This is a genomic window from Porcincola sp. LCP21S3_C12 (genome assembly GCF_052118625.1).
Classification (GTDB): Bacteria; Bacillota; Clostridia; order Lachnospirales; family Lachnospiraceae; genus Porcincola.
Window position 1 is genome coordinate 1 of the sequence record NZ_JBQKGW010000005.1, and the last position, 57,671, is coordinate 57,671.

The 57,671-nt window shown below is 50.3% G+C and carries 50 protein-coding genes and 2 pseudogenes (1 of these 52 running past the window's edge); 10 read left to right on the forward strand and 42 right to left on the reverse strand.

Going from position 1 to position 57,671, the window contains the following annotated elements:
- The 9 genes and pseudogenes from ACTQ1N_RS03845 to ACTQ1N_RS03885 all read right to left on the reverse strand — a co-directional run.
- A pseudogene (locus ACTQ1N_RS03845) lies at window positions 1–202 on the reverse strand (terminase large subunit); the annotation flags it as partial.
- Window positions 202–675: a phage terminase small subunit P27 family gene (locus ACTQ1N_RS03850; RefSeq protein ID WP_441476008.1), complete on the reverse strand. Its 474-nt coding sequence runs from the start codon at window positions 673–675 to the stop codon at window positions 202–204. The gene ACTQ1N_RS03850 and the pseudogene ACTQ1N_RS03845, both read right to left, overlap by 1 nt.
- 161 nt (window positions 676–836) lie before the next feature.
- Entirely contained in the window at window positions 837–1,079 is a 243-nt protein-coding gene (locus ACTQ1N_RS03855; protein WP_441476009.1) for a DUF7678 domain-containing protein, read from the reverse strand.
- A gap of 15 nt (window positions 1,080–1,094) precedes the next feature.
- Window positions 1,095–1,529: a DUF7698 family protein gene (locus ACTQ1N_RS03860; RefSeq protein WP_441476010.1), complete on the reverse strand. Its 435-nt coding sequence runs from the start codon at window positions 1,527–1,529 to the stop codon at window positions 1,095–1,097.
- Between the two features lie 131 nt (window positions 1,530–1,660).
- Complete coding sequence (locus ACTQ1N_RS03865; protein ID WP_441476011.1) at window positions 1,661–2,062, reverse strand: DUF4314 domain-containing protein; 402 nt, start codon at window positions 2,060–2,062, stop codon at window positions 1,661–1,663.
- A gap of 89 nt (window positions 2,063–2,151) precedes the next feature.
- On the reverse strand, window positions 2,152–3,099 hold the full coding sequence (locus ACTQ1N_RS03870; RefSeq protein ID WP_441476012.1) for an amidoligase family protein: 948 nt from the start codon (window positions 3,097–3,099) through the stop codon (window positions 2,152–2,154).
- Window positions 3,100–3,225: 126 nt separating this feature from the next.
- On the reverse strand, window positions 3,226–3,927 hold the full coding sequence (locus ACTQ1N_RS03875) for a virulence protein (protein ID WP_441476013.1): 702 nt from the start codon (window positions 3,925–3,927) through the stop codon (window positions 3,226–3,228).
- 51 nt (window positions 3,928–3,978) lie between these two features.
- Entirely contained in the window at window positions 3,979–4,299 is a 321-nt protein-coding gene (locus ACTQ1N_RS03880) for a hypothetical protein (RefSeq protein ID WP_441476014.1), read from the reverse strand.
- A complete protein-coding gene (locus ACTQ1N_RS03885; RefSeq protein ID WP_441476015.1) occupies window positions 4,296–5,555 on the reverse strand; it encodes a site-specific DNA-methyltransferase in 1,260 nt (419 codons plus the stop codon). The genes ACTQ1N_RS03880 and ACTQ1N_RS03885 overlap by 4 nt, the downstream gene beginning before the upstream one ends.
- A gap of 667 nt (window positions 5,556–6,222) precedes the next feature.
- Here ACTQ1N_RS03885 and ACTQ1N_RS03890 point away from each other — a divergent pair.
- Window positions 6,223–6,549, forward strand: coding sequence for a hypothetical protein (locus ACTQ1N_RS03890; RefSeq protein WP_441954810.1), 327 nt, complete (start codon window positions 6,223–6,225; stop codon window positions 6,547–6,549).
- On the opposite strand, the gene ACTQ1N_RS03895 is transcribed toward ACTQ1N_RS03890, so the two are convergent.
- The 4 genes from ACTQ1N_RS03895 to ACTQ1N_RS03910 form a co-directional block, all read right to left on the reverse strand.
- Window positions 6,540–6,899: an HNH endonuclease gene (locus ACTQ1N_RS03895; protein ID WP_441954812.1), complete on the reverse strand. Its 360-nt coding sequence runs from the start codon at window positions 6,897–6,899 to the stop codon at window positions 6,540–6,542. The two genes, ACTQ1N_RS03890 and ACTQ1N_RS03895, sit on opposite strands and share 10 nt — an antisense overlap.
- Window positions 6,899–7,291, reverse strand: a complete 393-nt coding sequence (locus tag ACTQ1N_RS03900) for a type II toxin-antitoxin system PemK/MazF family toxin (RefSeq protein ID WP_441954814.1) — start codon at window positions 7,289–7,291, stop codon at window positions 6,899–6,901. The genes ACTQ1N_RS03895 and ACTQ1N_RS03900 overlap by 1 nt, the downstream gene beginning before the upstream one ends.
- A gap of 120 nt (window positions 7,292–7,411) precedes the next feature.
- Window positions 7,412–7,873, reverse strand: coding sequence for a hypothetical protein (locus tag ACTQ1N_RS03905; protein WP_441954816.1), 462 nt, complete (start codon window positions 7,871–7,873; stop codon window positions 7,412–7,414).
- Complete coding sequence (locus tag ACTQ1N_RS03910) at window positions 7,851–8,348, reverse strand: hypothetical protein (RefSeq protein ID WP_441954818.1); 498 nt, start codon at window positions 8,346–8,348, stop codon at window positions 7,851–7,853. Before ACTQ1N_RS03910 ends, ACTQ1N_RS03905 begins: the two co-directional genes overlap by 23 nt.
- A gap of 190 nt (window positions 8,349–8,538) precedes the next feature.
- On the opposite strand from ACTQ1N_RS03910, the gene ACTQ1N_RS03915 reads away from it, so the two are divergent.
- The gene (locus ACTQ1N_RS03915) at window positions 8,539–9,177 is read left to right on the forward strand and encodes a SprT-like domain-containing protein (protein WP_441954820.1); all 639 of its coding nucleotides are present in this window, start codon (window positions 8,539–8,541) and stop codon (window positions 9,175–9,177) included.
- Between the two features lie 21 nt (window positions 9,178–9,198).
- Here the strand turns inward: ACTQ1N_RS03915 and ACTQ1N_RS03920 are convergent, their stop codons facing one another.
- From ACTQ1N_RS03920 to ACTQ1N_RS03955, 8 genes are all read right to left on the reverse strand, one after another.
- Window positions 9,199–9,657, reverse strand: coding sequence for a hypothetical protein (locus ACTQ1N_RS03920; RefSeq protein ID WP_441954822.1), 459 nt, complete (start codon window positions 9,655–9,657; stop codon window positions 9,199–9,201).
- Between the two features lie 92 nt (window positions 9,658–9,749).
- Window positions 9,750–11,144, reverse strand: a complete 1,395-nt coding sequence (locus ACTQ1N_RS03925; protein WP_441954824.1) for an SNF2-related protein — start codon at window positions 11,142–11,144, stop codon at window positions 9,750–9,752.
- Window positions 11,122–11,379, reverse strand: coding sequence for a hypothetical protein (locus ACTQ1N_RS03930; RefSeq protein ID WP_441954826.1), 258 nt, complete (start codon window positions 11,377–11,379; stop codon window positions 11,122–11,124). The genes ACTQ1N_RS03925 and ACTQ1N_RS03930 overlap by 23 nt, the downstream gene beginning before the upstream one ends.
- A 14-nt stretch (window positions 11,380–11,393) precedes the next feature.
- A complete protein-coding gene (locus ACTQ1N_RS03935; RefSeq protein ID WP_441954828.1) occupies window positions 11,394–11,735 on the reverse strand; it encodes a hypothetical protein in 342 nt (113 codons plus the stop codon).
- The gene (locus ACTQ1N_RS03940; protein WP_441954830.1) at window positions 11,723–12,019 is read right to left on the reverse strand and encodes a VRR-NUC domain-containing protein; all 297 of its coding nucleotides are present in this window, start codon (window positions 12,017–12,019) and stop codon (window positions 11,723–11,725) included. Before ACTQ1N_RS03940 ends, ACTQ1N_RS03935 begins: the two co-directional genes overlap by 13 nt.
- Entirely contained in the window at window positions 11,989–12,237 is a 249-nt protein-coding gene (locus ACTQ1N_RS03945) for a YozE family protein (protein WP_441954832.1), read from the reverse strand. Before ACTQ1N_RS03945 ends, ACTQ1N_RS03940 begins: the two co-directional genes overlap by 31 nt.
- Window positions 12,238–12,702: 465 nt before the next feature.
- Window positions 12,703–14,964, reverse strand: coding sequence for a phage/plasmid primase, P4 family (locus ACTQ1N_RS03950; RefSeq protein ID WP_441954834.1), 2,262 nt, complete (start codon window positions 14,962–14,964; stop codon window positions 12,703–12,705).
- Complete coding sequence (locus tag ACTQ1N_RS03955) at window positions 14,957–15,286, reverse strand: hypothetical protein (RefSeq protein ID WP_441954836.1); 330 nt, start codon at window positions 15,284–15,286, stop codon at window positions 14,957–14,959. Before ACTQ1N_RS03955 ends, ACTQ1N_RS03950 begins: the two co-directional genes overlap by 8 nt.
- Before the next feature lie 587 nt (window positions 15,287–15,873).
- On the opposite strand from ACTQ1N_RS03955, the gene ACTQ1N_RS03960 reads away from it, so the two are divergent.
- The 4 genes from ACTQ1N_RS03960 (at window position 15,874) to ACTQ1N_RS03975 (ending at window position 21,110) form a co-directional block, all read left to right on the forward strand.
- Window positions 15,874–16,323, forward strand: a complete 450-nt coding sequence (locus ACTQ1N_RS03960) for a hypothetical protein (protein WP_441954838.1) — start codon at window positions 15,874–15,876, stop codon at window positions 16,321–16,323.
- The gene (locus ACTQ1N_RS03965) at window positions 16,316–17,503 is read left to right on the forward strand and encodes a DUF2800 domain-containing protein (protein WP_441954840.1); all 1,188 of its coding nucleotides are present in this window, start codon (window positions 16,316–16,318) and stop codon (window positions 17,501–17,503) included. The genes ACTQ1N_RS03960 and ACTQ1N_RS03965 overlap by 8 nt, the downstream gene beginning before the upstream one ends.
- Complete coding sequence (locus ACTQ1N_RS03970) at window positions 17,500–18,063, forward strand: DUF2815 family protein (protein WP_441954842.1); 564 nt, start codon at window positions 17,500–17,502, stop codon at window positions 18,061–18,063. The genes ACTQ1N_RS03965 and ACTQ1N_RS03970 overlap by 4 nt, the downstream gene beginning before the upstream one ends.
- Window positions 18,064–18,185: 122 nt before the next feature.
- Window positions 18,186–21,110: a DNA polymerase gene (locus ACTQ1N_RS03975; protein WP_441954846.1), complete on the forward strand. Its 2,925-nt coding sequence runs from the start codon at window positions 18,186–18,188 to the stop codon at window positions 21,108–21,110.
- Window positions 21,111–21,157: 47 nt separating this feature from the next.
- Here the strand turns inward: ACTQ1N_RS03975 and ACTQ1N_RS03980 are convergent, their stop codons facing one another.
- From ACTQ1N_RS03980 to ACTQ1N_RS04000, 5 genes are read right to left on the reverse strand one after another with little or no spacing between them, the layout of a single operon-like run.
- Entirely contained in the window at window positions 21,158–22,141 is a 984-nt protein-coding gene (locus tag ACTQ1N_RS03980; RefSeq protein WP_441954848.1) for a hypothetical protein, read from the reverse strand.
- A 29-nt stretch (window positions 22,142–22,170) separates the two neighbouring features.
- Window positions 22,171–23,790, reverse strand: a complete 1,620-nt coding sequence (locus ACTQ1N_RS03985; RefSeq protein ID WP_441954850.1) for a type I restriction-modification system subunit M — start codon at window positions 23,788–23,790, stop codon at window positions 22,171–22,173.
- A 14-nt stretch (window positions 23,791–23,804) separates the two neighbouring features.
- A complete protein-coding gene (locus tag ACTQ1N_RS03990; RefSeq protein WP_441954852.1) occupies window positions 23,805–25,046 on the reverse strand; it encodes a restriction endonuclease subunit S in 1,242 nt (413 codons plus the stop codon).
- 6 nt (window positions 25,047–25,052) lie between these two features.
- Window positions 25,053–28,244 carry a type I restriction endonuclease subunit R gene (locus ACTQ1N_RS03995; RefSeq protein WP_441954854.1) on the reverse strand — a complete coding sequence of 1,064 codons (3,192 nt, stop codon included), beginning with the start codon at window positions 28,242–28,244 and terminating at the stop codon, window positions 25,053–25,055.
- Between the two features lie 12 nt (window positions 28,245–28,256).
- Entirely contained in the window at window positions 28,257–28,838 is a 582-nt protein-coding gene (locus ACTQ1N_RS04000) for a hypothetical protein (RefSeq protein WP_441954856.1), read from the reverse strand.
- Between the two features lie 268 nt (window positions 28,839–29,106).
- Here ACTQ1N_RS04000 and ACTQ1N_RS04005 point away from each other — a divergent pair, with 268 nt between their 5' ends.
- Together ACTQ1N_RS04005 and ACTQ1N_RS04010 are read left to right on the forward strand one after the other, a co-directional pair.
- Complete coding sequence (locus ACTQ1N_RS04005) at window positions 29,107–29,316, forward strand: hypothetical protein (RefSeq protein WP_441954858.1); 210 nt, start codon at window positions 29,107–29,109, stop codon at window positions 29,314–29,316.
- A 462-nt stretch (window positions 29,317–29,778) separates the two neighbouring features.
- Entirely contained in the window at window positions 29,779–30,471 is a 693-nt protein-coding gene (locus ACTQ1N_RS04010) for a hypothetical protein (RefSeq protein WP_441954860.1), read from the forward strand.
- Between the two features lie 44 nt (window positions 30,472–30,515).
- On the opposite strand, the gene ACTQ1N_RS04015 is transcribed toward ACTQ1N_RS04010, so the two are convergent.
- Together ACTQ1N_RS04015 and ACTQ1N_RS04020 are read right to left on the reverse strand one after the other, a co-directional pair.
- Complete coding sequence (locus ACTQ1N_RS04015) at window positions 30,516–30,704, reverse strand: SymE family type I addiction module toxin (protein ID WP_279198699.1); 189 nt, start codon at window positions 30,702–30,704, stop codon at window positions 30,516–30,518.
- 292 nt (window positions 30,705–30,996) lie between these two features.
- Window positions 30,997–31,533, reverse strand: a complete 537-nt coding sequence (locus ACTQ1N_RS04020) for a type IV pilin protein (protein ID WP_441955052.1) — start codon at window positions 31,531–31,533, stop codon at window positions 30,997–30,999.
- A gap of 285 nt (window positions 31,534–31,818) precedes the next feature.
- Between ACTQ1N_RS04020 and istA the strand changes: the two genes are divergently transcribed.
- A complete protein-coding gene (gene istA, locus ACTQ1N_RS04025) occupies window positions 31,819–33,438 on the forward strand; it encodes an IS21 family transposase (RefSeq protein ID WP_441954862.1) in 1,620 nt (539 codons plus the stop codon).
- A complete protein-coding gene (locus ACTQ1N_RS04030; protein ID WP_441954864.1) occupies window positions 33,425–34,165 on the forward strand; it encodes an ATP-binding protein in 741 nt (246 codons plus the stop codon). The genes istA and ACTQ1N_RS04030 overlap by 14 nt, the downstream gene beginning before the upstream one ends.
- Window positions 34,166–34,669: 504 nt before the next feature.
- Here the strand turns inward: ACTQ1N_RS04030 and ACTQ1N_RS04035 are convergent.
- From ACTQ1N_RS04035 to ACTQ1N_RS04100, 14 genes and pseudogenes are all read right to left on the reverse strand, one after another.
- Window positions 34,670–34,765 (reverse strand): annotated as a pseudogene (locus ACTQ1N_RS04035) (prepilin-type N-terminal cleavage/methylation domain-containing protein); the annotation flags it as partial.
- Window positions 34,766–34,780: 15 nt separating this feature from the next.
- The gene (locus tag ACTQ1N_RS04040) at window positions 34,781–35,323 is read right to left on the reverse strand and encodes a pilin (RefSeq protein WP_441954866.1); all 543 of its coding nucleotides are present in this window, start codon (window positions 35,321–35,323) and stop codon (window positions 34,781–34,783) included.
- 36 nt (window positions 35,324–35,359) lie between these two features.
- Entirely contained in the window at window positions 35,360–35,890 is a 531-nt protein-coding gene (locus ACTQ1N_RS04045; RefSeq protein ID WP_441954868.1) for a DUF4339 domain-containing protein, read from the reverse strand.
- Window positions 35,891–36,264: 374 nt separating this feature from the next.
- Window positions 36,265–36,693, reverse strand: a complete 429-nt coding sequence (locus ACTQ1N_RS04050; protein WP_441954870.1) for a type IV pilin protein — start codon at window positions 36,691–36,693, stop codon at window positions 36,265–36,267.
- Between the two features lie 193 nt (window positions 36,694–36,886).
- Entirely contained in the window at window positions 36,887–38,092 is a 1,206-nt protein-coding gene (locus ACTQ1N_RS04055) for a type II secretion system F family protein (RefSeq protein ID WP_441954872.1), read from the reverse strand.
- An 81-nt stretch (window positions 38,093–38,173) separates the two neighbouring features.
- Complete coding sequence (locus ACTQ1N_RS04060; RefSeq protein ID WP_441954874.1) at window positions 38,174–39,226, reverse strand: type IV pilus twitching motility protein PilT; 1,053 nt, start codon at window positions 39,224–39,226, stop codon at window positions 38,174–38,176.
- 145 nt (window positions 39,227–39,371) lie between these two features.
- Entirely contained in the window at window positions 39,372–41,054 is a 1,683-nt protein-coding gene (locus ACTQ1N_RS04065; protein WP_441954876.1) for a GspE/PulE family protein, read from the reverse strand.
- A 74-nt stretch (window positions 41,055–41,128) separates the two neighbouring features.
- Complete coding sequence (locus ACTQ1N_RS04070) at window positions 41,129–53,080, reverse strand: prepilin-type N-terminal cleavage/methylation domain-containing protein (protein WP_441954878.1); 11,952 nt, start codon at window positions 53,078–53,080, stop codon at window positions 41,129–41,131.
- Window positions 53,081–53,186: 106 nt separating this feature from the next.
- The gene (locus ACTQ1N_RS04075; RefSeq protein WP_441954880.1) at window positions 53,187–53,777 is read right to left on the reverse strand and encodes a prepilin-type N-terminal cleavage/methylation domain-containing protein; all 591 of its coding nucleotides are present in this window, start codon (window positions 53,775–53,777) and stop codon (window positions 53,187–53,189) included.
- A 140-nt stretch (window positions 53,778–53,917) separates the two neighbouring features.
- On the reverse strand, window positions 53,918–54,304 hold the full coding sequence (locus tag ACTQ1N_RS04080; RefSeq protein WP_441954882.1) for a hypothetical protein: 387 nt from the start codon (window positions 54,302–54,304) through the stop codon (window positions 53,918–53,920).
- On the reverse strand, window positions 54,301–55,269 hold the full coding sequence (locus tag ACTQ1N_RS04085; protein WP_441954884.1) for a hypothetical protein: 969 nt from the start codon (window positions 55,267–55,269) through the stop codon (window positions 54,301–54,303). Before ACTQ1N_RS04085 ends, ACTQ1N_RS04080 begins: the two co-directional genes overlap by 4 nt.
- A gap of 148 nt (window positions 55,270–55,417) precedes the next feature.
- Window positions 55,418–56,095: a hypothetical protein gene (locus ACTQ1N_RS04090; RefSeq protein WP_441954886.1), complete on the reverse strand. Its 678-nt coding sequence runs from the start codon at window positions 56,093–56,095 to the stop codon at window positions 55,418–55,420.
- A gap of 19 nt (window positions 56,096–56,114) precedes the next feature.
- Window positions 56,115–56,993: a hypothetical protein gene (locus ACTQ1N_RS04095; protein ID WP_441954888.1), complete on the reverse strand. Its 879-nt coding sequence runs from the start codon at window positions 56,991–56,993 to the stop codon at window positions 56,115–56,117.
- A 12-nt stretch (window positions 56,994–57,005) separates the two neighbouring features.
- Window positions 57,006–57,671, reverse strand: partial view of a type II secretion system protein GspL gene (locus tag ACTQ1N_RS04100; protein WP_441954890.1) — the 3' portion only. 309 nt of this gene lie beyond the right edge of the window; only the last 666 of its 975 coding nucleotides appear in the window; the start codon falls outside the window, past its right edge; its stop codon occupies window positions 57,006–57,008.

Sequence of the window (57,671 nt, forward strand, 5' to 3'; positions counted from 1 at the left end):
GGTCACGGATAATCTGCTCCTGCCACGGGAGAAGCCAGAACCGCTTCCCAGCCCACTTGCCTTTGGTATGACGGAGCATCTCGATAAACTTCACAGCCCGATCTGCCTTGGTCGGATCGTAATGTGAAGTCGGAAGCATGTACTGGGTCGGATGATAGTCTGTGAGCTTTGGCATATCTGCGGGACGTTCCTCGCTTGCCATTACGAATCACCTCCCAGCAGATTTTCCATCTCATCAGTCGGTGCGGTATTCCCCTCATCCGCTATGAGGCGGGACCGGGAAGCAGGCGTAAGACCGAACTCTGCAGCGAACTTCCCCATCTGCTTCATATAGGTCTGTGCAATGGATACCTGTGGCACCTGTTGCCAGTATCCGGAAGGCGTCCGGACGATGGATCCGTGCTGGCTGATGAATTCCTCGGCTTCCTTCCATCTCGCATAGGACTGGCAGTAAGCAGCGAAGGCAGCCATATCAACCTCGGTGAGGATGCCGAGGGCTTCCATCTTCTTTGCGAGCCTGTGCCACTCCTTTCTTGCATCCTTGTCGAGCCACTTCGGACAGGATGGTGCTTTCCGCTCTGGCCTTGGTTCGTTTTCATTCAATTTCCGTTTTCCGGGATTTCCTTCCAGCTCCTTGATTGCTGTCGGAGTCGGCTTTCGACCTCTCGTCGCCATAGGAACACACCTCCTTCCTGCGTGCAAAACAAAAGGACCGCCGAAGCGATCCCGTTCCATGTGGTCTGTATCTGTACGAGAGAAAGAGCCATGCGGCCCTCTCTCGGAATTTTCATTCTAAAATGTAGTGCTACTTTGTAGTGTTTCCGGCAGTGCCGGTGTTAGTTGAATTCCTTCAGCAGGATGGCGTAGGCCAACTGACTTGCTTCATCCTCGGGCTCGATATCCCAGCCCCTGTCATAGTTCAGTGTCATTTCTCCGTTTACCGTAATCGTCAGCTTGCTGATCCTACCGCCGTCGATCCCGTAAGCCTCGCTTGGCTCATCAAAGTGCTTCACTCTGTATTTGCAGACGGTGTAGGTTCCGTCTCCGTTCGGTTCTGCAATGCTTCCCTCACTCCACATGGCTGTCTCCTTCCTTCAGGCAATGCTCATCTTGAAGGCGTGTCCCTTTTCGTAGCCCTTGCCCCAGAGGTCTTTCCGGAGGTTGATCTCGACCATCTCGCCGATGATGCAGCCGGCCTGCTTGAAAAGCCATAAGGTTTCAATGGCGTCGGTTGCCTGGCAGGAGTAGGTGAAGGCCTTGATGCCGTTCTCTCTCATGCAGGTGGTCAGGGCTTCGACATCCCGGTCCCAGATGATGTCGTTGAAGTCGAGGATCTCGTTCTCGTTGTCTCTTGATTTCTCGTAAGCCCTCCAGATCTTGCAGGCGATGTCGCCCTTCGCTGCCATCCGGTCCTTGGCTTCGCCGTAAGCCTTCTCTGCGGCATCCTGCCCCTCGTCGGTTGTGGCCTCCGCGTATGCCTTCCTTGCTGCTTCCATCGCCTCGTAGGTTTCTTCGAAAATGTTCATCATGGTTTTGTCCTCCTTGCTATGTGCTTGTTGCCTTTTCCTTTGGCATGTACATATATCACTCTGAATCCCTTTTATAGCAAGGAAATGTAGATCATAATCTGCACAAGATTCTTGTGCGAAAACTGTGTATCTTAGACCTCGCCCTTCATGATGAAGTTCGCGTATTCCTTCGCATGATCCATGAGGAAGATCACCAGCTCATAGTAGCCAAGGCGGTTAGCAATGCTCTGTACCATCGGCACATCGAACATGTTCGTCTCTCCGGTATCCCGGATTGCAAGGATCTGGTCCCGGACAGTCTTCGTGAACTCCCCGACCAGCAACCGACAACGGTCTGCTCCGTAGGCGACGTTCAAGGAAGACCCGTTGTCCCAGCGGACCATTATCGATCCGGCATCGTCTACCCCGATGACTGTTCCCTTGGTCCCTACAGGCGGTGCCTGTGGATCCTCCATCTGGATCATCTCAACCCTTGCTCCTGCTGGGTAGTGCTCCCGCAGTTCTTTCAGTTCTTTCTCACTTGGAAATCTCATAGTGGTTTCTCCTTTCCGAAGGGATACCCTTCTACCACCTTAAGCCCGCGACTCTCGCGGGTAAGGTAGCCGAAGGCTGTCTCTTCGGTTTATGCAACTCTTCCGTTTCGGAAGGAAGTGTCGCCTGCAAGGTTCCTTGTGAGGATTTCCCTTGCGGTTTCAAACTCGTCCCCGATGAAGCCCATCCGAAGGAGCCAGGTGCGCATCGCGTATTTCGGATTTTCGTGCTGCGGCTCTTTTGGGCTTGCGCTCTTCTGGATCTTCGCCGCTGCAGAAAGGGCGAGGCAAAGCTGGATGTAGCTCTTTAATTCTCCGGCGTGCAGGCCTCCGCGCTTGCCGTTTCCGGCGTCTGCAAACTGGAAGAGGCGGAATTCGATCGTGCCCTTTGTGAAGGTTGCGTGGAGGTTCAGCATGTGATAGCGGCTGGCATTGTAGTGCTCCCTTCTTCCGTAGCTTGCGTGGTTCTCTTCGTACCAGATGTCTGCAAGCTGCTGCATGGTTTCCGGCTTCTTCTTGTTGAGGCGGTTCAGGAATCCCTTGTCTACTGTCTGGCAGTAGCGGTCGATGCGGCTTCTGTCCAGCCGGAGGGCGCTGATCAGGAGGCTCTCGTGGCTTGCCATCAGGTTTGCCAGTGTCCGGAGCGTCTTTGCGTTGTGGCCGTTCGCACCGATGTGAATGTGAACTCCGCACATGTGGCTCGGGTCGCTCTTGGCTCCTGCGTGGCGAAGCTGCCGTACCAGTTCCTGCAGGCTCTCGATATCGTCCCAGGTGAGGATCGGCGTCACCATCTCGCAGGATTCTTCATCCCTTGCTGCCCGGATGCTGGCGTCCCGCTGGAATTTCCATTCCCGGCCCTGTGCGTCCCAAGCGCTCCATGCTCTGTATCCGTTTCGTCTTGAGGTATCCTCGTGTCTTCCGGTTCCGAAGAAGGTGGCGGCAACCTCAGCTGCCCTGCTTCTTGCGATTCCGTACATCTCGACCTCAACTCCGATCGTCTGCTGCTTCATGGTTTCGATTCTCTTCTCTGTATCCTTCATGGTTTGCCTCCTTGTTGGCTTATGTGTTTTCCCTTTTGCATGTGTATTAATCACTCTGAATGGCACTTATATCCAGTCAATTCGGAGGTGTATATCTCACAAAATCCCGGAGAAGAAATCGTGTATTTATTCCGGCTTGCTGCCGTTCCGGAAGGCGGAATTGCCGGTAAGATTCTGAAGCAGGATCTTCCTCGCCGGCTTGTATTGCGGTCCGATAAAGGCCATCCGGAGAAGCCATGTGCGGAAGGCGTACTTCTCGTTGTCTGTCTCTATCGGCCTGCTGCTCGCATGCTTCAGTTCCTTTGATAGCTTGCAGAGCTGGCTGATGAAAAGCGTGTAGGCCTTTGCCTCATCGGCGGTGAGCTCCCGGGTAAACCAAGGAAACTCGATCTTGTTTTCTGTCACCCGGATCCTTGTGTCGGTGATTCCGAGCGCCTTCTTGATGAGGCTGTCCTTGGCGCTGATCAGGTTGGTAAGCGTTCCGACGTTCGCAGCTGAAAGCGGCAGGCTGATCGTGAGCCCGGTCGTTTCTCCCTCAGGCTCCTGTGCCGGCTCTATGGCTTCCTGTACGGTTTCCTGCCCGGGCTCCGGGTCTGCCGGCTGCTCCGCATCCGGGTAATAACCCATCTGGCCAAGTCGAACCATCACCCTACCAAGCTTCTCTTCATCCTCGCAGATGACTGCGCCTTCCTTATCAACCGTGATGTTTCCGATCTTGTAAGCGCAGGTCGGTACGAACTGATACTCGGCTGCCTCTCCGGTGATCGCGGCAATGGCATCCACCAGCGCCTTCCTTTCTTTTCCTGTCATGTTGTAGTTTGCTCTCATGGTATGTACCTCCTTTGGTACGTACATAGATCACTCTTTCGGCGGCACATATCAACTCATTTCTGTAATAAGATTGCACAAAATTAAGTCGTCCTTATCGACGCGAATGTATACGTCTTCGAGGCAGTTCAGGATAATCGGAGCATCCTCTCCCATGTAGGGAAGAGCACGGATCGTGTTGTAATTCACCCATTCGGCAGCATCCTCATAGGACCAGCCCTCCGTATCCATCAGCCACTCAACCATGAGCTCATAGTCATAGACGGCTCTGCCATCATCGGTCACACCGATCAGAGCATCGTCGTAGCTGTAGTTCGTGAGATACTTGACTCCGTCATAGCCATTCTCCAACAGTCGCTCCTCGGCATTCATGCGGATTCCTCCTGCGGCATATCTGCTGCCGCCTCCTCAAACGTGAGCTTCTGGCCATCACGCATCACATACACATCCGATGTCTTGCCACCTTCGTGCTCGATGTATCTCTTGACGATCACGTCGACGAATTTCGGATCCAGCTCAATGCCTCTACAGATCCGGTTGGTTTCACAACAAGCGATCAGCGTACTGCCGGAACCAAGAAACGGATCCAGCACGATACCATTTGTCGCGGAACTGTTCCGAATCGGATAACTCATGAGCACCACCGGTTTCATCGTCGGATGGTCCTTGGAGGATCGCGGCTTATCGTATTCCCAGACCGTTGTCTGCTTGCGATCGGAGTACCACTTATGAGTTCCCTTCTGCTTCCAGCCATACAGGCACGGTTCATGAATCCACTGGTAAGGGCTGCGTCCCAGCACCAGACTGTTCTTTTTCCAGATGCAGCAGCCGGAAAGATAGAATCCGGCGTCCTTGAATGCCTTCCGGAAGTTCAGTCCTTCGGTATCTGCATGCCAGACGTAGATCGAACCATCATCGGCGAGGTTATCATGCATGCAGGTATAAGCTGAAAGCAGAAACTTGTAGAAATCCTCATCGGCCATGTTGTCATTCAGGATCTTGCCTGCTGTTTCTTCAACGTCTACGTTATACGGAGGATCGGTCAGCACCAGATTTGCCTTCTGACCATCCATCAAAGCAACATAGTTCTCTTCATTGGTGGAATCACCACAGAAGACTTTGTGCTTTCCAAGAAACCACATATCGCCGGGCTTACTCATGGTCGGCTTATTGAGTTCCTCATCCACATCAAAGCTATCTTCTTCCACCTCTTTATCGCAGACCTTATTGAAAAGCTGCTCCATCTCCGGAGGCTCAAATCCGGTGAGCGCCGTGTTGAAGTCGGACGCTTCGAGGTCCTTCAAGAGATCGGCGAGCAGGTCTTCGTCCCATGCGCCGGTGATCTTATTGAGGGCAATGTTCAGTGCCTTCTCGCGGGTCTTATCAATATTGACGACAGCGCACGGAACCTCAGTATAGCCAAGGTCCATCGCTACGGTCAGTCTCTGATGTCCGCCGATGATCGTCATATCGGAATTCACGACCAGCGGATCAGCAAAGCCGAACTCCTTGATGGAGTTCTTGATCTTCTCATATTCCTTATCACCCGGTTTCAGCTTTTTTCTCGGGTTGTATGCTGCCGGTTTCAGTTCCGTCACCGGTATGTTCTTTAGGATTGGTGTTTCCATTCTCTTCCTCCTTCATTCGTTTTCTGTGCCGCCAGCTGTTGTAAGCCCAGCGACATCTGTCTGAGCAAAACACCCGTGGCCTGCCCATCGGATTCCGTCCCATCGGCTTCCCGCACCACGGGCAGAACTGCTTTGCACAGGACGCGAGGAATTCCGAGAGGTCAGGTGTTTCAAAGTTCTCATCCATCACGCCCTCCCCGGCACCGCCGGATTCTCCGTACTCGAAAGTCAGAACGTACTCGAAAGTCTGCCGAGCGTGGAATGGAAATTTCTGCGCGAAATTCCAAGCTACTGCCGCGTCATTCCGCGCACGAAAAAACCGCAGAGAAGGCGCTTGTTTCCACGCTTTTCTGCGGTTTTGGTATGTAAATTTGTATCTGCCCGGGCGGGCCTTAACCCCCGGGGTATCAATTTCGCGGATTTCAACGGAAGAGGGGGCGCCGGTCTTCTGTGCCTCTCGTTTTCAGGATTATGACCTCCCCCGCCTCTCTCGTTACTCTGCACAACTTTCCCTGCATTTATTTGTCTTGTATGCGAATTGCCGCAGGCAGAAGCCGTCAGTTATAATAGTTAGAAATATCTGACTGGTGCATTTTGGCACCGTCTCTGCCGGTTCCGGCAAACTTTCCAACCTTTTCTTTCATTTCATATCTATGGAGGTCTACTTATGCGTATCTATCCCCATCTTCATCTTTTCAGCGAGGACTACTTCAAGGTTCTGAATCTCAACCCGGATGAAATTACCATCACCTCAAGGAACACCCATCATACCTGGCGCCTTGTCTGCTCCCAGACAGAAGATCTCATTCTTGTCTATCACAAGCACAAGAACTCCGATCCATTTCATTTCCACACTGCCTGCATCAGCGCAGAAGACGCCGTCCTGGAAATCAAAAACCACGATGCATTCCAGCTAAACGGACGCCGTCCTGTTTTCCCCGTGTACACAAGAACAGGTGTTATCATGCCAAGGCAAAGGCGCCGTCAGAAATGATACACCGGATGGCTGTCCTCTCTTCCGGTCTTCTTATCGTGGCATTTCTTACACAGCGCCTGCCAGTTCGATCTGTCCCAGAAGAGCTTCTGATCTCCTCGGTGCGGAACGATGTGATCCACAACCGTCGCCGGTGTAGCGATGCCATGTCCCAGACACTCCTCGCAGAGCGGATGAAGTGCTAAGAACTTCTTGCTCTCCCGTCTCCACCTCGCGTTGTATCCACGCTTGGCAGCGGACCGGTTCTCCTCCGGGTGCATTGCCTTGTGCTTCTCGCAGTACTTCTGTCCCGGTTCCACCAGCTCCTTGCAGCCTGTATGCCTGCACGGGACCTTTGGTTTGTATGGCATCACTCCACCTCCATTCCAAGCTCGGTGGCTACCGCCTCATTAATCATTCTCATCTTATCGGTGCTAATTACTCGACCGACGTAAGTACCCAGTGCCTTCTTATCGATCGTGGTAATCTGCTCAGCCAGAATGGTCGATGGTGAAAAGCCGCTGTGATATGTAGCCGCTATCTTTATTTCATTTGGAAACAGAAAAATATGCGTCGGCAGCCATCTCTTCTTTCGAGACGTCATCGGAAGAACCGTCACTGTCTCTGCATGCGTATTTCCAATATTGTTACTAACGATCAGCACCGGTCTGCAACCACCCTGCACGGAGGTGTCAGAGTGATTTCCAAGTTCTGCAAACCAGATCTCCATTCGCTTTGGTGCTCTATGTAAATCCTCCTCCATCGAATTTCTCCCATTAAAAAAGACCGGCAGGTTTGATCCCGCTGGCCTCTTGCCGCTTTTTCACAATATCAATATACCAGTTTCCACAAGGTAATGCGTCCAACAGATTACTCACGTAACTCATCTCATCCTAGGGGTAAATTTACTGTAGCCCAACAGACCGAGTGCAACAACTCCCAAGCCAACAAACACCCATGGCCATGCATGCATTCGCCCCATCTCCTCTTTCTCGAATTCACGGCTTTCAGCATCTGCTTTGACGGAGTCCTGCCTGCACTGGATAATTTCCTGAAGATATCCCTCGCGTTCCTCCTTAGTCAAATCGTCTCGCTGCAGCTCCTTTTCACATGCTTTGATGGTCGCGTCGTTCTGCTCGTGTACAACCTTCCTGGAGTTGATATCTGCCTGAATAACCTTCTTGCTGTAGTTCATGTCATCTTTAGCGTTCTTAAACAGCTCGGTCCAGTAATTATCCTCTTTCTTCACACTGCGCTCTTTTGGTGCTTCTTCTACAAGATCGCCACCCACCTGTGCGACGACCACAGGGTTCTCAATTTCTTCATTGGTAATGGTTTCCTGCATGTTTTTCTCCTTTGTCATCTTCGTTAAGAATCTCGACAATCCGCTCAATCTTCTGATTGGACCTGTCATCAGTACATTTCAGTAGTTTCGCAAATTGGATCATTGCTTCGAAACGGTCAATCTCGTTTTCTGTGTTTGCCACTTCAACAGGAGTATCCTCTATCTCAAAATAGGTAAGCAGTCTCCGACTTTTTACGTGTGGCTCGTACTTTTCCGGATATTTCTTCAGCAAATAGATAGAAATACCTCGAAGCCGGTTTCCATAAGCAAAATTCTCTGCCATTGATTCCGGTATCCTGATTTCCACGTATACATACTCACACTGCTCGTCTGGCATCGGATATCCAAGCTGTATGTCAAAGCGAGCATATAGATTCAATGATGCCTTCTCCGCAGCCTCCCGAATATCCTGCAGATAATCAACGGCCTTAATCGTAGGGTCTGCAAACTCAATCTGAATTTTCTTCGTTACCATTTTGCTGACCTCCTCTCTACATGTAGAGTATCACAGTTCTATACCTTTGTAAATAGCATTAATGTTATTTACATTGTTTCTTTCGCTTTACCGATGACTCTTGTTATTTCAACATTTAATTGTTAATATATTATTGTAATAGCTTCATTAATTTAAAGCTTTAATCTTAATTGTATGTGAGGTTTTATGCATGGATACAATAGAAAATGGTAAGGCCTATGAGCAAGAGCTCACCCGTATCTTCGACAACTGCAACAAGTATTTTTATAACGGAGAGCTACCGGACGTCATCATCACCTTTGTGCCGACAAAGAATGCACATGGCCACATGACCGTGCGGCCAGTGTGGGTCTCCCATGATGAGAACGAGGACAAGGCAAAATATGAGCTGAATATCAGTGCCTACACCATCGACCGCTCTCCCGACGAGATCACAGCTACCATGCTCCATGAACAGGCGCACCTGTATAACATCATTCATAACATCCAAGACTGCACCAACATGGGCAGATATCACAATCGCAAATTCAAGAAAACCGCAGAAGATCACGGCCTTATATGCTATGAATACAGCAACTACTACGGCTACAACAATACCCGTCTCACGGAGGCCGCAAAGGTGATCGTTCACAGCAAGATTCGGGTGAAGCAGTTCGAGCTGAAGCGGGTAGAAAATCCCCGGGCGGGAAAGACGCTCATAAAGCTCGTCTGCCCGAACTGTGGAAACTTCTGCTACGTGACAAAACGACAGCTCGATAGTAATTCCGTCCTCTGTGGCAGTTGCAAACTGCAGATGACACCAAAAAAGGAAAAGAGCCACGATGAGTAATGTGCTCACCGTGGCTCCGTCTCAATCCTTCCCGAAAAGAAGAATCTGTAGATGCGTCAGTGCCCGATTTTTTTTATTGTAGGCACTGGACCGCTCAATGTGGAAATGGTCGCAGATGTCGTAGACAGCTCCGGTCATCCCGATCTCATCATCATAAAAAGTCTGCAGCGTATATTTCTCGTCTTCAGAGAGCTGATCCCAGGCAGGCTGAAACCAGTCCATGTACTCGACTGCCTGCCGATAGCGCTCCTTCAAAACATCGATCTCTTCGATAGCAGTAAGGATCCGTTCCTCTCCTGCCTGTGGGTTATGACTGTGTGGCATCCCGTCCATGGTCGGACTGCCAATACCGGTCATTCGATTCTTCTCCTCGATGATGTCTTGCGCCGTGTTATTGATGATAAATTCCATGCTGTGATAGTCCTTGATAGCTGCGACCGTTGCCGATCGCTTATCTAGGTACTTCCAGATAATAGACATAAGTGCTTCCTCCGATCTTGGAAAGTATCAATAGTTCCTCGGATTGGCCTGCTTTGTCCTGCTTTGTCATTCTTTGTCCTATCATGTCCGGATTATTCGAGCCGTGCCTTCACAGCCGCGATCAGATTTGCCTGCGTGGTATTCTTGCTCTCAAGTGCCGCCAGAATATCCTCATCAACAGTGTCCTTGCAGATGATGTGGTGAATGGTCACTGTGTTCTTCTGCCCCTGCCGCCAGAGACGTGCGTCCATCTGCAAAACATGTTCCAACGACCTGACCTCGCTGAAGTAAATCAGGATATGTGCACCGCCTTTCTGAAGATTGAGACCATGCCCAGCACTGGCAGGTGAGATAAGCCCAACATCGATCTTCCCCGGCGTATTCCAGTCCTCGATATCCTGCGATGACCTGATCTCTCGCGGATGATATCCAAGATCCGTGAGCCGCTCCATGATTCGTTCCTTATCATGCTGGTACCAGACGGCGACCAACACAGACTGGCCATTTGCCTGTTCCACGAGATCCTCCAGCATATCCAGTTTTCGGTTATGGATCACCGAGTAGTTCCGATCCTTGTCGATGTAGATCGCGCCGTTAGCAAGCTGCTGAAGTTTTCCGGACAGCACCGCTGCATTGGCAGCATCGACGGTTCCTTCCTTAAGATCCAGAACCATCTCCTTCCGGAACTTGTCATAGAGCTTTCGCTCCTTCCCGTCCATCACGACCTCATGCTTTACATCGACTTTGTCCGGCATATCGAGAAAATCCATCGATTTCATGCTGATCGTCATATCACTGATCTTCTTGTAGATAGCCTCTTCTGCTCCCGGCAGCGGCACATAGTTGTAAATCACACCGGTGTAGGGATTCATAGCACCGGGGCGAAAATATGCCTCCCGGTACCTGCCGATAAATCTTCCGAGGCGCTTCCCCATGTCGAGGATAGATACCTCAGCCCACAAATCAAGCAGCCCCTGCGGTGTCGGAGTCCCGGTAAGACCCCAGATCCGTTTGATGTAAGGTCTCACCTTTCTGAGTGCCTTATACCGCTCGCTCCTCGCATTCTTGAAAGATGTGATCTCGTCAATAACGACGGTATCGAACGGCCACGGCTGATGGTGCTGTTCCAGATATTCCACCAGCCATTTCACGTTTTCCCTGTTGATGACGTAGATATTTGCTCTTGTTTTCAGGGCTCTCACCCGTTCTTTGCAGCTTCCGGTCATCACCGACATGCGCAGATCTTTTGTGTGCTCCCACTGATCTTTCTCCTGCGGCCAGACATCTCTGGCAACACGAAGGGGCGCAATAATCAGCACCTTTCTGGATTCGAAGGAATCGAACAGAAGGTCGACAATGGCAGTCAGGCTGATGATCGTCTTTCCAAGACCCATGGTCAGAATCAGCAAAGCAACAGCATGCGTTTCCACAAATTCCACGGCATACCTCTGGTAGTCGTGGAGGTCATCGCGCTTTAACATTCTCATTCAATTCTTCCTCCAATGTTTTCTGCAATGTTTTCTGCAGTTTTTCAAGCAGCGCCGGACCATCAAGGTCGGTGAATATTTGGAAGCGCTGGCTTCGAAAAAACTCCTCCAGTTCCCGGCATTCATCTTTGGCGCTATTGTCTTTCGGATATCTGGCCCTTTTCCTGTACGCCCGCTTATAATCCCTTGCTGCCTGAAGGATCACTGCATTGCCGAGTCTCTTATAGGCATCCATATGGATCTCACTACTCATGGAATCTCCTTTCCGATAATGCCTCGCATCTTCCCGGTGATCTCCGAGATCGCCCTCCGGTCGGGATCCTTCTGGCAGATCAGGTCTGACAAAGCAACAGCCTCGCTCCGGAGCCCTTCCATCACCTGCTTATGGTGTGCGTGGTCCTCGCTGATCAGCTCGTTCAGCTCATGGATACATTCCTCATCGTCTGCATGCTGCAAGTCAATCTCGTTCATCCACTCCACAACGGCTTCCTTCATCTCCTTCCCCATGTGGGTTTCGATAAGATACAGGAGGTCCTCACCGGAAAGGACCGTGGCGATCGTTCCATCCTTCAGTGTGATCAGGCTTCCCATCCTCTGCCTCCTTCCTGTACTGCCTTGATAATGCCGGGAATCTGATCCGGATCGTCCAGCACGAACACCGGAAAACCAAGATGGCGAAGACGGACGTGTCTTCGGATCTGAAGTTTTCTCGGTTTCTGGCCCGGGGATTTCACCTCAACAAATCCGACGTGGCCTCCCGGCATCATCACCAGACGGTCCGGCATACCATTTGTGGTCGAGAGGAGTTTTATCGCCCAGCCTCCTGCCGCTGTCACCGCTTCTGTCAGTTTCCGTTCCGTCTGCTTCTCACCCATTTCACGTATTCCTCCCATGCTTCATCAAAAGTATCGAGACAGGCTCCGCAGGCACCGTGATCACAGAGATAGTTGTAGAGATAGCCATGCCAGCCACGGATCTTACTGTTCTCGTTTCTCGGGAACTTCTCTTTATCTTCCTTCATGTCCCTCGCAAGATCTCCCATCGGGGTGTCGTCGTCGATATGCTTCCTCGTCATATATGTGTAAAACGTCATCTCAAATCCTCCTCGTGAATTCATCACCAAATGTATGAGTGTAGGTCGTGCAGATACCCTGCTATCCCCTCTCCTATAGGAAAAACTGCTTTTTCTATACATCGCGTAATTCGGTCAGGTATCTGCACGACCTACACGAATTGTCAAAAAACCTTATATTTACGGACTTTGACGGACCTTTGCGCGAAACATCGATCTACACTGCCCTACACCGAACTACATGTTTTTGTGATGGAACAGCGCCTCCTGTCCCGTCACGATGTATAGGAGTGTAGGTCGTGCAGATACCCTATTACCCCCTCTCATATATGAATAACTAATTTTTCATATATCGCGTAATTGGGCCAGGTATCTGCACGACCTACACGAATTGTCAAAAAGCCTTAAATTTCCGGGCTTTGATGAACCTCTGCGCGTTTTGCCAATCTACACTGATCTACACCGATCTACACACTTTGGCGATAATCAGTCGTCCATGAAATCCGTTTTCACCCGGATGCCGCGAACCAGAACACCCTTGTTGGTACGCTTGCTTGTGATGCCACGGTTCTTCAGTTCCGCATAGAACTCTGCCTTGTTACGGATGAACTCGCCAATCCTGTCGCAGTACGTACGATAGCTGTCATACAGATCGCCGGACTTTTCAGTGAGGCCATCACCCAACTCGCAGCAGTCCTCCATGAAGTTCGTCATCCAGTCGTTCTCTGCCCGGTACTCATCGATGGCATTCTGAACAACGCTCGGACGCTTCAGATGGCATCCGGCATCAATGACTTTCTTTGCTCCCTCAATCACCCATGCAAGGATTGCAGGGCCAGCATGGTCGACAAGATAGTCGCCGTAGTTCTTGATGTCGCTCTTGCCGGAGAATGTCGCATGAAAAGGAATGACCACGAGTCTTCTCCATGTGCCGTCATCGGTTGCACCCACACGAGGCAGGTGGTTGGTATACAGAACGACTGTGTGTGACGGGATGAACTCGCCCGGGTCCTTGAACTTCTTCTCGCCCTGAATCGGATCGGTCGATGTGATCTGCTTCAGGATAGAGGTGGACAATCTCTGCCCTTCTTCGAGCTCTGCCGCGATCGCAAGGCGCTTACCCTTCAGCTCTGTGATTTCCCACTTCGTATTGCGCCGGACCCCGACTGTCAGGGTGTCTGCCGATATGGAACCGGAGTAATTTCCCAACACATGCGCGATCGAGTTGAAAAACGTCGACTTGCCGTTTCTTCCTCCACCAATTGCAATGTAGAGAGCCTCATTGAAGATGTGCCCGACAGCGGCAAGCCCCATCACCATCTGAACGTAGTCGATGAGCTCCTGATCGCCGAGGAAGGTCTTCTGCAGCATATCGTCCCAGAGATCCTTTCCCTTATCACCGGGATCACACAGCGCCACTTTCGTGAGGTAATCCTCCGCCCTGTGCTCCTGCCGTCCTGCCATTCCCTTCCGAAGATCATAGGTGGCACCCGGGGTATTCAGAAGAAACGGATCCGCGTCCAAATCTTCAAATTTGATGTGGACCATCGGCTGCGCAGCAGTCATTGCAGAAGACACATAGCGCATGTTCCGGCGCTGCATGACGAAAGCGCGGTAGCTAAGCGCATGCATATACTCCTGCAGGAACTTTAGCAGATCCCCATTCAGGTCCTTTTCTGCCTTCTTCCGATCATTGATGAGTTCTTCCGTCACACCCGCATCAAGCAATGCCTGTTTTGTCTTCAGTATCATGAGATCAGCATCCGCAAGCTGCAGATCGAGGAACTCCTCCGTCGCGCCGACCGCTGCCGGTGCGGAGATATCCCAGTTGATGCCGTTGTAGCAAAGGAATCCTGTCTGCTCGCAGAAACGGAGTACATCGCCATATTCATCGGCCAGCACCTTTGCCTGCCCAATATCGGAGTAGTCCGGCGGTTCAAGGCTTCCTGCAGGCCCTTTCGGTATCGCCTGATTGAACTTATCGGGCGGGATATACCCGGGCTGAGAGGATACCTTCTTCTCCCACTTCTTTGCCGAGTGCCAGATCTTCGAGAGCTCGTCATCCGAAAGAGGCGGATTACATTTCTCCGCCTCTTCCATAAAGATCCTGTGCGCCTCCTCACCGCATCCGTAGCGCTTCACTACTCTTCCGGCAAACCGGCTCATCGTCGCATTCCGTTTTCCCTGCGGGATCTCCTGTGTCTGGCCATCGATCGAGTCAGACTCTTCAAGGAATTCCTCGATCGTCTTCCCGCCTTCGTGCCAGACCACGTTCTTCGATACCGATCCGTAAATGAAACGGCCTGCATCGAGGGCGTTGTCGTCAAAAAAAGGATATTTCTCCTGCACGGTATGCTTCAGAGCGGTGTAGACATCCGGGTCGGTGTACTTGTTCGTCCGGAAGTAGATATGGAGCCTGGGTCTTGCACTCTTGCCGTCCTTTGGCATGTTGTTGTGACGACTCTCGGTGATACCAAAATCGACATCCGAGAACTCGTTCGCCAGCTTCTCCGGAGTAATCCAGTCAGCCGGGTCATCGGAGTGATCGTTGTCACAGTCCATCGGGATGCAGTCAGCTTCGATAAAGTTGCTGCTGCCGCGATAGCTGTTCTTGTACTGTGCGCAGACATGATCTTTGGAAACAGCCGCCCGGAGGGTGTCCTCCGAGCTGACCGTAACCGCATTCGGATACCTGCAGTTCTTCTCATCGCCGATGCAGTCGGCTGTAAAAATGTGCATCTCAGTCATCAATCTGAAGTCCCTCCTCTTCCAGAGTCTTGACGGCAAACTTGAGAGCCTTCACGAGGTTTCTCAGGTCATCGTCTCCGGTTGCGACCATCGTCACACCGCAGCCGATTCCGTCCTTATCCTTATGCTCCGACACCCTGAAGCCCTCTCCCTTCGGATTGCAGATGTGGATGTAGGTCTTGGTGTCTTTCTCATCCCCATCCAGCGTTCCGGTCGTTCCTGCGCTGACCTTGAAAATGGAACGTTCACCGTAGACCTCGCGTCCGTAAACGGACATCAGGTCCTTCCCTGCGTCAATAAAATCTTCGCTAACACTAAACATATAAAGCCTCCTTCGTGGCTGTTGCTGGTTTCCGACAAGCGCTCTTGCTCATCTGATAATCAGCGGACATTTGGAGGCTGTTTTTGTGATGAGGAGTGAAAAAAATTTCAAAAAGTTTCTGAGCAACCACAGAACACCGGAGTTTCTTCCTAATAAAAACAGGAATACAACTCCGGTGTTTTGCTGTGTGACCGATCACAAATGGGCAGAATCTGTCCGCTGACAGTTGAAAGTGCCAGAAAAAAATATCTCCGGAGATTGCAAAATTGCCGCTCAAATGTCCGCTGATATGTGAAAGGAGCAGGAAACAGCCAGGTAATGGAGGGGCGTCAGAAAAAAATTTCATTTGGCATCACAAAATCGCCTCCCAAATGTCCGCTGATAGGTGAACAGGTGAGAGGCAGTAACCGATAAACGCCAGAAAAAATATTTATCGTCTGGCGTCACAAAATCGCCTCTCAAATGTCCGCTGATAGGTGAAAGCAACCGAGTAAAGGAGAAACACATGAAAGGTAGAGCAAGGGACAGGCCCGGAGCGTTCCGGGTATTACAGGTACTTACCAATAGGTCAAGAAAGGATCAGGGCAATGGCAAAAAGAAAAGAGAATCCCCTTCTGATTGAGGGGCTCCGCAGGATCGGCAGAGAATGCATCGATCTCGCAGAAGCATTAGAAGGAAAGCCTTCTGCGGAGGAATCAGATCAGACAATTTTGGAAGCGGAATCTTCTGATAAAGATGTGACGGAAGAAGCCGTCAATACCCCTCCCGATGAGCCGACTTCAAAGGAAGAAGTCGCGCAGACAGCAGACGAGACGCCTCCTGTCAATGAGGAAGCAGCACCGGCTGAACCGAAGAACTACACCTTCGAAGAAGTCAGAGCCCTTTTTGCAGAGCTCTCCGATGATGGCTACACCGATCAGGTGCGGGAGATCGTTCACAACCACGGTGCTGCAAAACTGAGCGATATTCCCAAGAACGAATATGCTGCGGCAGTCGCGGAGGCAAGGGCATTGAAGGGAGCGGATGCCAATGGCTAAACACGCATATCTCTCCGCTTCATCCAGTGCCCGGTGGATTGCATGTCCTCCCTCAGCGCGGCTCTGTGCCGGTATCCCGGACAAGTCGAGTCCCTACAGCATGGAGGGCACCGACGCCCACTCGCTCTGCCAGTATCTCGTTTTGAAAGCATTAGGCAGGAGGGCCCGCGATCCTACAGAGGATCTGACATTCTACAATGCCGAGATGCAGTCAGCTGCCGAGGGCTACCGTGATTTTGTGATGGAACAGGTCGAAGAAGCCCAAAAGCTCTGTGCCGATCCGTTCGTTGCTGTCGAGCAGCGGCTGGACTTCTCCCGTTGGGTCCCGGAGGGGTTCGGAACCGGTGACTGCGTCATTGTTGCAGACGGACTGATTCACATCATCGATTTCAAGTATGGCGTCGGCGTGATGGTCAGCGCTGAAAAGAATACGCAGCTTATGTGTTACGCCCTCGGTGCCTATTACGCCTACGGGACCCTCTATGACATTGACGTGGTGAAGCTGTCAATCTATCAGCCAAGACGCGAGCATGTCGAAACCTATGAGATGAAGCTCTCCGATCTTCTGACCTGGGCCGACAAGGTTCTCGTCCCTGCTGCCAAGCTCGCAAGAGTCGGCGAGGGCAAATTCACAGCAGGACCCCACTGTCAATTCTGCAAGGTCAAGGCCACCTGCCGTGAACGTGCAAACTACAACATGGAACTTGCCAAATACGAGTTTGACAATCCGGATCTGCTCTCCGATGAAGATATCGAAGAGATACTCCAGAAAGTCGACCAGCTCGTTTCGTGGGCAGGAGACGTGAAAGATTACGCACTCGATCAGGCCCTCAACGGCAAGCACTACAGAGGATACAAGGTCGTGGAAGGCAGGAGCACACGGAAGTACAGTGACGAGCACAAGGTCGCTGCCATCGTCGAAGCTGCCGGGTATGACCCGTATAACCAGAAGCTCAAAGGCATCACAGCGATGACCTCAGAGCTCGGTCGAAAAAGGTTCAACGAGCTTCTCGGAAGCTATGTTTACAAGCCGCAAGGCAAACCGGTTCTGGTGCCGGACTCGGATAAGCGTCCGGAATTCCAGACTGGCACCAATGATTTTATAGAAACCGCCGATGGCGCAAAGAACGCCGGAAGCACAACCATGATGGACAAGACGTCCAAGGAGACAATATTATGAATAACCCGCTCAAGGTAATTACAGGCAAGAACACTCGTTTCAGCTATCTTAATGTGAACGAGCCGAAAAGTATCAACGGATCTACACCGAAGTATTCCGCATCCCTCATCATTTCGAAGTCGGATACCATCACGATCCAGAAGATCAAGGCAGCAATCAAGGCCGCATACGAGGAAGGCGAGGCAAAACTCAAGGGAAATGGTAAGTCCGTTCCCCCGCTGGAGAACATCAAGACTCCGCTTCGTGATGGCGATATGGATCGTCCGGATGATCCGGCATATGCAAACAGCTATTTCCTCAACGCAAACAGCACTCGTAAGCCGGGAGTCGTTGACGCGAACAACAACATCATCCTTGACACCTCAGAGCTGTACTCTGGCATCTACGGTCGCGCAAGCATCAATTTTTATGCCTACAACCGTAATGGTAACCGTGGCATCGCCTGTTCTCTCAATGCGCTGCAGAAGCTCCGCGACGGTGATCCGCTGGGTGGCCATGTCAATGCAGAGACGGAATTCGCCGGACTCGATGACGATAACAAGGTTGATTTCCTGAACTAATCTGCTGCTCCATACATTCTCCTTTGGGTCCCCGGAACTTATTTTCCGGGGATCTTTTTTTTTTCTTGGCATCACAAAAACAGGCCGCAAGTGTCCACTGATAGGTAAAGGAGGTAAAACACGTGGACAAAGAAAAGATAAGGAAGCTGTCAATCGATCTTGAAACTTTTGGTGCGAAGGATCTGAAGAAATGTGGTGTATATCGCTATGCGGAGGATCCTACATTCGGACTTCTTCTCTTCGGTGTCTCGGTGAATGACGGGCCGGTCAGGGTCTATGTCATCGTGCTTGGCGATGAACCACCAGACGAGATCCTCGAAGCGCTCACGGATAATACTGTGGAGAAATGGGCCTATAACGCAAGTTTTGAACGCGTCTGTTTATCCGTCTGGCTCCGGCGTCATCACCCCGGTTTCTTCAAAGGCTATGGTTCACCGGGTGATTCCGTGAAAGGATACCTGGATCCGACCGGGTGGAAGTGCTCCCGTGTATGGGGAGCATATAACGGACTTCCGATGTCGCTCGATGCAATCGGAAGCGTGCTGGGGTTAGAACAACAGAAGCTGAAGGAAGGTAAGGACCTCGTCCGGTACTTCTGTTCTCCCTGCAAGCCCACCAAGGCAAACGGCGGTCGGACAAGAAATCTACCGGCAGACGCCCCTGACAAATGGGAGCTCTTCAAGAAGTACAACCAGCGCGATGTTGAGGTGGAAATGCAGATCCAGCAGCGCCTGAAAAAATACCCGGTACCGGATTCTGTATGGGATGAATACCACATCGACCAGATGATCAATGACCGTGGCATTCTCTGCGACATGGACGTCGTAGAGAACGCGATCAGAATTGACGCAAAGACGAAGGAAGAGCTGATACAGCAGCTGCAGCAGCTGACCGGTCTTGAGAATCCGAACTCTGTCGCACAAGTGAAGGATTGGCTCGCTCGTCAGGGTGTGGTGATCGAGTCTCTTGGCAAGAAGGAAGTGGCAGCCCTTTTGAAGGGTGATCTTCCGGACAATGTCCGTCACGTTCTGGAGCTCCGGCTGATGCTGGCAAAGAGCTCCGTGAAGAAATACCAGGCGATGCAGACCGCCATGTGCAGCGATCATCGCTGCCGGGGAATGTTCCAGTTCTACGGTGCCAACCGCTCTGGCCGCTTTGCCGGGCGCATCGTGCAATTACAGAACCTGCCCCAGAACCATATGCAGGATCTGGAGCAGGCAAGAAACCTTGTACGTCACGATAACTATACAGCTCTGGAAATGCTGTATGACAATGTGCCGCAGGTCCTCTCGGAACTGATCCGCACTGCCTTCATTCCAAAGCCGGGAATGAAGTTTGTCGTTTCCGACTACTCTTCCATCGAGGCCCGGGTCCTTGCCTACCTTGCCGGTGAAACGCACACGATGGAATCATTCGCAAAGGGTGAGGACCTGTACTGCGCGACCGCATCAGCAATGTTCCACAAACCTGTCGTAAAGCATGGCATCAATGGCGAGCTCCGGCAGAAAGGCAAGATCGCAACGCTGGCCTGTATTGCAGAAGGTCAGCCAGTCCTCACCAATCACGGTCTCATTCCGATTGAGAAGGTATCGAAAAATGACCTTGTCTGGGATGGCGAGCAGTTCGTTCATCACGACGGGGTTGTCTGTCGCGGAATCAAGGAGGTGATCACGTATGACGGACTTACAGCAACAAGAGACCACCTCGTATGGGTCTATGGGAAATCGGAGCCAGTACGATTTGGAGACGCTGCCGCCAGCGGCGCACGTCTCGTCAAAACCGGAAATGGTCGGACACCAGTACGGCTGGGTGAAGATCATCTCTCCCGAGAAGCGCTGGTCGAAAAACTGGAATCACTGCTATGTTCTTACGCAGTGTACCGGATGTGGATCGATCCAATGGCAGGATCTGAACAATCTGACTTCTGGACGATCGAAGGGCTGTCAGCACTGCTCGCAGCCCCGGCAGATCCCGCTTTGGCTGGATCGGAGGCTAACAGCCGCCAAGCAGCGGTGCACGAATCCGATGGATCCGGAATACCAGAATTATGGCGGACGTGGGATCCAGTTCAGCTTCTCTTCTATCTTGGAAGCAGGTCTGTATCTTATCGATACCTTCGGACTTCCGGATCGGGAGCTGGAGATCGACCGGATCGACACGAATGGAAATTACGAGAAAGGGAACCTGCACTTCGTAACCCATCAGGAAAACAACCTGAACAAACGGACAACTGTGCTGACCAGATTCGAGCAGATCTACTGGCCTTACTCCTATCCGGTGGTGATCCGGAAACTGTCCTCCGGAAAGACCCGGGGCGAGATCATTCAGGACGCGGAGACAGCCGTTTTCGAGCGTCGGAAGAACTGGAGAAACATCCTCGCACGGCTCGAGTTTATGACATACGAAATGCCGGACGACATCATCGTTTTACCGTATCGGGGAGGCTTGTCCACAACTGCGGCTATGGCGGCAGTGTAGGTGCTCTGAAAGCTATGGGCGCTCTGGACATGGGACTCAAGGAAGAAGAACTGCAGCCGATCGTCGCTGCATGGCGTGAGGCAAATCCCCATATTGTGAAATACTGGTGGGATATTGACGCGGCAGTGATGAAGGCTGTGAAGATTCACCTGCCGTCTCAGGTCGGGCTGGTATACATCTGGTATCAGTCCGGCATGTTGTTCATTAAGCTGCCCTCCGGTCGTCGTCTCTCCTACGTCCAGCCCCGGATCGGCCAGAACCAGTTTGGCAATGACTGCGTCACCTACATGGGTGTCGACCAGCAGCACTGGGATCGGATCGAAAGCTACGGTCCGAAGTTCGTCGAGAACATCGTGCAAGGTGTAGCTCGGGATATCCTCTGCTATGCCATGAAGAACCTGCGCGACCGCTTCATCGTCGGACACGTTCACGACGAACTCATCATCGAGGTGCCGGAGGATGCCAGTATGCAGGAAATCTGCGATATCATGGGACAGACACCAGATTGGATGCCGGGACTGCTGCTTCGGGCGGACGGCTACGAGTGCTCATTTTACCAGAAAGACTGAAAACAGCTCCGGTGGAGGTTTTGATCCTCTGCCGGAGCCATTTCTGTTTATGATTCACTTGTTGCTTCTTTTTCAAGATATTCTTTCCGAAGCTGAGACAGCGTTTTACCTGTCTTGGCGTCTACTGAAAAGGCATAGTTTTCGACAGATGACCATCTGTACACTTGCTTCAGCCATTGCTGTATAGATTCTTTGGTATTGTCGGCAAACATGACTTGACCATCCTTCTGGAGAATGGCCTTCTGATCTGTTCCCCTTGCGATGATGACGTCACCCTCTTTGACGATTCCCCACTCAAGCATCTTATCAATTTTCGGAAGAGATCTTCTGGATATATCCTTCTTGGCCCCTTTGGTCATAGCAGGCTGGTCGGCTACATTCACATAAAAGTCGTCATACTCGGTAACTGGAAGTATCTTGTCTGTGTGAATAAAAATCTGGTCTCCGATTTTTGTTGGCCATAGCCGGTAGCAGCTGATATCCACCTGATTGCTGTTCAACCACGCAACGGCAGAAAGAGTCTGATCGTCATAGTCGCTGGCCACAAGAATGATTCTCTGCGACTCGTTAAACGATGTCACGCCATTCCTATCAAGAAAGTTACTGAGTTCCCGCTGTGCAATCTCGGTTGATGTCAGCTCGCTGTGTTCGTTGAATTCAGATTTATGCTTCTCAACATACGGAGCAAATACATTCTTGATCAGTTCATCGGTAGATTTGATCGTTGCACAGGAGGCAGCATAGCGAATCGCCTGAAATTCCAGAGCTTCCTTCCGGGCTTCTATATCCTTCTTATCCCGCTTGATCTCAATAAGGACAATATTGCCCTCATTGTCGATGGCAGTAAGGTCACTCCTGCCATTTTTCGCGTCCCTAACCTGCTGCCCAACAATCAGTAACGACTCCTCGTCACTGCATATCATATCGGCATTCTTTCTGAGAACTTCCTCAATATCGCTTTCCTTCCAGCCGATGTCAGTGAAGGTTGTATCCTCAATTTTGACTGGCTGTTTTCCGTTTAACAGGTCCATTATAACTATCCTTCTGACCTATGCTATGTTTACTTGATAACTCCGAGAATCTTCAGCTGATCGTCTATTTCCTTCTGAAGCATATCGATCTCTTCATCATCCTTCTGAATCTTCTGCAGCACCTCGTCCAGATCAATCTCCGGCTCTTCTTCAGTGGAGTCAACATACCGGGGAATGTTCAGATTGTAGTCATTCTTCGCAATTTCCTCCATTGTGGCCAGATGCGCATATTTTTCGATATCTTTTCGATCAATATATGCATTGAAAATCTTATCAATATCCTCTTGGCGAAGGACGTTCTTACTCTTCTCCTTCCCAAAGTCCTTACTGGCATCGATGAAAAGAATGTTACGATCTGCCTTCTGGTCCTTTTTCAGGATCATTACAATTGTCGGAATAGAAGCACCATAAAACAGGTTCGCAGGAAGGCCAATGATGGTATCAATATAGTTTTTCTCAACGAGGGCCTTGCGGATCGTTGCTTCTGCTGCGCCTCGGAAGAGTACGCCATGGGGAAGAACTATTCCCATGACACCTTTTTGTTTATCGAGGTGATATAGTCCATCCAATAAGAAGGCAAGGTCGGCCTTAGATTTTGGCGCAAGCACTCCATACTCTTTATACCTCGGGTCCTTCAAATAGGTTTCATCTGCGGTCCATTTCTGTGAGTAGGGTGGGTTCTCAACCACCGCATCAAACATTCTGGGATGGTCGATTCCATATTCATCTGGTCCGTCTGGCCAGTCACGCCCTAATGTATTTGCATTGCTCAGATGCATGTCCTGATATGCCACGTTGTGCATTATCAGATTCATTCGAGCAATGTTGTACGTCCCGGTATTCAGCTCCTGACCATAATACTTAACTGCGCCTATTTTATCTGAACCTTCAAGGCATGCACCTACCGTCAAAAGCAGTGAACCGGATCCGCATGTGGGGTCAAACACGCTGAAGGAATCACTTTCCACCTTCTTCCCGTAGGTGACGATCCTTGCTATCAGAAGTGAGACTTCGTGAGGTGTATAGAATTCTCCGCCTTTCCTACCAGCGCTGGCGGCAAACTGTTTTATAAGATACTCGTATATTTCCCCAAGAACATCTCTGCCGTTCTCGCCAATATAATCCGTGCTATCCACCAACTTCACTATACTGCTTACAGACTTGGCTCTTTCGGCTGTAGTCGTACCAAGACTGGCACTCCCAAGATTCACATCATTGAATATACCCTGAAAATCTGCAGAAGCGTTATTATTCTTAGCTGCCGCCGAATTGAAGTTATCAAACATTGACTGATAGGTCTCAGGAGTAATAACCGAATCGTCTGTCTCCTGTATGATCTTTTCCCACATATATTCAGGCTTGATTGCATAGCCAAGTCCACTGACAAGATCATCTTCAAAATCAGCCCAGCCTGTATCAAAGTTTCCTCTTCCCTCTTCTCTCACAGCTCTATCGAAGGCAACAGGAAAAGCCTCATTTTCCTTTACGCTTACAAGTTTCTGGCTGATAAGGTAGTCCTCCTCTTTGAATGACAGAAAGCGATAGAACATAAATGCCAGAATATAATTCTTATATTCTCCAGCAACCATCGTTCCTCGCAGGTTATTTGCCATGCTCCAAAGGTTGTTTTCAATTTCTTCTGTAGTCATAAATGGTTCTCCTATCAATCATTTACAAACATGTTTTGTAACAAGCCCTGTTTCAATTCTTTCAGATCATCACACTTACGCTGATGAAGAGTGATAAGGCTGTCGAGTTCTGAAAAACATTCACCGATTCTCTTTTGTTCTTCCATCTTAGGAATTTTTATAGGCATCTCTTGGGATGGTTTTAATGTAAAGTGTTTCATCGTACCACCAGCAGATGCAGTTTCAAAATAGTGTTGAGCATTCAGTGTTTCAAAATAGGTTTTAAGATATTGTCCATCTAAGCTATCCGATGCTGAAGTTCTGGCATACAAAACTGCCCCACCCTGCACATAAATAGGGCTATCAGAAGAATTAAGCATTGTTTTACCTATCTCACCACCACCATTAAAAAGAACATCTCCTTTAGCAGGTGCTCCCGTTTTATTCTTGTAAAACTCATATCTTTCATGGCTAATAAAAAGGACTCCACTGGCATCTTCATTTGTAATGTCACTTGCCCTAATATATGGAACTCCAGATTCACTCCACTCAGCATTTGGAATTCGTGCACTATCCTTAATTTCAGCAAGCTCTCCCAACTTACGCTGTTCCCAAGGAGCAGAAAATCCGGGAAAGCGTATCTCCGGAACATTCTTACCGTTGCTAGGGAACATCTTTTGAAGTAATCCCTTTTTGAGTTCTTTTAGATCGTCGCACTTATGCTGATGAAGGGTGATAAGGTTGTCGATTTGTCCTAAATACTCTCCAATTCTCTTTTGCTCATCGATACTTGGCAACATGATTGAGGTAGATTTAATGTTCTCTGCATTTATATTTGTATTAGCAGACTGCTGTACAATCTGTCGCAACTGAGTCTTAAAAGATTCTGACTGATAAAAATAACCAAAAAACTCATTTGTAACTTGTTCCATATCGAAACGAAAATCAATTAAGTAAGAGCCAAAAATAGCAGGAATATCCTCATATACAATGCCATAAGTCCCAACAGTTCCACTACGAACAATCAGAAAATCACCTACCTCTGTTTTAAATGCTTGGTAGTCTTTTTCTGTAGCATCTATCTTGGGCGTATCTTTAAGGATAAGCTTGTTTTCAGTTAAATCTGTTCCACGAAGCAAATAGTATTTTTTGTTCTCGTTATAATCTTCAGTTGTATAGAATCCCTGTTTATGAAATTTGGTTATTTCTGAAACCTTACGCTGTTCCCATTCATCAGTAAATTCCGGAAATCTAATCTTTGGTACCTTTTTTCCCATCTTCATTTACTCCTGCACGAGCTTATCTGCGATTTCGTATACTGCATTCCGCAGAGCGTTTCTGTATCTGAGTCTCCGCAGATCCTTAACCTCGGGATCCATGGCGGTCTCTGTGTACCGCAAGGAGCCCTTATAGACCAGATCGCTCATCTGTCCAGAATCATCAAGGTCCTGCTCACCATATTGATGGCTATCTATAAGACTCAAGAACTCGTCCTCACTGATGACATCGGCGATTCCCCACTTGCTCCGGAAATCTTCTATCTGCCTACCTATCAACTCACTCTTAGCATCTTCAACCACTTTCTTAACATCAAAGCCCTTATATGGATATTGCATGCGGGACTCAGGTGTCGGATAGAGCCTATCATAGATTGCATCCGCAGCCTTTTTGACTGTCTTCGAAAATTCCGGACTCTCCAGTCCATCGGCAAACTTATGTATAGCTTCTCTGGTCTCTTGGGCTTTTTCCATTTCCTCGTCATGAACCTCGTTCATGAGTTTTTCGACCAGTTCTGTCAAATACCCGTAATCTACATAAACGTCTTTCAGGTGAACCACTGTGAGATCAATATCCGATGGCGACACTTTTTCCTGCTTGGCAACAGCATGTTTCAGTTCATTTGTCAGCGTGGTGGACAGGATCTTGCTCTCATCTTCCGTCATTCCGAGATCATGTATCAGAGCGTCAGGGTTATTGTAATCATATCCTTCCGTTGTTCCGTCCTCGTTCTCCTTGAACGGATACTGTTTCAGCTTTGACAGATTTGCATTATATTTTCTCAGAGTTGCGACCATCTTCTGCTGCTGATCGCTGTCTGGCGGGATGCGGGTGAAGTCACTGGTCATCTTGCGCAGCTCCTCCGTGAGTTCCTTTGTTTCCTGCAGCAACTCTTTGTATGGCTTTGCAAGGATATCTTCCGTTCCGTCGTTACCCGGACGATTTTCCGGAGGCTGCTGATCCGCATTTTCCAAGCAGGAATATTTCTGCAGAGCATCATTCATCAGAGCTTCTGAAAGTTTAGGCCACCGATAATTGACCACCTGTCCCCATGGCTTATCCTGCATATTGTGGATACGGTTTGTTCTGGAATATGCCTGAATCAGACTGGCTCCTCTCAGTGTTCGATCTACATACAAGGTATTGAGTTCTGGTGCATCAAAGCCTGTCAACAGCTGGTTTACAACAATAACGATGTCCAAGAATTGTTTATCATCGGCGCTTCTATCCAGTCTTGATACCAAATCTTCCCGATAGCCATCGACGGTTTCCATCGAGAAGGCTGTCCCGAATTCCTTATTGTAGTCATCTATGACTCGTGACAGAGAATCGTTATTCTCCACCATGTCATCTCCATTGCTCTCATCTGACGAGAAGGTGATCCCGACTTTGAGCACGAGGCCGTTTGTCTTGGCGTGCTCCGCATTTACCCTGCGAAATTCATCATAATACATGAGAGCCATGTGAATGCTGGACTTGCCGCCACCAACGTGTGTGGTAAGCAAAGCATTATATTTTCCTTCATTGGAGCGGTTCTCCCAGTTCTTATAAATGTCCTCCACGATGGCTTTGACGTGCTTAGGGTTGTTATCAAAAATAGTCTCCTTTGTAGACAGCTCGTCGTCCATCTCCTCATCGGTCATATTATTAATCTTGTCTTGTATCTTCTCTTCTGACCAATCAGGGTATTGTTTACGGTAGAAATCCGGCAGTGCTTTCTCATAAAATTCCTTCTTTGGGACGGTCTCTTCAAAGTCCACCTTAAATCCAAGCACGTTCTTGTCGGCTATAGCGTCCCGAATCGTATATGAGTGAAGGCACTCCCCAAAAATATCGCGGGTCTTTAGATGATCTGGACCGTCATCAAATGACGGCGTGCCCGTGTAACCTATCCAACCGGAGTGCGGGAACTTCTTCTGTATTGTGGCAAACTTCTTAGTTCCGGTAGATCTGTGAGCCTCATCGACAATAAAGATAAAGTTGCGATCTGGTGCCTTAAAGCCCTTTCTGCTCGCCAGCCGCTCCAGTTTCTGAGTGGATGTGATGATAATATCATTTCTCTTCGACTTCAGTCTGGTAGTGAGCTCACCAGTATTCTTTGTGTTCGTCACCCTGCCGATGTCATCGTCATTGCTGTACTCCGGATCGTAGGCACGATACTTCTCGAAGGTGTGCCGAGTCAGCTGCTTTCGGTCGACAAGAAATACCACCTTGTCTACTCCGGGCAGCCTGCTTGCGAGCCACGCGGTCTTAAAGCTCGTGATGGTTTTTCCGGATCCGGTTGTATGCCAGATATATCCAAGCTTCTCTACTCCCATATCGCCGGGTGCTTTCTTCTTGATTTCATTCAGCACGGCCTCGGTGGCATAAACCTGATAAGGACGCATGACTCTAAGGCACTCTTCATTTCGGGTGCCGTCAAGGATCATATAGGTTGTGGACATCCGATGAGCGGCTGGAATGGATAGAAAGTAGTCCGCAAACTCCCGCCATTTATTGATGCGGGTATGCTGTCTGTCATTTTTCTGCCAGTTGAAGGCAAAATCCTTGTTGAAGTGGTCTGATGTAGTATTTGCCATGTACTTGCAGCTGTAAGGTGTCATGGCAACAAGGATCTGTAGCGTAGAAAAGATGTCGGTATACTGCCGCTCAGCTATGTACTGGTGCATCTGATTCAAAGCCGTATTCACGTCTATGTTCTCGGCTTTCAATTCGATCTGAATGATGGGAAGTCCGTTGATAAGCAGGGTTACATCAAATCGTCGACTTGGCTTTCCGATGATCTTTGCCTGACGCTGTATCTGATTGACAACCTGATAGACAGTATTCCCAGCGCCAATCTGGTCTTGATCGAAAACGGTCAGGAAAACATGCCTGCCATCATCCAGATCTACCTCCACCTGAGACACTCCGTTGTAACCATATAAAAATTGCCCGGCCTGATATGGTGTTGACAGGTTTTCAATGATCTTCTTTACCTGAGCAAATTCGGTGAAGCTCAACGGCCTGTCCAGCTTGTCCTGATTGTTCCTGTAAAGGATATCAGCAAAGTTTTCCCATAACTGATCGGTGGTCTTGATATCCTTTCTGTATTCCCACAGCTTTGTTTTTGTCACATGGGTCTCGTCGGACTCTCCGATTTCGCCCGTCGACAAAGCTTCTATTAGCTTGTCCTCAAAATCCAGCTCTCCAGCCATTTATTACCTCTGTCATTCTTTGTCTATTTTTTGTCTAAGCTTTTCCAATACATACTGCTCTCTTAATACCAAGATCTGTGATCGCAGGTAAGTGAGGTGTTTCTGTTTAAGATAAATATCCCCGATCTCACGCTGTTTTCTTATATCCGGCAATCCGGACAACGGTAAAGTCATAAGCTGTGAAATGGCGATCTTCTTAGCTCCAAGGACGTGCTTTTCGAGAACCCCCGTCTCGTTGAGTAGAAAAAGAAGATATTTTTTATCTATGCTTTCATCCGGTATAAGAGTCACGAAGTTCTGTGTGATCAGGAATCCTGAATGCTGCTCTGATACGATTGCTGCCTTTCTGGTGATCAGGCTAAAAACAAGATCCCCTTCTTTTATCGGCTCCATGTCGTCCATGGTCCTCACCTGGGTTACTTTGGATAGATCCGGGTCGGACTCAGCACCTGCAAGGTCTGTCAGGATGTCATCTGCTGTGTAGTAATAATATGTAGGAGCCTTATCATCTCTGCTGACATTTATTCGATGCTGCGCAACACCGGCTTTGATGGAAACCAGCTTCTGCATCTCGATTGGCTCAGTTTTACGCATGGTCTCTACCTCATACTCCTTTAAATCTCTTATTTTCCAGATCCCATTATAACTTAAATATCTGCCGCTATAAAGTCTTTGTTGTAATTTGGTACAATTACGGTCTGCATTCTGGCATCCGCATCGCCAAGTCGTTGTCGGTTTTGGAGTTCTGCTAAATTACATTTAATAATTTACACTTTCCTATTGACACCAATGTGTGTCGGCAGTATATTTAGAGTGTAGATGATATCTGTAATTTTCGAAAACTTCAAAATGAGGTATGCCAATGAAAAGATCGACTGTTAGAGAAAGCCCGTCAAACACGTCAAAGGGAATCGTTTACCACTGTCCCTATTCAGGAAAGCAGTGCCCGCTTCATAAAAGCTGTCATGTGGTGACGACCTCAAAGCCACTGCACGAAGCCCTGAGTGTGAGACAGAAATGCCCCGCCAATGGCAAGCGGGAAATCGAAATTCAGATCGGTGAAGCCGCCTGATTTCTTCTAAAAACTGAATATTGTTGTGATACTCGCAAGTAAGCCACTTTGATGCGCTATGTTGCAGACCAGCTGACAGACCGGGGTTCTCCCGGCTGTCTCTCTCTGTAATCAATGCATCAAAGTGGCTTTTTGTTGTGGACGAACAAGGCTTTGGCCCGATTCCGGAAACGGACCTCATGCCCGTCGTCTATATCAAGAAATCAAACCACTTATAGGCCTTCGGTTAAATGGGTCGCGTCGAAGGCTGCACCACTGCTCCAATTGTCCCGTCCTACTGCAGATAGGCGGAGCACACGTCAGGCGGAGCAGATTACTGACGACCCGGGCTTAGCTTCGTGTGCTGGCCTAGCCACCGTTATCGAAAATCGGGTGAATCCCGATGGGTGGCAAAAATGAAAAAAGTACATAAATTGCGGTCGCTCCATCGTGTTCACCCCACCACCAAAAGAGGCGAACATCATGGAAAAGAACGTAACTATTGTTAAAACCGAAATCGTAACAATCAACACTCCCGAGGGCAAGCCGTATAGCAGTGTTACTCTCGAGACACTTTCAAACGGGAAAGTGATCCGCAGGGCACCTAAAGGCTATCTGCTGTTTCCTGTCAGCGTCGAGACAATGATGAGCTGGCATTTCCAGTCTCTGGACCCGAGGCTGATCACAACCTGGCATAAGGGCAGCAAGGTCGAGCGCAGCTACATGTTTCCTGTCAAGAAGGATATGTATTACAAGTTTATGCGGCCTGAATGGCGCGAGGTGAAGAAGCATGAGCGCGAGTGCAAGTGCATGGTCACCGGCCAGAACGGTGTCCCGATGCGTTGCCCGAAGGCATCCTGCAAGGGCTGCCCGAATGCTGGAAAGAAGATGGAGCTTTGCGCCCCGATCCCTCTCGATACCGTCGCGGGTAACATTGATTGGCTCGTGCACAACGGGTTCGACTCGACCAGCGAAACTGCCATTGGCCATGTCATGAGAGAGCAGTTCCTCGACTATCTGAAGGGCATCGAACCTAAGCTCCCGAAGATCGCAGTTCTTCTTGATATGGGCTACAAGGCAAAGAAGATTGCGGCTATGCTCGGTATCAACAAGAATACCTTGTATTCCGACATCAAACGGATCAGAAGACTCTGGAAGAAGTTCAACGCAGACTAATAGCACCGAGGGCGGTACAGCATCACACCTGTACCGCCCTCTTTTCATACCTTCGTGATGGCGATCTGCCCGTCCTTACACTGGACCTTCACCTTGTCACCAGCTTGGATGCCAAGCTCTTCCAGCCATTTGCCAGTCAGGTTGATCTGCGGATACTCATGGTATCTGGATTGCAGTCCATGATAGGTAGTCTTGGTTCGTGTCCCGACGGTGAGCGTGCGTTCTTCTTTCATTGTAGTCCTCCTTGGGATGATCGTGTACCGAGCGGTACAAAGATGTGAGAAATGTGTCCGGCATGGATTACCGGAAGATGTGTCTACCGTACCAAAGGATGAGAGTGAGCGCAAGCACTATTTCTGTCCGGTACTTTTATATATGCCGGAAAGAGATGATCTCCTCAGAAAAATAAAGAAGACAGGCGTCATACCCCGGTGGATGTTCCGAAGCGTGATGCCTGTCGTGATTATGTGTGAAAATTGATGCATAAGCACCGATATTGGGATAACGCATTCATCATGTTTCTATTCAACCGCAATAAAAATAGGCTATAACCGAATTGCTACTTGGATAGATGAATACAGCAATTGCCTTCCCCTTTACATCTTCTTTCGGGTCGTAAAGCATTCCTTTGCTTCCGGCTGAATAAAAATTATCTTTCTGGCCGGGATCCGGCTTTGGAATTTTATTATAATCCGTGTATTCCGTCCCACTCCATGTTATTGATTGGGTATTATCTTCACTCCCATCTATTGAAGTCCCTTTACCACATAAGAGCGCATTGCTGTTCGTTACCTTGTTTGCCTCCGCAAAAGTCAACAGTTTCCCATCAGTCGGATCATAGATATAAGTCTGATCCTTAGATTTTGAATCAAAGTCAGTATCCATCAGCTTATAACATCCCGCTGCATAAGCGGGCCTGAGGTTTGCAAGATCGACTGCTTCCCTGCTCTTTTCCATCTGAGAGGTGAAGATCGGAATGCTGATGGCTACGAGTACAGCAATAATGGCGACCACGATAAGGAGTTCTGCAAGGGTGAAGCCTTTTCTATTCTTGTTTATCAGTGTTCGTCTCCTTCCTTATGTTTCACGGAGTAATCGTACTCAACGGCATATTTATATCATCCCAGCTGTAAAATGTAGGATTTTTTATATCTGTACCCTCAATGTAATAACTTGCTCCACTGCTGAAGTGCAAATAGCGAAGCCTAACGGCCCCTTTTGCGGAGCTGAACGGCCGCAATGCGGAGCGAGCGGCCAGCCCTTTCCCACCTGATGCTCTGAACTTCTACCCTCATAATGGAGTTATGCCGCGATTGTGCGGTAAATACTTCATGAAGGAGGGCAGATATGCTCGACTATAAAACTATCATTACCCAACGATACGCCCTGCACATGTCCGGACGTCAGATTGCTGACACCCTGGGCGTAAGCAAATCAGGAGTCAATGACTTTCTGAAAGCTTTTGAGACATGTGAGACACTCTCTTATCCGCTTCCCAAAGGAATCACCAACTACGGGATTTACAGTCAGGTCTATGGAAAAACTGATCCCGTCTGTGCTGACTCTGGATTTGTAATGCCGGATTACAGTTCTGTTGACAAAGAGCTGACAGGCCGGAAGAACATGACACTGATCTTTCTTTGGGGCAGATATAAGAATCAATGTATCGCCGATGAGGCTAAGTTCTATTCTTACAGGCAGTTCTGTTCCAGATACGCAGACTGGATTCAGAGCCACAGCGAATCACTGCATTTAAACGCAGTGGCAGGTGAAAAGCTTGAGGTTGATTTTGCCGGTAAGACTTTCGAAGTAATCGACAGCCTCACCGGAAAAGCCCTTACGATTGTTGTGTTTGTATCAGTCCTTCCATACTCGCAGTACATCTATGCCGAGGGAATGCTGTCCACGAAGGAATCCGACTGGATCTGTGTCAACAACCACATGCTGGAGTTCTTCGGCGGAGTAACCCCGCTGGTAGTCTGCGACAACTGCAAACAGGCTGTCACAGCGAATAAGGACTGGATCGAGCCTGAACTCAATAAGGATTACGCTGAATGGGCTGAACACAATGGTACTGTAATCATGCCCGCAAAAGTCAGACGTCCCCGCTACAAAAGTTCCGTTGAGAACTCCGTCGGGATCCTCGAAAAGGGTTTCTTCCACGAATTGGAGGATCTGCAGTTTTTCAGCATTGAGGACTTTAACAGAGAACTTTGGATCCGGCTGGATAGGCTGAACAGGCGGACCCTTGCCGGTAAGGATTACAGCCGGCATGACAGATGGCTGGAAGAAAAGAATACTTTATTGCCCCTTCCCTCCGTGCAGTACCAGTACACGGAAAGGAAAGAGGCAAAGGTATCCAGCGACTTCCACGTACGCTTTGACAATGCTTATTATAGCGTGCCGTATAAGTACGCGCATAAATCTGTCCTTATCATGGCTACAACAGGTACGGTGACGATAACATCCCGCTCTGGTGAAGTACTCTGTGAATGGCCCAGAGCACACAGCAAGGGTCTCTGGCAGACAAACCCGGATCATCTTCCTGCCGGATATAAGGGTACCCTGGAATGGAATGGGCCGTATTTCAGGCAGAAGGCGGCTGCTGTTGGTCCTTATACCTCCCAGGTCATTGAGGGGGTCCTGTCCAGCCGTAAATACGAGGTCCAGACCTACCGCCAGTGCGTCGGCATCCTTGGATATGCGAAGAAATACAACAAGAAAACACTGGAAGAATGCTGCCGCCAGGCAGTCGAATCAGGAAGAGTGTCTTATACCTTCATTCGGAACTCTATTCCAGGTGTAGCTGCTGAAACAATGGATACCGCAGACACAGCCAGGATTAACGAAGAAAAGAATCAGGGTGCGTTTCTACGCAGCGCGGAAGCCTCGAACTTGAACAGACTCCTGGCAAGAAGCAGGAATCTCATAAAACAGGAAGGAGGCTGTACCGATGACAACAGGTGACGCACTCCTTCTGGATATCGAAGCACAGATGCAGGATATCGGACTTCCGCTGATGGCCAGGAAACTTGACCAGATTTACCGGTCCCCAGATTATCTGACCCGCGATAAGCTAAGCCTGATCTCGGATATCCTTGCTCCTGAATACCAGGACAAAACGTCCAAGAGGCTTAATAACAGGATGAAGACGGCAAAACTGATCGGCACACCCTGCGACATCAGAAAGTGTACCGATAGCAGTACGAGGCAATACACACCGGCAGGATCTCCTCGGATTCTATCTTCGTTGAAGTTTATTGAAGATGGTCTGAATGTCTGCATCCTGGGAGCATCAGACAGTGGAAAAACGTATCTAGCCAAAGCAATCGGAGTAGCTGCATGTGAAAAATACCGTGTCAGTTATAACCGCTGCGATGAGTTCCTTTCAGGGCTTGTCACACTTAAGCAGAGAGACTACGCAAAATACGAACGCAGGATAAGGAAAATCTTGAATTTCCATCTTCTGATCATTGACGACTTCCTGCTGAATACAGTCACCGATGAGAGGGAGATCAAAGTCTTGCTGGAAGTTCTGGAAAAGCGGATTGAGTTGTCAAGGAGCACGGTCGTCTGTTCCCAGAGGGAACCAGACAAATGGAAGGCCATGATCATGAACGATGCAGTATCTGCTGACGCAATCCTCAAGAGGGTCACCAAGCATTATATCGTGATGATCCAACTGAAGAACTGAATTAGGGTTATCTGGAGGGCGGCCGTTTTGATCCGCCAGGCGGCCGCTGGTCAACGCATCAGTGGCCGATGCCCTCCGCAAATTGCAGCTGAAGATAATGACGCCGCAGAATGAATTATTAACTTTCTTCTGCATCTCCTTAAGTGCGCTCATGTCAAACCCTGCCTGTTTTGCAACCGCTTTCCACATCGTGCCAATATCCATCTTATTTGTTGAACCATTGATGCTGACTTTTGTTCGATCAGCAGCTTGTAAGCCGTTGTTACTGGCGCTTAGCTGGTAAACGCCACCATCGAGATAAGGAGACAAGCCCACTCTGTTACCACTTGTTGACTTCTGGTAGTTATAGAGCATCAAGACAATCGCTGTTCTTGGATCCGTTATTTGAATGGTACCGTCAATCATCGATGTCGCCAATGCAGAACGAAGCGTACGGCAATTATCAACATCTACTGCTCGTCTGCTCTTCTCCAGCTGCTTGCTGAAGATCGGAATACTGATGGCCACGAGCACAGTAATAATGGCGACCACGATGAGGAGTTCCGCGAGGGTGAAGCCTTTTCTATTCTGTTTATTCTGTTCGCCCTTCACTTGAAACATCCCCCTCTTGCTCAATCAATTCCAACACACAAAGATTGCGGAACAACTGCCATCTGCCTCGATGTAGCAGACCCAGAACGGATAGACACGATCTGAGAGGAAGGTCGATCCATATTCGAGATCATCATCCACAGTCCACTCAGATATCTGTTTAAATCTAGGTTTACGCTTTCCACCATCACTATGATACTTATATAGCTCTTCCGAAAGGATCCCACCGGCACTATGTCTGTATGTAACACCCTTTATTGCAGTTGGGTCACTCTTTGAATAGCCGAGGTCTTCGATCTTCCCTGTTTTACAGTCATACAACAGGTAGATGCGGCCATCCATAATTTTCTCATTTCTTACCTTCTCTAGTTCACTATCGTCTGCTTCATAGTAATACTGTACTGAAGCGGAAACAGCTGCTCTTGCATTTGCCTGATTAGTTGCAAATCTCGCCTTCTTTAGCTGCTTGCTGAAGATCGGAATGCTGATGGCAACAAGCACAGCTATGATGGCAACCACGATAAGGAGCTCCGCCAGTGTGAAGCCTTTATTCTGTTTTCTCTTCACCTGCGATCACCTCCTCCATTTTGGTTGACAAGAAAATCAAATCATCTCAGATATGAGCACTCCAAGATATGCTCCATATATAACCAGTACAACTGCAGCAATCAACGCTCCCGCTGTGAAGGATCTTTTCTTTCTCCATTGCGCCTTGATAATTGTCGTCATTAACAGGCTGAGCACAATGCCAAAAATAATGCCGCCGACATCATAATGCACCTTCACTCCGACAATGAGCGATACGATCGCAAGAACACAGCCAAAGACACTAAGTGGGAATTTCTTACCGGACGAATTCTTTCCAGCCTTATTCGACGAGTAAATATACCCGCCTTCCGGAAACTCCTTTCGAAGCTTGGAGATCGGCGTCCAAGACCCCGATCCCTGTTTCACCAAGGTGCTGTCATTAAGCGTATGCTCCCGCATCAACCGGCAGATGTTGTCCTTGTCACATGGGCCGAAGTCATGTCCGTTCAGCATGTAATGCCAGCCGAGGGAGTTCCGGTACTTCAGCCCAGCTGTCCTATATTCTTTTTGCCTCTGGTCTCGCTGGTACCAGTCTCGTTCTTGCATCCCCATAGTACTACCTTAATCCCAGTCAAACAGACCGGTCAATAAAATCAGTTCAGAAAAATGACTTATTGTGCAATCAATTCGCGCACAGGTTCATAAATCCGTGGAAAATAGGCTATTTACGCGCAAATGTGTAGGCTCTCGCGGAAGATCTGACCAGAGATAGATGAACGTCAAGAAGTTGACCTTCAACCATTGCGCGGAATAATTTGAATTATGCGCGTAGGTTCATAAATCTGTGGAAAACAGGCTATTTACGCGCAAATGTGTAGGTAGGCACAGAGGGCATGGACAGGCGCGCGTAATAGCTTATGATATGAAGAAACCCTCCAGATTGCTCCGGAGGGCGTTCAAAAATGCTAAGCTATTATTTATTAATGACCAGTACCACTACCAGATCCTGTACTTGACCCATCTTTATTATACGAAGCATTAGTACCGTTATCCTGAGGTGTTACTTTCACTCCATTAGCAGAAATGGTTACGTTAAATTGCTTAATAGCTCCGGTTGCCGATGCTCCGTAATCTATCGCTGCTACATCTGTAGTATTATTATTAACTGTGAAAGTACCCTTCTCAACATCGTAAGTTCCGCCCTTTACTGTATCATCCTCCAGATATTCTGCTGAGGCTGCTGCGTACGCAGCTCTTGCGTTTGCTTGGTTTGTAGCTCTCCTAGCCTTCTCGAGCTGTGCTGTAAAGATCGGAATCGAGATCGCCACCAGAACGCCGATGATTGCTACAACAATCAGCAGCTCAGCAAGAGTGAAGCCTTTTTTGTTTTTTCTCATTCTTTTTAACATTGAAATCTCTCCTTCTCACTATGTTATATAGGATGAAAATAGCTACTTGGGTTGTTTTATATCAACCCCACTTAAATGATACTTTATACCATGCGAGAGGTTAAATCAAGCTTTGAAATGCCGGAAAATAGCCAATCTTTGTTGGGTGTTTCGACGGGTTATACAAGATCGTGAGTTTCCTTTTTCAGGCACTTTACATCATATTGTACATTGTAAACATTGGCATATAGATAGCGATGACGATAAAACCGGCGAAGATGGCTAGGAAAACGAGCATCGCAGGTTCGAGACGGGCGAGCATGTCCTTTGTGGCGGTGTCTGATTCGCTTGTGTAGAAATCGCCGATGACTTCGAGGGTGTTGTCGAGGTCACCTGTCTCCTCCCCGATCGCGCACATTTCCTTAAGGGTGTCAGGCAGGCCGTCGACTTTCCGGATACATTCGCCGAGCGGGCGTCCTTCCTCGATGCGGCCGGTCATATCGCTGATCTGGTTAGAAAGGACGGCATTGTCGATTGTTTTCGCTGTAATGTCGACAGCGCGGTCAACAGTCAGGCCGGATTTGAGCAGGATGCTCATGGTATTGGCGAACTGTGCCGCTGCATTCAGGCGGTGTAGTTTACCGATAATCGGTGCACGAAGCTGAAATTTGCCGTGGATGATGGCGCCCTTCGGTGTCTTGTTATAGAGACAGATGAAGACAATAAAACCGACAATAATAACACCGATCAGTGCCCAGTATTTTCCGAAGAAGCGGGATATATTGATCAGGATCAGGGTGATGATCGGGAGTTCTCCTCCGAGTTCATCAAATGTTTTTGTCAGTGATGGCACAACCATCGTCATAACAACGATCAGAACGATAATGGCGATCGCAACAACAAAGGCCGGGTAGCGCAGGGCGGACTTGATTTTGTTCATGGTCTTGTACTGCCTTTCGTAGTAGACAGCCATTTCCTCGAAGGATTTATCGATATTTCCAGACTCCTCCCCGGCCTTGATGGTTTCAATGAAGGTGACCGGAAGCTTCGGGCAGTTCCGCACCATGCTGGTCGAAAGGGCACTGCCGCTGGAAACGTCCTCGGCGCAGGCCAGGAGCATCCGGCGCAGCAACTTGTCCTCCGTCTGCTGGCCGATCATTTCCAGGCATCTTGCAAGCTGGATGCCGGACCTGAGCGTGATGGAGATCTGTTTGCACATGACAGACAAATTCTTGATATTCAGGCGGCTCCCGATTTCTGCATTTAGGATGCTCTTGCTATCCTTCACCTCAGAGATGCTCTCGATAACCGGCGCTGTCTGACGGACTTTGTTGGCGGCTTCCAGGACGGTCGCAGCCTGCACGACACCCTTGACGGCCATGCCCTCTGGGGTGCGCGCCTTATATTGATATGTTGCCATATTCTCAACTCCTTATTTTATCCCGAAGACCTGCTCCAATGCCACGCACTGAAGCTCCTCCTGGATTGCTGGTCCGCCTTGTTAAAACATCAGCTTCTTTTGAAGGTAGGCTTTGTCATTTGCGGCTTCCAGCGCGGTCTTCGAGTCGATGGAGCCCTCCGCGACCATGCGAAGCAGACAGTTGTCCATCGTGATGGATCCCAGGTTTGCAGAGGAAAGCATGCTGGAGTACATCTGCGGGGTCTTGTTCTCACGGATCAGGTTGGCAATTGCAGGGGTATTGATCATGCATTCACATGCAACGATACGTCCTTTGCCTCCTTTCCGGATAAGCAGCTGCTGCGACAGGATGGCCTTGAGCGTGACAGAGAGTTGCATTCGAATCTGCTGCTGCCGCTCCGCCGGAAATGTATCGACGATTCTGTCGATGGAATCGGGTGCGGAGTTCGTATGCAGCGTGGCGAACACGAGATGCCCGGTCTCGGCGGCCGTCATCGCCGTTTCCATAGAGGCGTGGTCACGCATTTCGCCGATCAGGATGACGTCCGGGTCTTCACGCAGAATCGCGCGAAGGCCTGCCTCGTAGCTCTCGGTATCGGTGCCGATTTCGCGCTGATTGATGATGCATTTGTCCATCTTATAGATGTATTCAACCGGATCTTCGAGCGTGATGATGTGCTCCTGCCGGGTATGGTTGATCTCGTCAAGGATAGCCGCCAGCGTTGTAGACTTGCCGGAACCGGTCTCGCCGGTAACCAGGACGATGCCCTTCCGGTATGTCGGAAATGTCAGTGCGGCGGGCGGAAGTCCAAGCGAGCGCAGATCCGGGATATGGTCACTCAGGATTCGGAGCGCCGCGCTGATGTGGCCCCGCTGACGATACAAATTGATACGAACGCGAGAGCCGGCGATGGTCCGCGCAAGGTCGAGCTGTCCGATCTTGCCGAGATGCTCCTGCCCGCCTTCCTCCAGCTGTCGGGCGATGGCCAGGCAGTCCTCATCGGTGAGCGGCTGGTCGGTCAGATCCACAAACCGCCCGTCCAGCCTGCCTTTCACCGGTATGCCCTTCACAATATGGATGTCGGAAACGCCGCCCTGGGCGCCTCTCGCCACGATTTCCTCAACATTCAGCATATCTGGTTCCTTCCCAGTCAGTTGCTATAACCTTCCATGCCATGACAAACGCAGTACCAGCTGTGTCCACAACCTGTGCATGTCTTTCATGCCCAAGGCCTATACAGCGCTGCTCTGCAGGCTGACGTTTGTCTGCCAGCCTGTATCAGTCTGTCACCAGGATGGTCCTGCACACTTCCTCGACCGTCGTAATGCCCTTTTCGACGAGCTGGTCAGCGTTCTCGCTCATGGACACATAGTCCTCCGACTTCTGACAGAGCTCACGGAATGCAGTTGAATCTGCTCCACTGACGATGCTGCGTCTGAGTGCGTCGTTCATGGTCAGAATCTCAAATACGCCAATCCGCCCCTTGTAGCCGGTATTGAAACATTTCTCACAGCCTGTCCCATGGTAGTACACGCGCCCATCGTACTGCTTCAGCTGCGAGATCTCGAGGTACTTCGGATCCGGCGTGTAGGCTGTCTTGCAGTCCGGACAGATTCGTCTCAGCAGCCGCTGGGATATGATGCCCCGAAGCCCTGCCGCAATCAGGTAGGGTTCCACGCCCATATCCTTCAGGCGGTCGATGGCGGTCACGGCGTCCTCAGTGTGGATGGTCGTGATGACCAGGTGGCCGGTCAGCGCCGCGCGCATCGCGATCTCGGCGGTCTCACCGTCGCGGATCTCGCCGACGCAGATGATATCCGGATCCTGGCGCAGGATTGCTCGGAGACCTTCTGCGAAGGTCAGGCCCACTTTTTCATTGATCTGGACCTGGGTCGCCCCCGGGATATTGAACTCAACCGGGTCCTCCAGCGTAATCAGGTTTACATGTTCATTCAACAGCTCCTTGATGATCGTAAACATGGTCGAGGTCTTGCCGCTCCCGGTCGGACCTACGATCATGATGACGCCGCTTGTATTTGCCAGAAGCTTGTCGACCTTCCGGTTGTCGGAATCGAAGATCATGCCGATCCCCTCTCGGGTCAGCATTTTCTCATTCTTGCCGAGGATACGGATACAGACCTTCTCGCCGTAGATCGTCGGAATCGTGTTGACACGCATCTCGATATCGCGGCCCTTGAGTCTGGTCGCGATGCGGCCGTCCTGCGGGACCCGCCGCTCGACGATGTCCATGCGCGCCATGACCTTGATGCGCGAGATCACGGAATCCTTGATGTCGCCCGGGATGGTCATGATCTTGTGCAGCAGGCCATCGACCCGCATCCGGATGACCATGTCCGTGTCCGTCGGCTCAAAATGGATGTCCGAGCAGTTTTCCAGGTATGCGCGTTCGAAGATCGAGTTCACCAGCCGGATGGTCGGCCCCTGCTCGGCAGCCTCCTCCGCCTCCGCCTGGACGGTATCCTCTGAAAGACCCGCCTCTGCACGCATCTGCGCCATGGCTTCATTGGCAGACATGTTCTCGTAGAGGATGTTGATCGCACGGCTGACCGCCTGCTGGGTCGCCAGCATCGGGATGATACGCTTGCGCGAGACATCCTTCGCCTGCTCAATCGCGTAGAAATTCAGCGGGTCGGCCATCGCCAGGAACAACGAATCCTTCACCACCCGCACCGGGACGATCTGCTGCTCCTTCGCGAGCGCCTTCGGGATGTACTTCGTCATCTCCGGGTCGATCTCCGTCTTTGTCAGGTCGATGAAGTCGATGCCGAGCTGCACCTTCAGCGCGTTGATCAGCTGGGCTTCCGTGATGTAGCCCTCGTCGATCAGCACCTCGCCGAGTCTTTTGTGCTTCTCCTTCTGGATCGCCAGCGCCTGCGAAAGCTGGCTCTCCGTCAGAAGCCCCATCGATATAAGCATGTCACCAAGTCGTAATCTCTTCATGTAAGTTCCTTTTGTTTTTGTCGAATACTGCCAAATGACTGCTGCAAGAAAGACCGCCTGACTTCAGCCGCTTCTCACGGCGAGGAAGAGGCCGGAGCCTCCTGCCCGCCGGAAGAGGTCTGCTGAGCATCAATCGTGACACTGCGAAGCTCGGTGGGGACTACTTTCACCTCCGGCTTGCTGGCATTATCAGTTGCCTGATCCTGATCTTTAATTTCCTTTTCGCTGAGGTTGCCATCCTTGTCTGTATCCTTGTACGTCGTAACAGTCTCGAACAGTTTCAAGGAAAGCTTCTTTCCGTCGTCTGATCTTACCAGGCTGTATGTATAGGCTGTGCGGGTCAGAAGTTTAGGATTTGAACTCTCCTGCTCGCTCACCGCCTTGTTCAGCGTATCCACGAGAATCTTTGCTCCGGCATAGAGCTTCTTATTGCCGGATTCATAATCTTGCGCATACTCCCTCTGACTAGGATCCTGGAAAGTCATGTTCCCATCACCGCCAACGACAGTGATCCCCCGAAGCATCGGCAGCTCGTAGTAGACCGTATAGATATGGTTTTCTGCGTCATACCTGGAATACTTGACCTCTGTATTTCCATCAGCATATTCTTTGCTTTCACTGTTATAAGAAACCTGCCAGCTGTTATTATTTTCACTGGACTTCTTACTAACCTCCAAACCATACCAGTGCGTTTCTGTATCATTCAAATTGAGCGGCGACACCGTCACAGTCTTGTCGGTGTTGTGATCCATCTGTTCTGTTGAAAGAGAAACTTGCTGCTGCTGAATCGGTTTCCCGTCTTCAGTTGTGTCCGGCCCGTAAAGCAGGACATGTCTGACGGTGAGTGGCCAGGTTGTCGTAAGCTTTCCATAATTCAGGACCACCTTGTAATATTCCGGATGTTCCAAACCGCTGACGCTGATGACATTATCAATCGTCCCGATCTGTTCCGGCTTTCCATTATTCTTGAAGGTAACTTTCAGGCTCAATCCGTCGTTGCCAACGAAATCACCTGTCTGCTTGTATCCCTGGTCTCCTGCCTGTTCAGACGGAATTTGATAATTTCCGCCGTTATACTGAAAGTCGTAATCATTCGATCTGATCGTGATAACTCTCGGTCTGATGGTCAGGCAGGCACGCTTCTTATTCAGAAGCGTGATGGTCGTGTTTCCCTTCGTCATCTTCACTTCGACTGCTGCTGTATAAGTCTCCGGTGTTTTAATGTCTCCCTTTTCGACAGAAACTGTCTGTCCTGTCTGGTTGTCTGTATAGCTGTAGGTAACGCTTTTTGAGAGCGCCGCTTCTTTTGAGCCATCCGCTGCGTCCTCAGCATCCTTCACATACAGGTTCGGTTTGAATGTATACACCGGTTCATGGATGTTTCCATCATACTCAAGAGTCTGGTCTGTAAAGGAAACCATCTTGTCAAGGAGTTCCTGGTCAGGCGTGTACTTGAAGGTCACCGTCTTAATGTCTCCATCCTTCTCCGGCTTCGTCAGCGTAACCTGCGTTTTCGATGTCTGACCGTCTTCATCAGAAACCGCATACATGTAGTCCAGATCATACGCATCGCTGTCCTGCCGGAATATGTCACTCGCATTCACAACGATCTGCTGATCGGTGGTCGTTCTTGTCAGGATTTTGTGGCAAATCTCAATGGTCTTGTTCTGATGGCTGATATCCTTATATACGATCACCTGCCTGATCTGGTAAGACCAGCCGCCGACAGGCTGCTTATAGTAGAACCTGAACACCATGCCGTCGCTGTCAATTTTCTTCTTCTCTCCCGCTTTGTCTCCCCCGTCCTGAAGGACGTAGCCTGAAGGAATCATTTTCTGGAGCTCTGCCGTATCCAGCGTAACCTCCGTTCCTCTCGGTATAAGGCTGCTCGTCCAGGATGCGATTTCATTTTGTCCATCCGGCCGAGTCGGGTCAATCGCAATCATCTGATACGTCACGGTATCATCCCGATCCCACAGGGCGTCGACCTCTGTGTTGTCATAGATACCGAGTGTGTTATCCAGTCTGACGCTCTGCTGTCCGAGCTGGATCCGCCATTCTTTAAACACCCTGTGATCTTTTACTGTATTCGCGTCAACCGTAAGTCCTGCAAGCGTATCGCCTTTCCGAATCGTAATGGTGCACTCCCCGTTCTGATCAGCTATATATGTATTATTGTTATATGTAACTGCCACGCCTTTAAGTGGTGATGCACCAAAACCGGTCTTTTTCGGATCCAGATTGACAGTCACAATGCGCTCCGGCGCTGCCCAATGCGCAAACAGCTGAATATTGTGGGCCGGCATGCTTCCATTGTCTCCAAGGTACTGCTTCCCGTCATTCGTTATCTTTCCCTGCCCGTCCATAATCTGATGGGCTTTATCGCCGGCGGAATCGTACCACCCCAGGAAGACGTAGTCGTCATCAATCTCAGGATCATTGGAAGGAGGCGCCACCACGGAAGGCAGCCACTCGATGGCATCCTTGTAGAGATAGCTGATGGAATACACGCCATTCTCAGAAGTCACAGTCTGATAATCCGGATGTACAGTTTCCAAGACTCCCGCGCTGACGGAACCCACATTGTTGAACGTGATCTTGTAGCTGTTCCGGATGTAATACAGCTTTAGTGTCTTGTTATAGCGAACTGTTGTGCCGGAACTTACCTCCTCTTTTTTATTCTCCCCTTCCATATTCTCCCTTTCAGCACATTTTATGCTGTATCCAAGGTACTTGTCACTGACGGTATAGCTTCCACCGCTTCCTGACATTCTTATAATGTCAGCTTTTTCAAAGTCAGTGCTATTCTCACCGTATGTTACTTTTTGTTTCACCCTTCCATTTTCGACTTTTCCTCGCTTACTGTTCGAACTTTCGAGGTAATTTTCAATGCTGGAGTTTCCATCTCCATCTATTGTGCCATCCGCATACAATTTGATTAAGTTCTGATCGCTTGCGGAATAACTGTCTTCATCAGGAGCCTCAAACTTTGTCAGGAACGTCAGGATGGTATTTCCATTTCTCCACTGATAATTGGAAGGCCATACATAATTCAAGTCCGCAAAATTCGACTGGTAAAGTCCCTTCCACACTTTATAAGCATGGTTACCACCCAGTATGTAGTTACTTCTTTGCCATATCCACGAGTCATTGGAAGTCACATCAAACTGAACTTTATATTGTTTGAAAATACTAGTATCTGTAAATATTGTTTTGTTAAAATTCATGTTCAGCTGATCTTCGGAGTAGCTGTGGTACATTTCAGCCGGAACATAGTATGTAATAGTATTGTTCTGTGAATAGGGGTACATAAATGCAAAATGCCCAAACCATGTATTCCCTTCCCAGTCTGACCGCGGGAAATCAATATTATGTTGAGGATATATTTTGAACCGTTCACCCCAAGAATATGAATACCACCGGTTTCTCCGTGAACCATGTACGATGACTGTTAAAGGATAAACCGTTACCGGACTCACCCTTACAAACTGACTCGTGATTCCTTCATTGTCACCATAATCCAGATAATCAAACTGGATCGTGATCACATTTCTATTGTAGTAGAGCTTTATGACCGTGCTGCCGTCTGCCTTGACTGAGGGACTGTCGATTGCCTCGCTGTCATAAGTGAAATGCTCATACCCCTTATCACCATCCTTCGGAATCTCACCGCTCAAACGTTGCAGCTGATCATATGTCAGAATTGTTCCAACCTCGAGTCCTTTCTCCTTCAAAGCTTCCGCGGAAATGCTGACCGTTTTTTCGTAGTCATAGGTTTTCTTCGCTGCATTGATTGCATCCGTTGTCTTCTGTTTCCAGATTTCGACAGAGACACCGGCATATTTATTTTCCTTCCAGTTTGCGATTGCATAGCTGTCTGTCGCAGGCATGGTGAAGCTTGTGCCGTTCAAGGTATCACGGTCCTGAATCATCGGCTTGTCAGCTGTACTCCTACTGTCATAATCTGCTTTGGATATGACAGCCCAAAGATCGCTCGGTCCTGAGCCAAGCGTATAGCCGGAACGGATAATTTCATTCTCATCAGGCAGCGTAACCGTCTGGCCATACTGGTATACTTCACTCGTCCTGTAACCCTGTTTCACTATATTTTTTCCATCGGCATCCTTAGATAGGCTCTTTCCGCCATTCAGGTCATAGGACAGGGTGTATGTATTCCGCACATATCTGATCTGGATTGTTGTGGACCCATTCGCTGCGATGGGCTTCTGCTCTATCCAGCCTTCCTGATGGAAGCCTTCCGGGAGCTGATCTCCTGTAAGCGCCTGAGCCTTCGTCATCTGACCGACCGTGTCGGCTGGATACACCTGCTCAAGGGTATATGTCTCCCCTTTTTTGTAAACCGATTTTTTAATCAGTGATTCAGCATTCATTGTTACCGGATCAAAATTGTGAATTATACCGGTTTGGGTATCTTCAAAAATATGCTGGACTGTATACTTTGCTGTGTTTGCCTGATAAATCACATAGATCGTAACATTACTGTCCGCACTCTCTTCTTCATCTGCCTTCGGACCTTGTACGCGGAATGTCAGTTTAGTTTTATCGTCAGAAAGGGATGCTGTAATCCCGCTCGTTCCCGGCTCCGATCCAGGAAACAGTCTTGTCCCATCGTCCTTGCAAACAGCGGTCGCCTGATACTGGTTCGGCTCGTTTGGCAGTGACAGATTTTCTTTCTTTATAGGGTTTCCATAAGGTGCTGTATAGACCCAGTCATCCGTCCAGCCTGTTCCATTCGTGATGGCATCTTGATCAGACTGCTTTTCATTCTTCATGATGAAACGTACCCTGACTTCATAGGTCTTCAGCTTTGTATACCGTGCCGTCACCTTATAGTCCGCCTGATTCAGTTTTGTCTTTAGTTCCTCTGTGACCTGTTTCTGGTCTCCCGTTGTCCCAAGGCGCTCTTTGCCCAGATACCAGCCGTCAAACTTATAACCACTGCTCAGGAAACTGTTATGTTTCGGAAGCGTCAGCGTTGCGTTACCCATTCCTTTTTCAAAGTAGGATTTTCTGGTAACAGTCTTGTCCGTGCTGTCAGGGTTCGCAGGATCTTTCTGAATGAACTCGACAGCTGTCTCCACATGAGCGTAGACGGTCAGATCCGAAGTGACATTCTGAAACTCGTAGTTTTCGACCTTTTCAGCGCTGCTATCATACGAAGCAAACCAGCCCATGAAGGCATCATGCGCCTCCAGCGCGCCGGATATGCTCGCCAAATCCGGTGTCACTACACTGGCGACATTCGTCGCAGAATCGGCAAATGCAATTCTACGGATGATTTGATCCGCTGCATCGGCAGTCCAATCCTTGTAATGGAAGGTTACAAGGTACTGGGTATTCATCCGGTCAACAGTCGGCCAGTCGCCATAGTGCACGATATTCCGGATGGCGGCTGCCTGTCTGAAGGCATAGTTCTTCCCCAGCTTCGTATCGTAAGGGCTGGCTGTCCCGCTTCCGGCTTCTATTGCCATCTCCGAATAAGATGCAGGCTGCGCTACTGTCGAACTTGCAGTACCATCGTCCTGATCCTGGCTCCCGTTGCCCGTTGCGCCAAGCGTGACCAGGTTGACGCCTCTCAGGTAGACATTCCCAGGCAACCCATCAGAAGAGCCAGCGGGATACAGATGCTTGTTATTTCCGATGAATGCGCCTGCTGTCTGCGCAGAAGAATCGACCAGGCCTGTTGCATAGCTCTTCTGAACAGCTACATTTGCCCCGGCTGTTCCGATCAGACCGCCCGCCGTCGCGCCGCTCACGGAAGCCGTCGAGTACGTATTATCAACAGAAATATAGCCATTCTCAGCAGCGCCGATCAGCCCGCCTGCATTGCCTGCCTGCGCTGTCGCCCTTACGTTGAACCGGCCTGCGCCATCCTGGCTGTTTGCATAGAAACCATTGACCGTGTGTCCGCCTGCATAGGTGTTCGTGATCGTTGATCCCTGCGCGGAGTCCGCGCTGCCGATCACGCCGCCTGCTGTAAGACCGCCCTGCACATAGACAGCCGCTGCGGAGTTTGAGATGGTGAGCGTGCCTGCGCTGTGTGCGCCCACAAGCCCACCTGCACTGGCGCTGTCGCCGGAGGTAACAGTCATGTTTTTACCTGCCACGACACTATCTGTGATACTCAAGGATGAACTGGACATGCCAACCAGACCACCGGCATCGCCCTTGCTGCCGCTGGCTGTGATCGCTGCGCTGCCGTTGTCATCATACAGGACGCTGACGTTATTGATGGTCAGCGTTCCGCTGCTGTGCATGCCAACAAGACCACCGGCATTCGCATTTGAATCGGTCGTCTGAACAGAAGGATTCTTTAACGTCAGGTTGCTGACAGCCAGATTTGTGCTGACTGTGCGGAACAGCCCGCTGTTTTTCTCACTCTGGTTGCCATTCCTGATGGTCAGATTGCTGATGGCCTTTCCACTGCCATCAAACGATGTCAGTTTACTGTCCTGAATTCCACGGAAAGTATACTCTGATGAGGCAGAGGTTTCCCCTTTGATTCCCTGGACTGTGCTTGCGAATGTCGCCCAGTCCAGGTCGTTGTCCAGAACTGCTGCGCTGACAGTCAGCGCCGCGGCATTTGCATCTGAACCGTTTGAATCACTGTTGATTCCGCTGACAGCCGCATCCAGATTCTGGAGATGCCTGTTTTTGGCAACATTTGCCTGAGGCTCCACAACCTGTTGATTATTACCGCTTTCACTACCGCTTCCGATGCTGCTGTCGTCGGCAAACAGGCTGTTGTGCTGTCCGGCTTTGTCCAGGACAGAGCTGTATGAATCAAGACTCTCCTGATCCAGTGGCTGGGCATCCTCGAAGGCCACCACCTTGATATCTTCTCCCGGCAGAAGAGACGGGCAGACCTTGGCAAATGTATGCTCGCCATTTCCTGTAATGTCATCGAGAATCAGACGTAATTTGCCTTCTGAGGTGACGGATACAATGGACTGGTCCTGCAGCTTCTGATTGTTGTCAGAGGAATTAACCTGCCTGGACTTCCAGCCTGTCCTGGAAATGCTGGCAACGCTATTTTTTCCCGAATTCAATTTGATGACAAACTGCTCATAATTCCCGCTTGTCTCGCCACCCACCAGTACCGTAATCGCAGATGGAAGTCCTGCTCCTGTCTTCTTCGGTGCCAGATCCGTATACAGGACTTCATCGTTTGTCACCTCTGCATCCAGAGATTTCGGCGGGATCGGCTTCGGCCAGTCGCCGTAGTGGGACTTTTTGCCATCCGAAGAACCGGCGGTTGCGTACATCGGATACGGATAGGTTTCCGGGAGCGTTTTGTCGTAACGGTAGGTAATGCTATCAGCCGCTTCTTCCGCTGTGAGCGCTGTAACCGTATTATTCTTACCAGGCACTGCCGGCATATCAGCTACATTAATCTTCGGCAGATAACTGATATTCTCCCAGTTGCCACCGGTAATAGTCCCCGCAATGAGGCCTGCATGGTTTGGGTCTTGCGCATAAACCAGACCCGTTGCATAACATTCAGTCAAATCTGCATTATTTGACTGACCAATGAGACCGCCGGCATAACCATTCGAACCTGTTGCCTTTACAGATGCCGTTGAGTAGTTATTTTTTGTATTATTCAGACCTTCGGCATACCCAATCAGTCCTCCGGCTGCTTTCACTCCGGTTACGTTATAGATTGGATTGCCGTCTTGATCCTCATAATGCGATTCGTATGTCTTTCCTGCTGCGTAGCAGTTTTGGACGGTATTTATATTTGTGATCCCACCAACGAGGCCTCCTGCATAGGAAGCACTGCCTGAAACAGTGACTGCAGCACCGCAGTTTTTAAGTGTGGAATTTTGTGCATCATACCTGCCGATCAGGCCGCCGGCATAGGAATCAGCAGTTGCTCCTTCCTGTGTCGTCAGCTCGACGGAGGAAAGAACTTCCGCAGGTGACTCGCTCTTCGCAGCCTGCAGGTCAGCGGAAAGTACATTTGTTATCATAAGACTGTTAACATTCGCTGTTGCACCCGCAAGTGTCCCGGCAGCCTCGCCTGCGGACTTGATCTCAAACCGGTCAAGTGTCAGGTTCTCAAGCTCCTTGCCATAGTAGGTGGCAAACAGACCTCCGTTCCGTTCCCCGTTCGCTTTTTCCTTTATCCTGCTGATGATATGATTCCCGCCCTCGTAACTCATCAGCCATTGGTTATCGATGCCGTAGAAGTTATCCTTTCCAAATGCCGTAGAAGTGTCCTGTTCACCATACTTCCACTTCCAGATTGAGTAGTCCGAATCTGGCTCAGCCGGATCATCGACATACAAACGTGCCTCATGCCTGGGATCCTTGATCCACTTGACCATATTGCCGAAACGCGCCGCATCAATATCAGCCTTCTGCTGAGCGTGGAAACCACCGTAGTTTATATTTTCATTTGGTTCAAGCGTATCTCTAAATTTTGAGACAGCACCCTCAAGATTCTGGAGATGGCGCAGATTGGTAATTTGGATATTGCCGCTGTCCAGCTTGTAGAAGCCGGCTTTGCCTCCTTCTCCTCCCTCCAGCGTGCTTTCACTCCCGAACAGACTGTTTGTCTCGGCATGGGTGTTTTTTTCTTCTTCTTTCTGATTTGTCCAATTCCAGTACTTTTTTTTGTACTCTTTTGCCTCCTCAAGCGTAAGAGGCTGATCGTCTGTAACCGTTACAACAGAGATATTTTCTCCCGGGATCAGGACAGGGCACATATCCGCAAACTGGCCGCCCTTTGTTGTCAGATCATCCAGGAACAGACTAATGATAGTTCCCTGACCCGGATCATTCGCCCAGGCGCCATGCACCGTGTTCTGATATCCCGTTGATTTTTTGGAAGAATCCTCAATCAGATTTGAATTATACCTGTCAGCTCCGGTATTTTTATAAGCCGTCAGGTATTTAATCTGAATCTTGCCGATTTCATCCGTATTTGGCTGTTCTGTTTTCTGTTCTGTTTTCTTTACTGCGATCTGCTGCACACTGCCGCTGGTCTTGCCAATGATGATGTATGTAACTGTGTCAACACCCTCCGGTACTACGACATCTGCCCGCAGTACGGCATCGTTGACGAGCTTCACGCCCTTCGATTCATTGCCCCTCAGAACCACCCAGTCGCCATAATGAACCGGCGCTGACGTTGAATAATTACTCTTTCCTGTTGCCGTATACCCTGCAAACTGCGTGATCGAGCTGTTATCGCTTGTCTTTGTATAGCTCGGATATGGGTAGTCTTTTCCCTTCAGGCTGCTATTATACGCATACGTCAGAACGCCGGTCTCTTTAGTCTGGTTCTCTGCCTTGAAGTCATGATTTCCTGCCACAGCCGCCAGGTCTTCCGCCGGGATTTCCTGCAGCGTATCCGGATTGCTCTTCTTGATGTCCGTCTCTCCGCCGATCAGGTTTTCCGGGAATGTCCAAACCTTACTTGTTTCACCGTTGGAGGATGCGGTTCCTGCAAGCACGCCGTTCTTCACTTCAGCGATTTTTTTGGACGTATCTGCCGCCCGAAGAATTCCGCTGGGCTTGATGGAGCCGTTATTCGCAATGCTGCCGGCGAATTTTCCGCTGTGATCCTTTTCTTCAGTCTTTGCAAAGACTCTTCCGGTTGAATAACACTTGCTTAGTTCAAGGTTGCCGTCTGATACCACGCCAACAAAGCCACCGCCCACAGAGGCGCTGACAGATGTCGTTGCATAGGTTTCGGTCGTCTTCAGGGTTCCGGTGACAGCGCCGATCAGACCGCCGGCGATGCCATCTGGAGCCGCGACGTTGATCGTGGTGCTTGTGTAGTCATTTGAAGCGGATGTGATACTTGTGCCGGATGTCATTCCAGCCGCAGAGGAAAATGCAGACGAGTTCCCCGATCCTGCTGAAGAAGCAGACAGACTGCCGCCCTGACTGCCTGAGCCCATGGTATATCCGCCTGCAAATGAAGCCGTGATTGTTCCTTCTGCCGCCTTACCGACAAGGCCGCCGGCGATGCCGGCATTGCCGGTCGCTCCGGAATAGACCGGCACGGATGCAAAGGAGTTCTCAATCTCCAGCCTGCCCCCTGCGGTGCCGATCGTGCCGATCAGGCCGCCGGCGATGCCGTCCCTTGAGTAGACGCCGCTGATCTGGTTTTTAACCAAAGGGACAGAGGTATCCTGTGAGCCAGAGCCAGATGCGCTGCCGTCCGCCAGCCCGCTATTGCCGTCTGCCAGGCTGTAGGTTCCGGCTTTATAGATTTCACCGTTCCTCATGCAGTCTGTCACCGCGCTGACATTCTTCAGCGTGACGCTGCCGTTCGCCTTCCCGACAATCGTCCCGGCGCTGAGCTGGGCTGAGAACGATTCGGAAGTATATGCCGCGTAGACACGGGTATTCTTGACGGTCAAGTGATTGATCTCAAAGCTGCTTCCGGTTGAGGCAAACAGGCCTGCTCCGGAAGGCGCAGCATTTTCAGTGCTTCCTGAGAAATCCGCCACGATATCAAAACCGGTCAGCACATGGTCATTGCCTGACAGCTTTTGAAGCGTCGCCGTCTCGATGCCGGCAAACTTCCTGGCGTCTGTCTTCTGTTTCCCATCAAAGGAATAAACACGGACGGTTGCCAGACTTCCATCACTTCCCTGAACTTTTGGGTCAAGAGACCGGTAGCCGTACTTCCAGTCCGCGCGCCGGATGGCGTCGATGAAGGCCTCCGCACTGCCTGTATAAGGTGCATATTTGGTGTCATCTTTCTTGGTTCTCCGGATGCCGTTCCAGTAAAGGTCATCTGTGATCTCCGCTGTCGTCACCTGTGCCTTCAGAGCCGAGATATCTCCCGACAGATTCTCCAGATGGCGTGCATTCGAGATCAGGGCTTTTTCGCCATTCAGTGCCTCAAACAGGCTGTTCGTGGTAACGGAGGATTTCGCATCGCTGGATGCATGCTCACTCGAAACGGTTGCCGTGACCGTAATATCCGCCCCGGCTGTAAGCTTCGGGAACAGCTGACTGAAATGTCCGTTCTTTCTCGTGATGCTGTCGAGGACGACGGCATACAGCATGTAGTCTTTGGCTGTTGACCCGTCCGCCAGGGTAATCGGCTTATCCGTAACATGCTGGACCTGGACAAAGCTGGACAGGGGATCATTTCCCATGTTCAGTCCGTTTCCGGCGCTATTCAGCTTCAGATTCTTCTTTACGACGGACTTCTTGTCCGCCTCCCCGTCCTGCCCTGTCTGCGCGATCTCCAGCTGGACACTCGACTGAAAGTCCTTGTAGTTCGGGTCAATGATGTAGACAACCAGGGACTCCGCATTGCGGACAGCCATGACGGGTGCCTGCAGCCCGGACTGTGCCTCCGTATCCGTGATGGCAGCTGTCCCGTACCAGCCGACCCCATATTCCGTCCGGTAGGACACGTCCTTCGCGTTGCTGCTCAGATCAGCATAATCCGGGATGGCATCTTTATCTGTATAATACACATCCAGGACGCTGGCTGTCGCCGCGTCATAGCGGACATAATACTTTCCGTCTGTCAGGAGGGTTTCATCGACCGCTGCGTACGGAAGAAGAATTTTCAGGACATTGTCGGATGAAGCACCGGGCGTTCCGGAAGTTGTCTCTGCGTTGCGGTTATCCTGGTTCGCTGCATACACATCATGCGCACGTTTCGCCTGATTGTTCTCTTTGGCGCCTGTCTCATTGTCTGATGTATCCTGACCGGCGCCGCCCTCGGAAGCATGCTTTCCAAGCGCTGACCCGAAATCTGTACCGGAAGGAGCGTTTTTCTCCATCTGTGCGACATACCCGTCCCAGAAGCCGGCCGCCCTGGAGGCGGTCAGGTGGTTCTGGGCGGCGACAAAGATCTCTCTCGCCACGTTGTCCATCTCGACCCGCTTGAGTCTCTTCTGATAGCGGTTCACCGCGACAAAGCCAAAGCCTGCCAGGATCAGAATGATGGCGACAACCACCAGCAGCTCCGCCAATGTGAAGCCCTTTCGTCCTGATATGCGTTTTCTCTGTGCCGATCTTCTCATATATCTGATTTCCTTCTTCCAGCATGGAGCGCGCCTGCGCTCCTGTAAGACCTGTCCGTGATTCTTTCCGCAGGGGTTCAGCGGTTCTGATCTTGTAAAAACGTTCTCACCGGGTAACCGGTCTGACATAATAGGTTATCTTGTCGGTGATGCTCTTGCCGTCTTTTTTACAGACATTCAGCGAATAGGAAAGCGTCCCGTCTGTATTCAGCGTAATCTCTGACAGTACAGGATACAGCCCCATCGGCTGGGCGCCTTTTGTGAGCAGGTACACGGTTTCCTGCGATGACGAGGCAGATGTCCCCGCCCCGGAAGTGTTATGCGTATTCTGCGCATTTCCTCCCGTTTGCAAACCGCCTGCTGCTTCAATCGTAATATAATTGGTTTCTGTCTCTCTTTGATACATCATCTGATACCCGCGCAGGTCGGAAAAGAAGCTTTTCACCGTTTCTCCGTCTGAATTCAGCTTGATGTTCCTGGCTGTTGACAGATCTGCTGAAACCGCATCTGCTGCTGTAGAAAGCAGAACTTCCGCTTCCGAGCGGATGCGGACGCGGTTATAGACATTCACTGCCGCCGCGATGGCGCTGGTCAGTCCCCCGAGCACGATTGTCAGAAGCAGCACGGTCAGAAGTGTCTCCGCCAGCGTAAAGCCTGCCTTTTTTCGATTCTGTTTTTCCCGCTGAATGTCCGGCATCCTCTCTCCCCCGACGGATGATTCCTCTGTGGTCTTTCATCCGGTTTCCTGCCCGTCTGCTGTCTCAAGATCATCCACTATCGAGCCCTGTATTCCCATCCAATAGAGACTTGGCCTGGTCGGTATATACCGGAATAATATCAGCCTGCCTGATACCGCCAGAGCTCTGTACTGCCGCTTTTCCTGATTTCATAGATGGTCACCGGAACACTGAGACGGACGGTCTGCCCTTCGCTTCCGACTTTCCAGACGACGATTACATTCTTGCCAGTCTCCCTCTGATAGCCCAGTTCATCATCCGGGTATTCCTTCTCCCCGGCAGATTTTACCCTTCCCTCCGTATTCAGGGCGTTCACCTGTGCAACGTACAAGTCATATCCCTTCACGGACCGGGTGATGATTCTCATGGAGGCGGCGATCATCGAGGCAAGCATGATCGCCGCCAGAGAGATGATGACCATCGCAGCCAGCACTTCGCCGATGGACTCTCCATTCTTCGACTTTAGCTTCTGAATCATTTTTTTCATGATGATGCTCCCGCTGCCTGGTACCGGATGTCCAGCGTATTCCAGCTGACCGCGAAGCGGACGTTCATGTCTGTCTTTGAACTTGCATTCGCGTTCTCCGTGCTTCTCTGTTTGTTGTACTGGATGCTTGCCGGCTGTGCACTGAGCGTCATGAAAAGCGTCTGGCCTGAGGCATACTTTCCTTTTGTAGACGGAACAACCGAAAGGCGGATGGTCAGGTTGCTGTTTTCATCCGCCTGGATATCAGCCTTCACATTTGAAGCCCAGTCAGCTGTGGTGCCTTCTGCCTGGTCAACCTGAATGGTCAGTTCTCCGCTGATGAAGGAATTCCCGGGCAATAAGGACGAGTCCTGTGAACTGCCTGCAGGCTGATAGGTCCAGGAGCGGACATTGCTCTGGCTCACGTACGTGCCCAGATCCTTTGCGTCTGAGCCGCTCCCGCTCTCATCTGTCGCCTTCGGCCAGCTGCCCGCCAGCGGCCCGTCCGTCTGCCAGAGTTTCTGGCAGATCTGGTTTTCCATCCGAAGGAGAAGCGCCGCAAAGCTATTGTCTGCGCTTCCACTGACAGGGGTCCCGTCTATCGTCAGCGTTCCACAAGAGCCGGACATAGCACTGGCCGCTGTCCCATCCTTCGTGTTGTAGACCAGATCCGCTGTATACTGGATGTTCACCGCATCCGCATCAGCGTTTCCGGCGGCCTGTCCGCTTCCGCTGACCACCGCAGTCCCCAAGCCCGGGCCTCCCTTCGTTCCGCCTGCCAGCTGTGTCCGGATCATGTCCGCCGCGGACTGGAGCGCATACCGTTCCTGCTGCAGCTGCCGTCTCTGGCTCAGGCGGCCTGCCGACGCGCTGGCGCCGGCGAGCACAACGGATCCGACCATCGCACAGACAAGGAACAGAAGGAGCGCCACTGCAAGGGAAGCCCCCTCCCTCGATATGAACTTCTTGTACATCCGTTTTCCCACGTTCCTGTCTCCCTGCCGTCTTTCCTTCGGTGATGCTGCAATTCAGCCCATCCACAGGATGCCCCACAGTTCACCTCACCCGTCAAGAGGACACCTTTCAATATGCACATAGAGGCAGGTACGTTTTCGCCGTTCCTGCCTGAAAGGTTTACTGATTATCATTTCCGGTGTTCTCTGCCTGCTCCTTGGACGCCGAAAGCTTGTTGAGCAGGTCATCCCCCGTGGTATCGGAGGAGCTGTTTTGAATCTGCAGCCCGTCTGTACTCGCCGCACCGTACAGCGTCTCATAGAAAGTGACAGAAAAGTTCACCGACACCGCTCCTTCGTTCAGGTTCTTGTCCCCGCTCTCGCGTCCTGTACCAGACGGGGAGATGCTGACGTCCCCGATGAGACACCGATACTTACAGTCGTGAAGCTGCAGGAGCATCCGCCTCGCCTCCTTGTAGGAAGATGCAGTGACAGTGCAGACGATCGTCCGGCGGACCGCATCGCCATCTGCAACTGCCTGGTCAAAGCTGAAGTCAAAATTTTGGGCATCCCCGAAGATATCGTTCAGTGTCCGCAGCTCTGCCTTCAGATTACTGTAGGTCTCGACCAGTCCGGTCTTCTCCTTCTTGCCCGATACAATCTCGTCCTGCATTCGTTTGATCTGGATGGCCTTCGCCTGTTCCTGCGCAATCGCGGTCTCGATGTCGGTTGTGTCGTACTGGGCGATGGCTTTCTGCTGCCATTTGTAGACGAACTGATAATAGCCCATCGCCAGAAGGAGCGCCACCAGAATCAGGAGGATGGCTGTCTCTTTTCTGGTAAATGTATGGTTGAGCATACTCTCTCCTCCTTTCTAGTCACGAATCCGCGTCAGGAAACGATGCTGTAGCTGATGTCTCTGCTGCGGCTGATTCCGTATCTGTCTCTGTCTGACTCTCCGTCGACTCTGTTCCTGCCGATTTGAAGTAGATGGTCATCGTGGTCAGCACGGTCGGACGGTCCTCTGGCTGAGGCTCAAGTCCCTCCGACTCAGTCTCATCTGTCCCTGCCGGCTGAATCTCCGACTCAGCTCCCGGCTGGACGGCGCCGCCTTCACTGATGCTGTCTGTCTCACTCTCCGCCTCATCTGTCCTTACAAGCGGTGCCGGCGGATTGGTTTCCGGTGTATAACCACTCTGAATCGTTGCATCGTCAGTCTGTGCATTTGAAACCGTCACGTAATCGACAATTGACTTGCTCTCCAGCTTCCCGACGATCTGGGCGATATTGCTGAGCTTGCCGGCATTAACTGTGAGTACGGCGGAATTGCCGCTGATCGATATATTCTGGAGTGCGTCTCTGTCGAGCAATTCATCCTCTATAATCCGAAGGATATCCATGCGGTCCTGAAGCGAGCGCTCGTCGTCACTCAGATAGCTGTTGTCGTAATGGCTGTACTCTGCGCGCACCTGATCATAGACTTCGTTGGACTGCTTCAGCTTCTCGAGCAGCTCCTCTTGCTGATTGTATCTGGACTCCCGGCTGTTGATGTCCATGATCTTGTCAATGACCATGTACCGGGTAAAAAAGGCCAGCGCCAGCATGAAGGCTGCAAAGATCAGTAAGGACCGGATGTTGCGCCCCGTGTGCTTCTCGACGACCATCAGGTTGATCGATGTCTTGACCGGATACCTGCTCTTGCCAATCTGTCTGTTCAGGATATTTCGTGTTTTCTGTACATTCTTCCCGTCTTCCAACGCTCGGTCTCCTTATTCAATCACAGCGCCGTACGCAGCCGGCCCGTCTCCCAGGTGGACAGCGATGCTGCCTGAAGTAATGAGATCTGTCAGTGGCCGTACCTTCAGATCGGTTGCATCGTGAATCAGCTGTTTCAGGCGGGTCATGTTGAGGCCGCTTCCAAAGTAGTAGAGACAGTCAATCCCACTCTTCGGATTGTTGTAGCTGTAGAAATTCATGACACGCATGATCTCTGTCGACATCTGATCGAGGTAATCTGCGCTGCCATCCGAATCCAGGATACCGTCCTGGTTCTGCTCGATCTTCAGCTGTGCGATGTGAATATCGATGTTCTGTGCCTCAGCGATCATCTTTGCCAGATGCTGACTCCCGGTATCAAGGGTTCTCGTGATCTCATACTCTCCTCCGCTGTAAAAGTGAATTCTGGTTGCAGAGTGTCCCACGTCCAGGACTGCAAAGTCCCTTTCCCCGGAGGCTGCCGCCACAGACTTCATGAGAATGGCCTGGATTGCCAGAACATCCGGAACCAGCTTGACCAGTCTGAGACCTGCACGCCGCACCATATTCTTGTATTCCTCGACGGTCTCCATCGGAATGGCAGCTGCCATGAGGTCCATGCTGCCGTTCTCCATTCCGATGACGGCATAGTCGTAGATGTACTGATCGACATCACCGCT

Coding starts and splice junctions, on each gene's coding strand:
- ACTQ1N_RS03850 (WP_441476008.1), bottom strand. CDS start 675: ATGGCGACGAGAGGTCGAAAGCCGACTCCGACAGCAATCAAGGAGCTG.
- ACTQ1N_RS03855 (WP_441476009.1), bottom strand. CDS start 1,079: ATGTGGAGTGAGGGAAGCATTGCAGAACCGAACGGAGACGGAACCTAC.
- ACTQ1N_RS03860 (WP_441476010.1), bottom strand. CDS start 1,529: ATGATGAACATTTTCGAAGAAACCTACGAGGCGATGGAAGCAGCAAGG.
- ACTQ1N_RS03865 (WP_441476011.1), bottom strand. CDS start 2,062: ATGAGATTTCCAAGTGAGAAAGAACTGAAAGAACTGCGGGAGCACTAC.
- ACTQ1N_RS03870 (WP_441476012.1), bottom strand. CDS start 3,099: ATGAAGGATACAGAGAAGAGAATCGAAACCATGAAGCAGCAGACGATC.
- ACTQ1N_RS03875 (WP_441476013.1), bottom strand. CDS start 3,927: ATGAGAGCAAACTACAACATGACAGGAAAAGAAAGGAAGGCGCTGGTG.
- ACTQ1N_RS03880 (WP_441476014.1), bottom strand. CDS start 4,299: ATGAATGCCGAGGAGCGACTGTTGGAGAATGGCTATGACGGAGTCAAG.
- ACTQ1N_RS03885 (WP_441476015.1), bottom strand. CDS start 5,555: ATGGAAACACCAATCCTAAAGAACATACCGGTGACGGAACTGAAACCG.
- ACTQ1N_RS03890 (WP_441954810.1), top strand. CDS start 6,223: ATGCGTATCTATCCCCATCTTCATCTTTTCAGCGAGGACTACTTCAAG.
- ACTQ1N_RS03895 (WP_441954812.1), bottom strand. CDS start 6,899: ATGCCATACAAACCAAAGGTCCCGTGCAGGCATACAGGCTGCAAGGAG.
- ACTQ1N_RS03900 (WP_441954814.1), bottom strand. CDS start 7,291: ATGGAGGAGGATTTACATAGAGCACCAAAGCGAATGGAGATCTGGTTT.
- ACTQ1N_RS03905 (WP_441954816.1), bottom strand. CDS start 7,873: ATGCAGGAAACCATTACCAATGAAGAAATTGAGAACCCTGTGGTCGTC.
- ACTQ1N_RS03910 (WP_441954818.1), bottom strand. CDS start 8,348: ATGGTAACGAAGAAAATTCAGATTGAGTTTGCAGACCCTACGATTAAG.
- ACTQ1N_RS03915 (WP_441954820.1), top strand. CDS start 8,539: ATGGATACAATAGAAAATGGTAAGGCCTATGAGCAAGAGCTCACCCGT.
- ACTQ1N_RS03920 (WP_441954822.1), bottom strand. CDS start 9,657: ATGTCTATTATCTGGAAGTACCTAGATAAGCGATCGGCAACGGTCGCA.
- ACTQ1N_RS03925 (WP_441954824.1), bottom strand. CDS start 11,144: ATGAGAATGTTAAAGCGCGATGACCTCCACGACTACCAGAGGTATGCC.
- ACTQ1N_RS03930 (WP_441954826.1), bottom strand. CDS start 11,379: ATGGATGCCTATAAGAGACTCGGCAATGCAGTGATCCTTCAGGCAGCA.
- ACTQ1N_RS03935 (WP_441954828.1), bottom strand. CDS start 11,735: ATGGGAAGCCTGATCACACTGAAGGATGGAACGATCGCCACGGTCCTT.
- ACTQ1N_RS03940 (WP_441954830.1), bottom strand. CDS start 12,019: ATGGGTGAGAAGCAGACGGAACGGAAACTGACAGAAGCGGTGACAGCG.
- ACTQ1N_RS03945 (WP_441954832.1), bottom strand. CDS start 12,237: ATGACGTTTTACACATATATGACGAGGAAGCATATCGACGACGACACC.
- ACTQ1N_RS03950 (WP_441954834.1), bottom strand. CDS start 14,964: ATGACTGAGATGCACATTTTTACAGCCGACTGCATCGGCGATGAGAAG.
- ACTQ1N_RS03955 (WP_441954836.1), bottom strand. CDS start 15,286: ATGTTTAGTGTTAGCGAAGATTTTATTGACGCAGGGAAGGACCTGATG.
- ACTQ1N_RS03960 (WP_441954838.1), top strand. CDS start 15,874: ATGGCAAAAAGAAAAGAGAATCCCCTTCTGATTGAGGGGCTCCGCAGG.
- ACTQ1N_RS03965 (WP_441954840.1), top strand. CDS start 16,316: ATGGCTAAACACGCATATCTCTCCGCTTCATCCAGTGCCCGGTGGATT.
- ACTQ1N_RS03970 (WP_441954842.1), top strand. CDS start 17,500: ATGAATAACCCGCTCAAGGTAATTACAGGCAAGAACACTCGTTTCAGC.
- ACTQ1N_RS03980 (WP_441954848.1), bottom strand. CDS start 22,141: ATGGACCTGTTAAACGGAAAACAGCCAGTCAAAATTGAGGATACAACC.
- ACTQ1N_RS03985 (WP_441954850.1), bottom strand. CDS start 23,790: ATGACTACAGAAGAAATTGAAAACAACCTTTGGAGCATGGCAAATAAC.
- ACTQ1N_RS03990 (WP_441954852.1), bottom strand. CDS start 25,046: ATGGGAAAAAAGGTACCAAAGATTAGATTTCCGGAATTTACTGATGAA.
- ACTQ1N_RS03995 (WP_441954854.1), bottom strand. CDS start 28,244: ATGGCTGGAGAGCTGGATTTTGAGGACAAGCTAATAGAAGCTTTGTCG.
- ACTQ1N_RS04000 (WP_441954856.1), bottom strand. CDS start 28,838: ATGCGTAAAACTGAGCCAATCGAGATGCAGAAGCTGGTTTCCATCAAA.
- ACTQ1N_RS04005 (WP_441954858.1), top strand. CDS start 29,107: ATGAAAAGATCGACTGTTAGAGAAAGCCCGTCAAACACGTCAAAGGGA.
- ACTQ1N_RS04010 (WP_441954860.1), top strand. CDS start 29,779: ATGGAAAAGAACGTAACTATTGTTAAAACCGAAATCGTAACAATCAAC.
- ACTQ1N_RS04015 (WP_279198699.1), bottom strand. CDS start 30,704: ATGAAAGAAGAACGCACGCTCACCGTCGGGACACGAACCAAGACTACC.
- istA (WP_441954862.1), top strand. CDS start 31,819: ATGCTCGACTATAAAACTATCATTACCCAACGATACGCCCTGCACATG.
- ACTQ1N_RS04030 (WP_441954864.1), top strand. CDS start 33,425: ATGACAACAGGTGACGCACTCCTTCTGGATATCGAAGCACAGATGCAG.
- ACTQ1N_RS04045 (WP_441954868.1), bottom strand. CDS start 35,890: ATGCAAGAACGAGACTGGTACCAGCGAGACCAGAGGCAAAAAGAATAT.
- ACTQ1N_RS04050 (WP_441954870.1), bottom strand. CDS start 36,693: ATGTTAAAAAGAATGAGAAAAAACAAAAAAGGCTTCACTCTTGCTGAG.
- ACTQ1N_RS04055 (WP_441954872.1), bottom strand. CDS start 38,092: ATGGCAACATATCAATATAAGGCGCGCACCCCAGAGGGCATGGCCGTC.
- ACTQ1N_RS04060 (WP_441954874.1), bottom strand. CDS start 39,226: ATGCTGAATGTTGAGGAAATCGTGGCGAGAGGCGCCCAGGGCGGCGTT.
- ACTQ1N_RS04065 (WP_441954876.1), bottom strand. CDS start 41,054: ATGAAGAGATTACGACTTGGTGACATGCTTATATCGATGGGGCTTCTG.
- ACTQ1N_RS04070 (WP_441954878.1), bottom strand. CDS start 53,080: ATGAGAAGATCGGCACAGAGAAAACGCATATCAGGACGAAAGGGCTTC.
- ACTQ1N_RS04075 (WP_441954880.1), bottom strand. CDS start 53,777: ATGCCGGACATTCAGCGGGAAAAACAGAATCGAAAAAAGGCAGGCTTT.
- ACTQ1N_RS04080 (WP_441954882.1), bottom strand. CDS start 54,304: ATGAAAAAAATGATTCAGAAGCTAAAGTCGAAGAATGGAGAGTCCATC.
- ACTQ1N_RS04090 (WP_441954886.1), bottom strand. CDS start 56,095: ATGCTCAACCATACATTTACCAGAAAAGAGACAGCCATCCTCCTGATT.